We start from the raw sequence: 57,671 nt of genomic DNA, 5'->3' as shown, positions 1-57,671 counted from the left end.
CACGGGAGCCGGTACCGGTATGCTTGGGCCTCGCGGCTCGACCATGCCCAACGTCGCATCATCGCAATCGCCGTTCTCCACCTCCGCCCCCACAAACCCCCTCTCCCCCGAAGGGTTCGCCCAGAACTTCAACTCTGGTGCGCAGTCCGGCGGCCCCATGGCGGCAGGCACCGAAGGACTTTCGAGCAATGCCGCGCACGCCATGCAGCCGCAGGCCCCGATCCATCCCGAGGGCATGGCTGCACCGCCGGCATACACAGCGCCAACGGCAGGAGCGCCGCTCTTCGAAAACGCCCACGCCACACCGACATACGAAGCTCCTCAAGCGCCCGTCGCTCCCCCGGCCGACACCACCCAGGCCTACGTCGCCGGCCCCGCTGCCCAAGCGCCCGTCATGCCGTCGACCGCCGCCCCCGCAGCACCCGCCGGTCCCCTGCCCACCTACGGCGCAGACCTCCGCCCCGCCGCAGCCACCGCACCCGCCGCCCAACCCGTCACGCCCCCGGCTGCAGCCCCAGCCTCTGCCCCAGTCCACCCGTCGAGCGGCAATGCGCTCAACCAGCCCGCCGTCGTCCGTCAGACACCCGCGGCCGCCGGCGCAGCAGTCCAACCACCCACCGGCATCACCGAAAGCGCCTTGGCCCCAACCACTGCCGGCGCGGTGGCCGGTGCCGGCACCGCGCAAACCCAAGCCCAACAGCGCCTGCAACGTCTCCTCGAGACCGTCGCCCGTCAGGAACCCCAGCTGCGCTGGGCCATCGGCGACCGCGAGGACGGCAAGACCGTCCTGATCACCGACCTCGCCAGCGGCTGGATCCCGCCGCACGTCGAAATCCCCACCGGCATCAAGCTGCTCGTCCCCCGCCTCCGCTCCAAGACCCTGGAAGGGCTGCTCGGTGAGACCACGCTGAGTGCCACCTACGCCCCCGGCCAATACCTCCCCGCCGCCGAGGACACCGACCCCACCCAGATGTCCATCCGCGCCCGCGACCTCCACAAGGTCGACGAACTCGGCTGGGAACTCGCCCAAGCCACCAAATGGCGCGACGGCCTCCCCCGCCTGGCCCACACCCTGGCCAAAGCCGCATCCACCGGCACCGGCTACCTGGACTCCGAGGTGGAGCTGTTGCGCGAACATCTCGCCACCGTCGCCCGCCAAGTCCTAGGTGACTACCCCGATCATTCCGACGCCGCTAAGGTCGGCAACTGGCAGCTGCTGGCGACCATCGACGCGCTGATCAAGGACGAAAAGACCGCCGCCAATTACCACTTTGCGTGGTTCCAGGCTCTCAGCCTGGCACTGAAGGGAGAGGTGCGCCCATGAGTGGTGGACAGCTCAACGCAAACGCGAGCGACTACGCCGCGGCCAACGGCATGAACCTCGCGCCGCCACCCATCACTTCTGATCCGCTCGTCGCCGGCATGACCCCCATCGAGCAACTGCTTCGGGTGCTGGGCCTGGCCGCCAATATGGGCGACCCCAAGGACAACACCGAGAGTGCCGAAGAACACGCCAAGCGTGACTCCAAGACCGCCGACGCGGCCGCCAAGTTCCCCGCCCAGGACGAGCAGGCCGGTGCTGAGATGAAAGGCGTTGCCGGACAAGGCCAAGGCGACCAGATGGCCCAACAGCTCCCGCAGATGGCATCGCAGCTTGCCGGCGCGTTGGCCGGGGCCGTGGGTGGGGCGCTACAGCCCCTTGCCCAGATCCCCCAGCAGGTTGCTCAGGGCGCGCAGCAGGCCATGCAGGCCGGCATGGGCATGATGAAGGGTGGCGGCGAATCGGCGATGCTCGACAAAGCCAGCCTCTCCGATCCGCTCGGTGAATTCGGTGAAACCCCAGGCGAATCCGGCGCTGGCGGTGGCGGATCCGCCGGCGGCGGTGGCGGCATCGGCGGCACCACACCAACCGCGATGCTCGGGCCACCGCCCATCCCGGCGGCCGGCACGTCGCCGTCGTCAGCCAACACCGCTGTGCCGACCCCGAAGATGGCCGTACCGGCCCCGGCTCCCACCGGCGGTATGGGCGGAATGCCGATGATGCCGCCCGGCGCCATGCACGGTGCCGGCGGGTCGGAGAAGGACGCCAAGGCCGATACCAAGCGGGTCTCGGTGCCGACGGTCAAGAACGGTGCCCCGGTGCAAGGCCGCATCACCGCACCGCCGCCGTCTCCTCAGGTCACCAAGAAGGTCGACGGCAAGCCAGTGGCCACCAAGCGGATCCTGCTGCCCAGCAGCAAGCCCGACGACGAGTCGGCCGGGGACCCCAAGTCCTGACCCCGCTACGTTGAGTTGATGACATCGCGAAGCTTGCTCGAAGGTCAGGGCATCCGGCAGATCACCGGCGGACTCGGGACGCTCGACCGCGAGGTGTTCGAGGCCGTCGCCGAATCCCCGACCGCGCTGCTGGACAAGGCGATGCCGATCCTGACCCGCGCTGCCGACCATTCCAAGCTGTGGTTCGCCATCGCCGCGGCGCTGGCCGCGACGGGATCGCCCTCGGTGCGCCGCGGCGCCGGGCGGGGAGTCGTCACGCTGGCCGTGACCAGTCTGGTGACCAATCAGTTCGCCAAGCGGGTGTGGAAACGGCAGCGGCCCACGGGCAGCCTCGTGCCGTTGGTGCGGCGGGCGCGCAGGATGCCGACGTCGAACTCGTTTCCGTCCGGACATTCGGCCAGCGCGGCCGCCTTCGCCGTGGGGGTGGGCCTGGAGAGTGCGCCGGTGGGGCTCGGGCTGGCACTAGTGGCCGGCCTGGTCGGCCTGTCGCGGGTGGCCACCGGGGCGCACTATCCCGGCGACGTGTTCGCCGGCTTCGGCATCGGAGCCGCGATCGCAGTGCTGGGCGGGCGGCTGGTTCCACCCGTCGTGCCGGCCACGTTGCCGATGACCGAACCCTTGAGCATCGAGACCCCCGAGCGTCCCGAGGGCGAAGGCGTCGTCCTGGTGGTCAACCCCGCCTCGGGCAGCGGGAACGGCGCCCGCGTGATCGACGAGGTCCGCGCGAAACTGCCCAAGGCCGAGATCGTCGAACTCGGTGAGGACGACGACCCCGAGGCTGTGTTGCGGTCGGCCGCCCAACGCGCCGAGGTGCTCGGTGTCGGTGGCGGCGACGGCACGGTGGCGGGCGCGGCCGCGGTGGCCGTCGAAGCAGGGTTACCGCTGGCGGTCTTCCCCGCCGGCACCTTCAACCACTTCGCCAAGGACATCGGCTGCGACACCGTCGAGCGCACTGTCACGGCCATCCGCACCGGCAGCGCGTCGTACGTAGATCTGGTCTGCCTCAACGAAGACCAGCTGGTGATCAACACCGCCAGCATCGGCGCCTACCCGGCCTTCGTCCGGACCCGCGAGAAGCTTGAGCACAAGATCGGCAAGCCGATGGCCGGCTTGTACGCGATGCTGCACACTCTGCGCCGCGAGAAACCGGTGCGGATCCGCTACGACAACAAGACTCTCGAGACGTCGTTGTTCTTCTTGGGCAATTCGGTCTATCTCCCATCGGGTTTCGCGCCGTCACGACGCACCCGCATGGACGACGGGCTGATCGATATCCGCATCCTGGAAACCGGCCGGCGGTTTAGCCGGCTGCGCATCCTCACCGCGATCGTGCTGGGCCGCTTGGAACGCAGCCCGCTCTATCACGAGATGCAGGTGCCGGAATTCTCGTTCGAAGCGGTCGACGGTCCGACATCGCTGGCGCGCGACGGCGAGGTCGGCGACAGCTACGTCCACGCCAGTTTCAGTGCGCGCTATCGGGCACTGCCGGTCTTTCGACCGCTGCCGTAATCCCGCGCGGCGGTACCAGCCGCACGCACAGCAGGTAGGAGAGGTAGCCCAGCGCCCATCCCGCCACCACGTCGGACGGGTAATGCACGTTGAGCACCACCCGCGCCGAGCCGACCAGCACCACCAGCACACCCCCGAGCACCGCCAGTACCGTGCGCCATCGGTGCGTCACACTGGGCCACAGCACCGTGAGCAGGGCCAGCACGCCCACCATCACGCCCAGCGCGTGCCCGGACGGAAACGACGTCGACCCGCCGTAGACCAGCGCCATCGCCGGTCGCGGCCGGCCCGCGACAAACTTGGCGCTCTCGGTCACCACCCCCATCAACCCGATGCTGACCACCAGGAACACCGCCGTCGCCACGTTGCGGCGGACCAATGCCAGGATCACCAGAACCAGCGCGATCACCCGAAACCCGTTCGGCCCGAACACGACACAGAACACATCCCAGAACGCCACCCACCCGGGCCTCGTGGCGCCAATACTGTGGAACGTCTGCAGCAACTGGGTGTCGACGCTATCCAGCCACGCCCAGTTCTGGGTATAGCCGACCCACATCGCGGCGTAAGCGAGTACCGCGACGACAACCGACGCGATCAACCATGCTTTTCTCGATGACATACCCTCCTTAACTACCACGAGATCTGGCACCACGTTGCCCGTGGCCATATTCCTGCGCCGATTGTTTGGAATCGGCAAGCTTCCTCGCAAGATGCGCGAGCAGTTCGACAGTGAAGGCATGGTCTACCTCGCCGATACGTCCCGGTCAGCCGTCGGTTCAGCGGCAAGATCCCAGGTCTGCGTGCCAACGGCAGTTTCGCGAGCTACGTCGGCTCCGTGGTGTTTGAGCTTCCCCAGTTTGAGTGGACACCTGAGATAGCGGGGCCGAGGGTCCTGCTGGAAGGATGTCGGGATGTCTCGAACTCGTCGGTCGTTTACACCGGAGTTCAAAGTGGAGGCTGCTCGGCGGGTGATTGATGGTGGCCGATCGGTCACTGAGGTTGCCCGGGAGTTGAACGTTCATGAGAATCTGTTACGTAAATGGGTTGTAGCTGAACGGGTTCGGGCCGGTGCCGCTCTCGACGCGCGCGAGCTACCGCCGGACGGGGACCGGTCGGCGGTCGAGCACGCGGAGTTGGTGCGGTTACGTGCTGAGCTTGCCGAAAAGGACCGTGATATTGCGTTCCTGAAAAAAGTATCGGCGTACTTTGCGGCACAGCAACACCGGTGAGTCGTTTCGAGCTCATCGCCGCGGAGTGCGCCGACCACGACATCTCGAAACTCACCGAGCTGCTGGGTGTTTCGCGGTCCGGTTTCTACGCGTGGGCGGCACGGCAATGCCGGGTCGAGCTGTCTGCGCACCAGCAGTGGCGCCGGGATCTGGAGGTGAAGATCCTGTCCCATTGGAAGGCCTCACGCCGCACGTACGGGTCGCCGCGGATCACTGCCGATCTGCATGCCGAAGGCGTCACCGTCTCGGAGAACACCGTCGCCAAGGTGATGGCCGAGATGGGCGTCGAAGGCATCAGCCCGCGCACGTTCAAGGTCAAGACCACCGTTGTCGATCCGACCGCATCGTTCCCGCCGGACCGGGTCGGCCGGGTCTTTGACCAAGGGCGTATCGATGCGGTGTGGACCTCTGATATCACGTACTTGACCTGCGGTGAAGGGGATGCCTTCCTGTGTGCGATTCGCGATGAACACTCGCGGCGGGTGTTGGGTTGGTCGCTGGCCGACCACATGCGCACTGAGCTGGTCGAAGCCGCCGTCGATGCTGCGGTGTTCATCCGCGCCGGCAACGTCGCCGGCACCATCCTGCATGCCGATCGAGGCGGTCAATTCACCAGCCACGACATGGCCCAGGTTTGTTCTGAGCATGGCTTACTGCGCTCTATGGGAGCGACCGGGATCTGCTGGGACAACGCCGGAGCCGAATCGCTATGGTCGACGGTCAAACATGAGTATTACAAACGCCACGCGTTCACCACGTACGCGAATCTTACTGCAGGACTTGACAATTACATCAGATTCTACAACCATGAAAGGCGACACAGTTCGTTAGGGATGATCTCACCCATCGACTTCGAGATCGCCTCACAGCCACGTCAGCAATCAAGCTAACCGTGTCCACTTTTTCTGGGGAACCTCAGTTGACGTCGTAGCGCCGCGTCAATGCCGCAATCTCTACTAGCGGAATACGTTTGGACGCCGATGTCGCCACCGTCGACCCGCAGGTGAACACGGACAGCTATCGCTCACATACAAAGTGGATATTCCCGAGGACGTGCCGACCCGGCTACCCACCCAAGCGCTGGCGTTCGATGTCCTGCCCGGGTAGGTCTATCGCGCCGTTGGAGTGCCTCACCATCCGTAATAGGTACCGGTCGGCCGATCGATTCCGACTGTCGATAACACTTGCGCGGTGTGCCGGATGAAGCCACGGTCACTCGGCGGGGCAAGCTAGACCCCACGAACCGAACGGAGGCATTCCGAGTGAGCCAGCCGCAGCGCGACAACCTGCTGATCGTCCACTGGCATGACCTGGGCCGATGCCTGGGCGCCTACGGCTATCCGGGTGTGTCAAGCCCACGCTTGGACCAGCTCGCCGCCGAGGGCATCATCTTCACCCGCTCGCACGCCACCGCTCCGTTGTGCTCGCCGTCTCGCGGGTCGCTGTTCACCGGCCGCTATCCGCACAGCAACGGTCTGATCGGTCTGGCCCACCACGGCTTCGAGTACCGCGCCGGCGTCCGCACGCTGCCGCACATCCTGCACGACAATGGTTGGTATTCAGCACTTTTCGGGATGCAGCACGAAACTTCCTTCCCAGTTCGGTTGGGATACGACGAGTTCAACGTCTCCAATTCGTACTGCGAATACGTCGTGCAACGGGCTCAGGAGTGGCTGACCGAGAGCGCGCAGATCGACCCACGCACTCCGTTCTTGCTGACCGCCGGTTTCTTCGAAACCCACCGCCCCTATCCCCGCGACCGCTACGAACCCGCCGACACCACGAATGTGGACGTGCCCGACTTCCTGCCGGATACCCCGGAAGTCCGTGGGGACCTGGCCGAGTTCTACGGCTCGATCGCCGTCGCCGACGCTGCCGTGGGCCGCTTACTGGACACCCTGGCCGATACCGGGCTCGACAACGACACGTGGGTGGTGTTCCTCACCGACCACGGCCCGGCCTTCCCCCGCGCGAAGTCCACCCTCTATGACGCCGGCACCGGTATCGCCACGATCATCCGCCCGCCGCGGCACCTGGGCAGCAGCCCGCTCGTCTACGACGAGTTGTTCAGCGGTGTGGACTTGCTGCCTACTCTGCTGGAATTGGTCGGCATCACCCCGGGCGATGACATTGAGGGCCTGTCACACGCGCGCAATCTGCTTGCCCGGCAGGACAATCCCGTCGAAGTGCGCGACCACGTCTACACCGAGAAGACCTATCACGACTCCTTCGATCCGATCCGGGCGATCCGGACCAAGAAGTACAGCTACATCGAGAACTACGCGCAACGCCCACTCCTGGACTTACCGCTGGACATCGAGGAGAGCCCGTCCGGCCAGGCAGTCGAGGCGTTCGTCAACGGGCCCCGCCCACCGCGCGAGCTGTATGACCTGGAAGCCGACCCCGCCGAGTCGACCAATCTGCTGATCGCAGACTCGACGGGAGAAGCCGAGAAAATCGCCGAAGACCTCGCGGTCCGACTCGACGAGTGGCGACACAAAACCGGTGATGTCATCCCCTCCGAGTTCGTCGGAACGCGGATCGCAGCCCGCTACACCGAGACCTATTTCACGATCAACGGATACACGCTGACCAGCCGGTCAGCCATCGCGACCGAACGGGGTTTCGACGATGAAGTTGTTTCCCAACAATAGTTTTCGTCAGTGGGAGTTTAAATTCTGACGTCGGCGTCACTCTTGGAATGCCACTAGGCTCAGCACATGCCCGCTCAGCCGACCGCCTACCTCGTACTCGCTTCTCAACGCAGCGGCAGCACGTTGTTGGTCGAGTCATTGCGGGCCACCGGGGTGGCCGGCGAGCCCCAGGAGTTCTTTCAGTATCTGCCCAACACCAGCATGTCGCCGCAACCCAGGGAATGGTTTGCCGACACCGATGACGAGTCGATCCTGCGGCTACTCGACCCGATCATCGAAGGCAAGCCTGACCTGGCACCGGCCGAGATCTGGCGGGACTACATTCGCACCGTCGGCCGAACCCCCAACGGCATCTGGGGCGGCAAGCTCATGTGGAACCAGACGCCTCTGCTGCTCAGCCGGGCCAAGGACCTACCCGACCGGTCCGGACCGGGCCTGCTGTCCGCCATCCGTGACGTCGTGGGCAGCGACCCCGTGCTGATTCATGTCTACCGCCCCGACGTCATCTCGCAGGCGGTCTCCTTCTGGCGCGCCGTCCAGACCAGGGTCTGGCGTGGCCGGCCCGACCCGGTGCGCGACGCGCGCGTCGAGTATCACGCCGGTGCGATCGCCCATGTGGTGCAGATGCTGCGGGACCAGGAAGAAGGTTGGCGCAACTGGTTCGTCGAGGAAGACGTCCAGTACATCGACGTGCCCTATCCGGTGTTGTGGCGCAACCTGACTGACGTTGTCGCACAGATTCTTCTGGCCATTGGCGAGGATCCGAGGCTGGCACCCGCCCCTGTCCTGGAACGCCAGGCTGATCAACGCTCCGATGAATGGGTCGACCGCTACCGCGCCGACGCGGAAAGAGAGGGGCTGCCCACCTGACGGGGAATGCCGGCACCGCGGATACCACCCACGTCGACGAATTGCGGTTGCTGGAAGCAGAATGCCTACCGGTTCTTTTCGACCGAGAACCGCAGTCACATCCTGGCCGAGGCGAACTGACTTCGGCCGCCGATCCAGTGGGTGTCGCGGCCCACCGCCGAACAGCGTCGGCACCGGGACCATCCTGGAGGCCCGCGAGGTCAAGCCGGGTAAGCAGACCCGCAACGACTTCAAATGGCACCCGTCGTCACTCGATCGTGAATATCGCTGGACGGCAACGCAACAACGTGGCGCGACGATCTGGTTCACCGGCCTTGCGGCCTCGGGCAAGTCGACGCGCGACCCCAAAGGCCTCTACCAGCGGGCCCCCGCCGGTGAGCTCACGGGGTTGACCGGTATCGACGGCCCCTACGAGCCGCCGGAGTCCGCCGACCTGGTCAAGCAGGTGCTCGGGGTACCCGACGAGAAATGTCAGCCGCGCACCTGAGCGACGACGAAGATCCGGCGGAACGGGAAGTAGGTGCGGCCGTCGGCCCGCATCGGGTACGCCTCGTCCAGCAGCGGGATCAGGTCCGCGCGGAACTGCTGCCATTGCTCGTCGCTCAGCTGATCGCGCACCGGAGTGAGCGCGGTCCCGGTGATCCAGTTCAGCACCGGATCCGGGCCGTTGAGTTCGTGGAGATAGGTGGTTTCCCAGGCGTCGACGGCGCAGCCTGCACCGGTGAGCAACTCGGCATAGCGCATGGGCGTCTCGACGATGTTCGCATTCCGGAACCTGAAGTCACCCAGTGTCTGTGACCACGGCTCCTGCTCGGCCATCCAACGGATCGCCGCGTGCGAGGGCGCATCGAAGTTCCCCGGCACCTGAACCGCGATCCAGGCACCGGGATCCAGCAGGCCGGCCCAGCGCACCATCAACTCGGCCTGCCCCGGGATCCACTGCAACGCTGCATTACTGAACACGACGTCGGTTCCCGGCGGCGGCGTCCAGGCCGCGATATCACCCAGTTCGGCGTGGATACCCCGGTCCCGGGCAGCAGCCACCATCTCCGGTGAGCTGTCGACGGCCTGCAGCACGGCATCCGGCCAGCGCTGTGCAAGCTGCTCGGTGAGATTGCCCGGCCCGCAGCCCAGGTCCGTCACCCGCCGTGGCGATTGCGCCCCGACGCGGGCCAGCAGATCGAAAAAAGGGCGTCCCCGCTGATCGGCGAACGCGAGATACGTCTGCGGATTCCACATCTGGCCACTCCACCACATCCACATCAATCATGAAATCCACAGCGAGTTCCCAGCTCCGCCGGCGAGCGCCCGGCAGCACCATCGGGCACCGTAATGCGGTGACCGCCACCGCCGAGCTCGTCGACGCACCTGGGGCGCCCGGGCCAGTCGACCACCCGCCGACGGCTGCGCGGTGGCCGGCCGTCGCCTTGATCTGCTTGTTGGCCGCCACGGCCGCCCTTTATCTGTGGAATCTGTCGATCAACGGCTACGGCAACTCGTTCTACGCCGCGGCCGCCCAATCCGGGGCCAAGGACTGGGGCGCCTGGTTCTTCGGCTCACTGGACCCCAATAACTTCATCACCGTCGACAAGCCACCCGGCGCACTATGGGTGACCGGACTATCGGTGCGCCTGTTTGGGATGAACAGCTGGGCGGTGTTGGTGCCGCAGGCGCTGATGGGCGTCGCCACAGTCGCCGTGCTGTACGCGACGGTCCGCCGCACCATCACCGACCCCACGCGCGGGGCGATCGCAGGGCTGATCGCCGGTGCCGTCCTGGCCCTGACACCCGCGGCCACGTTGATGTTCCGGTACAACAACCCTGACGCGCTGCTGGTGCTGCTGATGGTCGTGGCGTCCTACTTTCTGATGCGCGCGATACCCACCGCGTCGTGGCGATGGCTGGTAATGGTCGGCGCCGCATTGGGTTTGGCGTTTCTAACCAAGATGCTGGCCGGGTTGATGGTGCTGCCCGCGTTCAGCCTGGCGTATCTGCTTTTCGCGCCCACGAATTGGTGGCGCCGCATTCTGCATCTGCTGGGAGCCGCTGTCGCACTGGTGATTTCCGGTGGCTGGTGGGTGGCCATCGTCCAGCTGTGGCCGGCGAGCTCGCGTCCGTACATCGGTGGTTCGCAGAACAACAACGTCCTCAATCTTGCGCTGGGCTACAACGGTGTCGACCGCATCATCGGCGGCGGCAACCTGGAGTCGCACGGACGTCCCAGCGGCTGGAGCACCCATGCCGGAGTGTTGCGAATCCTGTCCGCGGAAATGGGTTACGAAGCTTCCTGGCTGGTGCCCGCGGTCACGATCGCGATCGCCGCCGCCGCCCATCTCGCTGTCCGCCGTAGGCTCAGCCGGTTGGAAGCGGCCGGCTTCACCACGTGGACGGTGTGGTTCGTCGTCTGCACGGTGGTGTTCAGCTATATGACCGGCATGGTCCACCCGTACTACACCATCGCCCTGGCACCGGCCGTGGGCGCGCTGATCGGCTTGGCGGCGGTCAAGAGCAGGTGGGCAGCAATGACGATGGTGCTGGCCGCCGCCGGGTGGGCGATCGTCTTACTGCGGCGTGCCGGACTGGGTCCGGCGTGGATGCCGTGGCTCATCGGGGCAGCTGCAGTGACGGCGGTGGTGCTGCTGATCGCCGCGCTGGCGAAATGGCCGCGACTGACGCCGGCCGCGCTGGCGATCTCACTCGTGGCGAGCCTGGCTGGTACCACGATGTTTTCGGTCGCAACGTCCGCCACCCCGCACACCGGAACGATCCCGAATGCGGCCCACACAGCGGACGTGTGGCCGACAGTCGGGTCCCGCTTCGCCAAGACGATGACGATGGGCGCCGGCTCCGGCAACGTCGACCCGCAGCTGGCCACACTTCTCAGCACCACCCGAACCCAGTGGTCAGCGGCCACCTCAGGCTCACAGGCCGCGGCCTCGCTGGAGATCGCGTCCGGCACGGCGGTCATGGCCATCGGCGGATGGAGCAACGATCCGGTACCGACTTTGGCGCAGTTCGAAGATGCAGTGCATGCCGGCACGATCACCTACTACATCGAGAGCGGCCGGATGCGCAGCCACGACCGCAACGGTGGGGAGATAGCCGACTGGGTAGAGCAGCATTACCCACCGATGAAGGTCGGCGGCGCGACGGTCTACCGCCTCCTGTGACACGCCCGTCCAGTTAACATCCTCCGGAGCACACGCCCCGGAAGGGTCGCGACCATGACGTCGAACGTCGACATGCCCATCCCGGTACCCGATGTTGCGGGTGCCGACGCCGGTTACGAGGGCCCCGACCGCGCTGACCTGACCGCACGTCAGCGGCTCATCGTGGACTCGTCGGCAATCGCCGATATCGGTTTGCGCACAGCGATCGCCACGCTTGTCGGGGCATCGATGCCGCCGACCGTGCTTCCCATCGTGTCGGCCCGACCCGCGAACCCATTGGCCCGGCACATCGCCCGGAGTAACTGCGCCGCATCAATCGGTTCCTGCGGCCGTTCATGTGGGACTAGCTCTTGGTTGCGCTCACCAGCGTGATACTCGCCAGCATGTTGGCCGCCTCAGTGTCCGCCGAATCGACCGAACGGCCCACGGTCTTCAGGTAATCCAGCAGCGTCGTGTCCTGCGCCGTCCACCTCCGTTCGCCGAACCACTGCGCGGCGGGCGCCACTTGTTCGTTGTACACCAGCTGCCACCACTGGCTCCGCTCATCGTCAATGTCCTTGGCTTGGTAGACCTTCGCTTGAAAGACTTCACGATCCATCGGCCGACCCTCTTCGACGGCGAGGTAACTACCTGAACTGGCCAGCGCGTCGATACCGGTGAACAGCTGCTCCTGCGCGCTGGCGGGTAGGTAGATCAGCAACCCTTCTGCGATCCATGCGGAGGGCTGATCGGGCTGAAAACCGCTGTCCCGTAAAGCTTGTGGCCAGTCTTCCCGTAGATCGATGGCAACCTCGCGGCGCTCGGCCGTAGCGGTGGCGCCAACGGCCTCGCGCTTGAAGTCCAGCACCTGCGGCTGATCGAGCTCGTAGATCGTGGTGCCGGACGCCCAGTCGAGCCGGTAGGCGCGGGAGTCCAAGCCTGCGGCGAGCAGAACGATCTGGCGCACGCCAGCCTGCGCGACTCGCTGGAAGTAGGCATCGAAGTAGCGGGTCCGGGCGGCTTGGAATGTGACGAAGTGCTGGCCGAATTCCGGGGATTTCAGTGGATGATCGGGCGCCTGGCCGTCCAGGACCGCAGCCCACGGACCTCCGACGGCACGGCAAAACACCTCGGCGAACGGGTCGAGGGCCAGCGGGTCGGGTTTCTGCGCTTCCAGTGCACGAGCGGCCGCGACGAACAATGCCGTAGAGCCGACGCTGGTGGTGATATCCCAGGTGTCATTGTCAGATCGCACGTCCGCGAGGGTACGCGCGGATTCTGACAAGACTCACACCAGCGGCTGGCCGTTGCGGATTCGCCGATCCACGTCCCACAACAACAGATTGAACGGGAACTCACGAAGGAATCGCGGGGTGAGGTTGTTGACGAATCGGATGGCCGCCATCAACCGGTCAAATGCGCGCTGCTTGTCCGCATTCCACTCAAGCTGCATCTCATCACGGAATCGCTGCGGTAGGAATCCGGTGGTGATGAGCAGGTTGAATCGTTCGATGGCCTGTTGTCCCGGCAGCCGGACCCCGCGGACCCGCGATACTGCGAACGGGTACAGGTATTCGCGGATCGTGTCGTCGATGTGGACCTGGTCCAGCGACTCCTGCCAGTACTTGTCGAACGCGGCCCGGTCCGCCGGCCACATCTCGGCGGGCACCTGCAGGGTGGTCGCCAGCGCCATGGCTTCCTGGTACTTCCGGTCGGCGGTCTCGTCGTCGGCTTCGCCGATGAAGACCCGGGCGATATCGATCCCGCCCTTGTACAGGCACGCCGCCACCCAGAGCTGCAAGTCCTTGTCGAATGCGTTGTACTGCACCGGACTGTCCGGGGTGGAGTACACCTGGGCGTGCGATTTGTTGACCGCACGCCGATACGCCTTCTTCTGCTCCTCGCTGCCGCGGGTGGCCACCGCGAGGTAGGTGAACGTCGTCCGCGCCCGTTTGACCGGGTGCCGGTCGGCCCGCCCACTTTCGACCCGGCTCTCCATGACGCCGTAGCCGACACCGGGTCGGGCCAGCTCCATGATGACGTTCGCAGGGCCGGCCAGCAGCGCCACACCCATCAGACCGTCGTCGAATCCGGGCCCCAGTTTGCGACGGCGGGACGGCAAGGGCGGAGAGCTCACGCCGCGATCGACGTGGCTGACGACGGGTTCGTGGATCGCCACAGTGCGCCACCTATCGGTATCACATCAGGAAACGGATGTTTCCGAATATTGCCGCCCTGGCGGCAGCAATGTCAAGATTGCCTAATGACGCAGGCACGCTCGTACGGCGGCGTTGACGCCGCCGATCGGCTGGCTCGGCGCCGAGCCCGGCTCCTGCAGGCCGGGCTAGAACTGCTGGGCAGCGAGGTCGACCCGGCTGAACTCACCGTTCGTGGCATTTGCCGGGAAGCCGGGGTGGCCACCCGCTACTTCTACGAGAGCTTCACCGATAAGGACGAGTTCGTGGCGGCGGTGTTCGACTGGGTGGTTGCCGAGCTCGCGGCCACCACTCAGGCAGCCGTCGCCACCGCCCCGATCGACGGGCAGAACCAGGCGGCCATGGCCAATATCGTGCGGACCATCGAGCTCGACCCGCGAGTGGGGCGGCTGATGTTCAGCTCGCAGCTGTCCAACGCGACGGTGGTCCGCAAGCGCCAGGAATCCGGTGCGCTGTTCGCCCTGCTCTCGGGCCAGCACGTCGAGGCGATGCTGCATCGGCCGGCCAACGACCGGATCAAGGCGTTGGCGCACTTCGTCGTCGGCGGGGTCGGCCAGACCATCAGCGCCTGGCTGGGCGGCGCCATCACCTTGACCCCGAACGAGCTCGCCGATCAGCTCACCGCAATCCTCGATGAACTCGGTGATCCGCGGCTGTTCCGCGACTAGTTCGCGGCTATCGGCAACCTGCGGTCCGCGGCGGTCTTGGGCGCGGTGGTCACCTCGTTGTTGGTGAATTCTCTTGTCCAGCAAGCAAACTCGAGGACGATTCCGTCGGGGTCGTTGAAATAGAACGACCGGACGTACACCCCCGGATGGAGCTCGCGGGTCGCGCCCTGCGGGCTGTCGTCGTGATTGAGCACCGGGCCGACCCGCACACCCTTCTCTTTCAGCCGGCGACGGTACTCGTCGAACTTCTCCTCCGGGACGTGGAAGGCCAGGTGGTTCATCGATCCGACCGCGCTGACGATCGACCCCAGGCCGGGCAGTGCGGCGGGGATGGTGCTGCCTGCGGTGCCGTCGGGCGCCTCGGCGAACCAGAAGAACGCCACGCAATCGCCGTTGCCGGCATCGAAAAAGAAGTGCTGTCCAAGGCCGTCGGGCAGGTCCAGAGCCTTGACCAGCGGCATACCCAGCACATTCGAGTAGAAGTCTTTTGTGCGCTCCATGTCCGAGCACACCAGCGCGATGTGGTTGATACCGCCGAGCTCGAATTCGGGGTTGGTGTTGCGCGGCTTGATCATGACGTGCCCCCACAGATACTGGTCGACTCTCGCACCCGAACCTAACACCGCATTCAGGCGTGCACAGCGACGCCGGCGAATATCGTCTCTTCAGCCATCTACGCCCGAGGAGGATGCCGATATGCCCACCCCCGGAGTCGTTCGTGAGTTCATCGGGATGGCATCGCCCACCGCCCGGCGGGCCGGCGCCGGCGGACATCCCTGCCAGGGTCTGTATCACCGCGGGGTGGGCCGCAAGCCCAAGGTCGCCGTCATCGCCACCCACTACCAAATCGACTTCTCCGAGCATTACCTCGCCGACTACCTGGCCACCCGCGGTGTCGGCTTCCTCGGCTGGAACACCCGCTTCCGGGGATTCGAGAGCAGTTTCGTGCTTGATCACGCCCTGGTCGACATCGGCGTCGGAGTGCGCTGGCTGCGCGAAGTCCAGGGCGTGGAAACGGTTGTATTGCTCGGCAATTCAGGTGGGGGGTCATTGATGGCCGCCTACCAGTCGCAGGCCGTCGACCCCAATGTCACACCACTGGAAGGGATGCGCCCCGCGGCCGGACTGACCGAGCTGCCACCGGCCGACGGGTACATCGCCAGCGCCGCCCATCCCGGCCGCCCCGAGGTGTTGACCGCCTGGATGGACGCCGCCGTGATCGACGAAAACGACCCGGTGACCAGCGATCCCGACCTCGATCTGTTCGACGAGCACAACGGGCCGCCGTTCTCCCCCGAGTTCATCGCCAGGTATCGAGCCGCTCAGGTCGCCCGCAACCACGCGATCACCGACTGGGCCGAGACCGAACTCAAACGAGTGCAGGCCGCCGGGTTCTCCGACCGGCCGTTCACAGTGATGCGGACCTGGGCAGATCCCCGCATGGTGGATCCCTCGATTGAACCGACCCGACGGCAACCCAACCTCTGCTACGCCGGTGTCCCCGAGAAGGCCAACCGCTCCGCCCGCGGTATCGCCGCCGCCTGCACCCTGCGCAATTGGCTGGGCATGTGGAGTCTCAAGACCGCCCAGACGCGCGCCGAACCCCACCTGGCCCGCATCACTGTGCCGTCCCTGGTAGTCAATGCCGATCAGGACACCGGGGTCTTCCCGTCGGACGCCGACCGGATCTTCGACGCGCTGGCCAACACCGACAAGACCCAATGCTCGATCGACACCGACCATTACTTCACCACCCCGGGGGCGCGCGGCGAGCAGGCCGATACGATCGCGAAATGGATCGCCAAACGGTGGCGGTGAGAGTGCTCGCGCATTTTCTCCCCAGCAGCAGGGTGTTGGATATCGTTGCGCCCGAATCAGATTGGCTCGACGTCCGGTGGTGCCACGAAGACGACGACCAGACGTTGCACCGCGAACTACCCGAGGCAGAGGTGATCTGGCACGTGCTGCGGCCGCTGCCCGGTGCGGAACTGCGCCTCGGTCCGAGATTACGGCTGGTGCACAAACTGGGCGCCGGTGTGAACACGATCGACGTCGACGCCGCGACCGAGTTGGGCATTGCGGTGGCCAACATGCCCGGTGCCAATGCACCCTCGGTGGCCGAAGGCGCAGTGCTGCTGATGCTGGCCGCGCTGCGGCGACTGCCCGCACTCGACCGCGCCACCCGGCAGGGCCTCGGCTGGCCCACGGACGCCACGCTCGGCGAGACGGTACGTGATATCGGCAGTTGCACAGTGGGATTAGTGGGCTACGGCAATATCGCCAAACGCGTCGAACAGATCGTGCACGCGATGGGCGGTACCGTCCTGCACACCAATACCGCGGACGATGGCACCGACGCGTGGCGTCCGCTACCGGACCTCCTCGCCGAGAGCGATATCGTCAGCCTGCATCTGCCTTTGACGCCAGCCACCGACAAGCTGATCAACCGCGCCGCGCTGGCCGCGATGAAACCACACGCGTTACTGGTCAACACTTCTCGTGGCGGCGTCATCGATGAGGCCGCCCTCGTGGACGCGCTGCGCAGCGGCAGGCTCGCCGCCGCCGGGCTCGATGTGTTTGCCGAAGAACCCGTCGACCCCGCCAATCCGCTGCTTGGCCTCGACAATGTCGTGGTCACACCACACGTCACCTGGTTCACCGCCGACACCATGCGCCGGTATCTCGTTCAGGCCGTGGATAACTGCCGTCGCCTGCGCGACGGCGACACTCTGGTCAACGTCGTCAACGGGAGGCAGGATGGCAAGCGTATCGATCGGTGAGAAATCACTGGAGACACGGACGCTGCGCAAAGTCATCATCCGCGTGGTGCCGTTCTTGATGGCGCTGTACTTCGTCAACTACCTCGATCGCACCAATCTCGGCATCGCCAAGGCCGATATCAGCGAGCACCTCCAACTGACCGCGAGCATGTTCGGGCTGGCCTCGGGCGTCTTTTTCATTGGCTACGTGCTGGTCGAGGTGCCATCCAACTTGGCCCTTGAGCGATTCGGTGCCCGGCGCTGGCTGGCCCGGATCGCGGTGTCATGGGGAATCGTCGCAGTGGCAATCGGATTCGCGCCCAATGCGGCCACCCTTTTGGTTTTGCGATTCCTGCTCGGCGTGGCCGAGGCAGGGCTGTTCCCCGGCGTGATCTTCTATCTCACCCGCTGGTTCCCAGGCGCCTACCGGGTCCGGATGGTGGCGTTGTTCATGATGGCCAGTCCGATCGCCGCGGCGATCGGAACTCCGTTGGCAGCGTGGATGATCCAGGCCGGCGAGGGGCTGTTCGGATTGGCCGGCTGGCAGTTCATGATGATCGGTGTCGGCTTGCCCGCGATCATTCTGGGCATCATCTGCTGGTTCTATCTCACCGATCGGCCGGCTGACGCGCACTGGCTTCAACCCGACGAACGGCAATGGCTGGTCGATGTGCTGGCCGACGAGGAACGCGATGTCGCAGGCGTTTTCGACGTCCCGCTGCGCCGGGCGCTGACCAGCCCGCGCATCTGGGCGCTGTCGCTGGTCTACTTCGGCGTCGCCTACGGCCTGTATGCACTGGCTTTCTTTCTCCCGTCGATCGTCTCGGGCTTCAAGCAGATGTTCAACGTGCACCTGTCGATCGTGCAGGTCGGCCTGATCACCGCGGTGCCCTACACGCTGGCTGCGATCGCCATGTACCTGTGGTCCCGCCACGCCGACCGCAAGGGTGAACACGTCTGGCACGTGGCGATCCCAATGGGATTGGGCGGCTTGGCGATTCCCATCGCACTGTATCTACACAGCCCACTGTTGGTGATGATCCCGGTGAGCATCGCCGCCATGGGGGTGTTCAGCGCGATTCCCAGTTTCTGGGCGCTGCCGGCACAGTTCCTCACCGGGGCGGCCGCCGCCGGCGGGATCGGCCTGATCAACTCGATCGGCAACCTGGGCGGGTTCGCCGCGCCCTACGCGACCGGTGCTCTCAACCAGTTCACCGGCAATGACAAGGCCGGCATGTGGGCGGTGGGAATCATCATGCTGGTGTCGGCGGTCGTGGTGGTGGTCCTGCGCGCAACCCCGGATCGGAGCACACAGCCGGACAGGTAGCCTGGCTACCAACCCACCGGTTAATAGGGAAGGCTTCCAACCATGCCCATCGCGATCACACCCGAGCACAACGACCTCGCGGATTCGGTGAAATCCCTGGTCACACGCGTGTCATCGGCGGAGATCCGGTATGCCGCGCTGGAGACGCCGGTGCCCAACCCGCCGCCGTTCTGGAAAGCCGCCGCCGAGCAGGGGCTGCACGGCCTGCACCTCGCCGAGTCAGTGGACGGCCAGGGCTTCGGGCTGCTCGAGCTGGCAATCGTGATTGCCGAGTTCGGCTACGGCGCGGTGCCCGGGCCGTTCGTGCCATCGGCAATCGCCAGCGCCCTGATCTCGGCCCACGATCCTGACGCCAAGCTCCTGAGCCAGCTGGCTGCCGGGGAGCTCATCGCCACCTGCGCGCTCGAGTCCGGCCTGACCGCGACCCGTCAGGACCACACGCTGGTCATCCGCGGCGAAGCCCGCTCGGTGCCCGCCGCTGCACAGGCATCGATCCTGGTCTTGCCGGTCGCCATCGACAGCGGTGTGGAGTGGGTGATCCTGGACGCCGATCACCTGGAGATCGAGCCGGTCAAATCGGTGGACCTGCTGCGCCCGGTGGCGCACGTGCGGGCCAACGCCGTCGAAGTCACCGCCGATCGGGTGCTGTCCAATCTGTCCCAGCCGACCGGACGGGCGATCGTCACTACGCTGCTGTCGGCCGAGGCCGTCGGCATCGCCCGCTGGGCCACCGACACCGCCGCCGCCTACGCGAAGATCCGCGAACAGTTCGGCCGTCCGATCGGCCAGTTCCAGGCCATCAAGCACAAGTGTGCGGAGATGATCGCGACCACCGAGCGGGCCACGGCAGCGGTGTGGGACGCTGCCCGGGCGTTGGATGAGGCCGCCGAGAAGGCTTGGGACAACGACCAAACCGCGTACGAGTTCGCCGCAGCGGTGGCAGCCAGCCTGGCCCCGGCTGCCGCCCAGCACTGCGCGCAGGACTGCATCCAGGTGCACGGCGGGATCGGCTTCACCTGGGAGCACGACACGAACGTTTACTACCGGCGCACGCTGGGCCTGGTTGCCGCATTCGGGCGCTCATCCGAGTATCAGCAGAAGGTGTTCGACACCGCGACGAGTACGGGCATGCGGGCGATCAACATCGACCTCGACCCCGAGACCGAGCAGCTGCGCGCCGCTATCCGCGCAGAAGTGGCTGCGCTCAAGGCGATTCCGCGGGAAGACCGTAAGTCGGCGATCGCCGAGGCCGGCTGGGTGCAGCCGCACCTGCCCAAGCCGTGGGGCCGGGCGGCCACACCGATCGAACAGATCCTCATCGCCCAGGAGTTCGCCACCGGGCAGGTCAAGCGCCCGCAGATGGGTATCGCGGCCTGGCTGATCCCGTCGATCGTGGCGTTCGGCACCGATGAGCAGAAGCAACGCTTCCTGCCGCCCACCTTCCGCGGCGAGATGATCTGGTGCCAGCTGTTTTCCGAGCCGGGTGCCGGGTCCGACCTGGCCAGCCTGACCACCAAGGCCACCAAGGTCGACGGCGGCTGGCGGATCACCGGCCAGAAAATCTGGACCACCGGCGCCCAGTTCGCGCAGTGGGGTGCGCTGCTGGCGCGGACCAACCCGAGCGCGCCGAAACATGCCGGCATCAGCTACTTCCTACTCGATATGAAGAGTGACGGGGTTGAGGTCAAGCCGCTGCGCGAGCTCACCGGTCACGCGATGTTCAACACCGTGTTCATCGACGACGTCTTCGTCCCGGATGAACTGGTGCTCGGTGAGGTGGACCGCGGGTGGGAAGTCAGCCGCAATACCCTGACCGCCGAACGTGTTTCGATCGGCAGCAGCGAGCCCGGATTCCTGGCCAACCTCGACGGGTTCGTCGACTTCGTCAGTAAGGGCCACTTCGATCAGATCGGCCATCACCGGGCCGGGGAGCTAATCGCCGAGGGGCACGCCGCCAAGTTGCTGAACCTGCGCTCGACCCTGGTGACGCTCGCCGGCGGTGACGCGATGCCGTCGGCCGCGATCTCGAAGCTGCTGTCGATGCGCACCGGGCAGGGTTATGCCGAATTCGCGGTGTCATCGTTCGGGATCGACGGCGCCATCGGCGATCCCGACGCGCTGCAGGGTAAGTGGGCGCAGTGGCTGCTGAGCAGCCGGTCGACGACCATCTACGGCGGCACGTCGGAGGTCCAGCTCAACATCATCGCCGAGCGGCTGCTGGGCCTGCCCCGCGACCCGTAGGCCTTGCCGCGAGCTACTGGACTTCGATCTCGCGCAGCTCGCGCTTGAGGATCTTGCCGGTCGGGTTGCGTGGCAACTCGGCCAGGAAGACCACCTCGCGCGGCACCTTGTAGCGCGCAAGGTGTTCGCGCACATAGTTCTTGACGGCATCCTCGCTGAGGTCGGCTTGTTCCCGCAGCACGACGAACGCCCGCAACCGCGCACCCCAATCGGGGTCGTCGACACCGAGCGCGGTCGCCTCGACGACATCGGGATGCCCGCTGATGAGATCCTCGACCTCGGCCGGGAAGACGTTCTCACCGCCCGAGACGATCATCTCGTCATCGCGGCCACTGACGAACAACAGCCCGTTGTGGTCGAAATAGCCGACGTCACCAGACGACATCAGCCCGTCGATGATCTGCTTATGACCGCCGCCGGTGTAGCCCTCGAACGGAAAACTGTTGCCGACGAAGATCCGGCCGACCTCGCCCTGGGGCAGCTCGCTGCCGCTGTCGTCAAGGATCTTGATCTTCACGCCCCTGACGACCGGACCGACGGTGGCCGGGTTCATCTGGAGATCCTTCGGCCCGGCGATGGTGGCCAGCGCGACTTCGGTTGAGCCATAGAGGTTGTAGATCACCGGGCCGATGTCTTTCAGCGCCCTCGTCGCCAGTTCCGCGCCGAGCTGTGAGCCCGAGACGAACACGATGCGCAGCGACGACAGGTCGGGCTTGGCGACCATGCTCTCCAGCGCGTCGAGCATGCGCGACAACATGACGGGCACCACCACCATCGCGGTGACCTTATGTGCGCCAATGTCCTCCAGCACTATGGCGGGCTTGAACTTTCGGTGCAGCACCAACGTCGAGCCCATCGTCAGCGCGATGGTGGCGTGTAGGTAGCCCAATGCGTGAAACATCGGCGAGGGCAGCGCGGTCACTTCGCCGGCGCGGAACGGCACCGACGACAGCACACCGCCGATCGGCGCCAAGCTGGGTGGGGCGTTACGCGTCGCGCCCTTCGGAGTGCCGGTGGTACCGCTGGTGAGGATGATGACCGAAGGCCGCTTGGTGACCTTGGGTGCCGGTGTGCTGCTGGTCCGGTCGATCAGGTCAGCGAGCGTTTCGTCGGTGCTGCCCGACGGCTCCTCAGAGTCGGGATTCGTGCCGAGCGCGCGTAACTTACCCAGCGGTGGCTCGGCCAGCTTCACCGCCTCGGAGTACTCGTCGTCGTAGATGATCAGCTTGGCGCCTTCGCGTTCGGAGACGTCCCTGATCTGGGGTCCGGAAAACTCCGTGTTGAGCATGATCAGCCGGGCGCCGACCCGCGCTGCGCCGTAGTTCGCGATCACGAACCAGCGGTGGTTGCGGGCCAGGATCGCCACCCCGTCCCCGCCCTTGACGCCCATGGCCACCAACCCGTTGGCCACCGCGTGGGCGGCCTCGTCGAGCTCCTTGTACGTCAGCGACCCCTCATCGTCGACGATCGCCAATTTGTTGGGAGTGCGGCGGGCGTTGAGGGCGGGGACCATGCCGATCTCGCCCCAGCGGCGGATGTCGGCGACCATCGCAACGAGGTTCTGCGGCGGTTCAAGGCGGAAGGCACCCGACTCGATCATCTTGTACAGGTAGTGCAGCTCAGAGGAGCCGCGCTCGGCCAACTGCTGTGCCTTGGCCAACGCCTGGGCAGGCAGATCCATGAGACTGGGCATGCTTGCCACCCTAATGTGACGTGGGTCGCACCCAGGACGGAACGGTCAGGCTAATTACGATGGCCTGCATGGAGGTGAACGGCCACGACGTCACTGTCAGTCATCCCGACAAAGTGGTGTTCCCGGCGGCCGGCGGACGCGATCCGGTGACCAAGTTAGACCTCGTCACCTACTACCTGGCCGTGGCCGACGGCGCGCTGCACGGCGTCGCCGACCGGCCGATGATCCTCAAGCGATTCGTCAAAGGCATCACCGAGGAAGCGATCTTTCAGAAGCGTGCTCCCGAGAAGCGCCCGGATTGGATCGAGGTCGCCGAACTGCGCTACGCGCGGGGAACGTCGGCCAAGGAGGCGGTGCTGCACGACGCGGCCGGGCTGGTGTGGGCGGTCAACCTCGGGTGCGTCGACCTCAATCCGCACCCCGTCCGCTCGGGTGACCTTGATCATCCCGACGAGCTGCGGATCGACCTCGATCCGATGCCGGGTGTTGAGTGGCCCCAGATTCTGGACGTGGCCCAGGTAGCCCGCGAGGTACTCGAAGATCACGGCATGACGGCCTGGCCCAAGACCTCGGGGTCGCGGGGCTTTCACATCTACGCCCGGATCGCGCCGCAGTGGTCGTTCACACAGGTTCGGCTGGCTGCCGAGACCGTGGCACGCGAAGTGCAGCGCCGCGCACCGGAGCTGGCGAGCAGCCAGTGGTGGAAAGAGGAACGCGGCCAGCGAGTATTCGTCGACTTCAACCAGAACGCCAAGGACCGCACCGTGGCGTCGGCCTATTCGGTGCGGGCCACCCCGGGCGCGCGAGTATCGACTCCGCTGACATGGGACGAAGTACCCGGGTGCCGGCCCGAGGAGTTCACCATCGCGACTGTCCCGGCTCGGTTCGCCGAGCGCGGCGACCCCTGGGAATCGATGGACGACGCGGTCGGTTCCTTGGACGCGCTGCTGCGGTTGGCCGAGGAGCTCGGGCCGGCCGAGAAGCCGCCGAAAGGCAACAAGCCACTGATCGAGATCGCGCGCACCAAGACTCGCGACGAGGCGTTGGCGGCCCTGGACGTCTGGCGTGCCCGCCATCCTGACGCCGCTGCGGCACTGCAGCCCGCCGACATCCTGGTCGACGGTATGCGCGGGCCGAGCTCTATCTGGTACCGCATCCGGATCAATCTCGAACACATACCCGAGGCGCAGCGCCCGGCGCAGGAGGATCTGCTCGCGGATTACAGCCCGTGGGAGGGGTATTCGCCCCATCCGGGAACCACATTCTGATCCACATCGTCGGGTGAGCCACCCGGCCGGCCAGCAGTCCACCCGCATCGAAGTTCAACCGCAGGTAGTGCTCGCTGAGCTGCTCGCGACCGGTCACGGTCAGTTGACCAGGCGCGCACCCGACAGCGGGTGCAGCGCGGCCAGTGCACTGGCCTGCCGCCCGGGGATCGATACCAAGCCCGCGGTCGGCGTGCTCGGCTTACCTTCCGTGCGGATCGCCGCCCCCGCCCTGACCCGGTCGAGGCGCGATGTTCCCGCGATCTCCACCACCGTCCATGCCTCGGCGGCGGTTGCCAAGCTCACGGCCGCAAGGGCTTCGGGGTTCTGGGCGGCGTAAGTGGTCAGGTAACCGCGGGCATCGGTGACCGATTGCCACTGTTCACGGGCGTCTGCTGCGACCAGATCCGGTACCTGATCCGGATCGGCAATCGTTGCTGTCCAGCCGATTTCACGCAGCTGGCCGATGAGCCGCCGAGCTGCGTTCTCGGCGGCCTCACGCAGTGGTATCTGTGCCGACCGGGCCTGCAACGCGCTCAGATTCCGCGCCCCGCTGAAGGTCAGCCCGACCCAGGTCGTCGCGTCATCGGCGGTGCTGCGGGTGGTGACCCGCACCGAATCGGCCCGCAGCCCGTAGCGATCGAGATACCCCGAGAGCAGGCCGAGCGGCGGTTGGCGATCGTCACCGTCGACGCGCACCAGCACCGTGGCGACCGCGTCGACGCCGGCCCGGTGCAGTTCCGCAGGACTGGCCTCAATCGGTCTGCGGCGCAGCAGCACCCGAAGACGCTGGCCAGCGATGGTGGTGAGGTAGCGGCCACGCCACCAGAGCAGCGAGACCAGCACCACGGCAATGGCGATACCGAGGGCCCACTGGTGGTTGGGCGTCCGCCACGGATAGGCCAGAACCGCCGCGACGACTGCCAGCAGGACGACGGTGAGCCGCCCCGCCCCTGGGCTGGGGATCCCACTCATTCGACTTCCTCCTTGCGTCTGCGCGAGATGCCAGCGACGGCGACAACGACGGCCGCGAGCACGCCGGTCCCGATGAACGCCACCGTGCGCGGCGTGTGATCGACCTCCGGCGGCGGTGCCGGCGCCGCAACGCGTTTGGTGGCCGATGCCGGTGCGATATCGCTGCCGGAGTTGATGGTCCAGGTGAGAGCGCCCACCGGATCGACAGTGCCGGCACCGACGAGGTTCGAGGGTGCCTGCGCACCGTTGTGCGCGGTCGACGTCAGCCTGCGCACCACCTCGTCGGCGTGCATGCCCGGGTAGCGGCTGCGGACCAGGGCGGCCGTGCCGGCGACATAAGCCGCGGCGAAACTCGTGCCGTCCAGCGGCGCCATCCCACCCCGGCCGTCGGGCATGCCGTTGGCCAACCCGCCCGTCGTGTCATTGCTCACCGACACCACGTTCCTCCCGGGCGCGGCGATGCCCACCCACGGGCCGGCCATCGTGAAGTCGGCCGGTTGACCGTCGGCGCTCAACGCCGCGACGGACAGGACGTAGGGCTGCCACCAGGACGGCACCGACACCGACGTCACACCCGCCCAGTTGCGGGGGTCGTCGCGCCGCGCCGGGTCACCGACTGGATTGGACGTGCACTCCATTCCCGGTGCACCGACCGCGCTGCCCCCGGAATTGCCTGCGGCGGAGACGATCACGACGTCCTTGTCGATAGCGGCGTAGCGCAGGGCCGCCCCGAGGGTCTGTTGATCGCCGAGCCGGTCGGGCGCCAGGCACGCTGCCGTCGAGATGTTGATGACGGTGGCGCCCAGGTCGGCGGCACGCACCACGGCGCGGGCCAGCGTCTCGATCTCCACACTGGCCTGAACCGCCGCGGGGTCTTTCCCACCCGCATTGGGCGAGAATCGCGGCGAGGTCTGTCGAATCGACAGCACCCGCGCACCCGGGGCGACACCGCTGAATCCGTCCGGGCCAGGTTGGCCGCCGATGATGCCGGCGACCAGAGTGCCGTGGCCGTCGCAGTCGGTGAGACCGTCACCGCCGGAGAGGTAGTCACCGCCGCCGATCACATTCGGCAGCCGCGGCCCCGGCCGGACCCCGGTGTCGATCACCGCAACGGTCTGGCCTGCACCCTGTGAATAGGTCGCTGCGCCAGTGAGATTGAGCATCGTCTGGTTGGTGCTCACCGCGCCTGGGTCACTGCCCGGGCGGATTCCGGTGGTCACGCATTCGGAACGCTGGCTCATACCCGCGGTCGGCCCGGCCGTTCCCTGCGCCGGGGTTGCCGCGGGATCGGCGACGGGCGGGTTGACGGCACCGGCCACCGGAGCGCTGGCCAGCAGCACCACCGCGGCAATCGCGGCGGCCCGCATCATCGATCGAGGACCCATGTGAAGATGCCGACGAGGTACACCGTCACCGGGATCAACGACGCGTCAAGCGCCGAGGCAACGAAGCCCACCAGCCGCCGCACCGGCAGCGAATACCGTTCTGCAGAAGCGGTATCCGGGTTGACGGCCAGCACCACCCACACCGCGGTCAGCGCACCCAGCGCCACGACGGCCCACAGTGCGGCGACGAAACGGTGATCCACGAGGTAGGCCACCAGCAGTCCGCCGGTGACCAGGAGCGGTTGGGCAAGCAGCCAGCCCTTGCAGGCCGCGGTGTCCCACACCCTGGCCCGCAGCACTGCCGCGGCCGTGGCAGCCACCACCAGATACCAGCCCCAGGCGCTCGGACCGTCGGTGCGTCCGGCCACCATCAGCGACCCGGCCGAGGAAAGCAGCACACCCGCCGCGATGAGGCCGGTCTGGTGGGCTTCGCCGACGCGTACCCGCCGGGGCAGATCGGCCAGGAGCCGGGCACCTGGGCTCGGCGGGGTCGGGTCACCGGGAGCAGGGATCACCGGCAGCGGAAAGCGTGCCCACATCGCGGCGAGCCCGGGGGCCGACACGGTGATGAGCAGCGCGACCACGATCAGCGCACACCCCACGGTCAGTGCGGGCAGCTGCCACAGGGCCGTGGCGGCAGCGACCACCAGCGCGCCCACCCCGATAACCGCGGCGGCGGTGAATAACCCGACACCGTCCTCAGTCTGAGCCAACACGATCAACGACCACGCGGCCACGCCCGCGGCGGCCAGCATCACGTGCGGAGCCCCCCACAGATCCGGTATCGCCAGCCAGAATGCCGATGCGATGGGCAGCAGCGCCGCCGCCGAAACCTGGGAGGCCAGCCGAGCCGAACGGGCACGCAACAACAGACCAGCAATCGCAGTGACGGCGGCCAGCGCGCTCACCGCATAGAGGCCGATCACCGAGGCGGTCGCCGCCCGGTGGGCGATGGCGAGCGCGGTCAGCGCGACCACGAATACCGCGGCGGCGATCCGGGCTCCCAGCTGCAGCCTGTGCGGACCCCAGGGCCGTTTGCGTGCCGCGGAGAAGATCACCGCCGCATCGGCGATGTCCTCGACCACACCGGGTGTCGTCGGGCCTGCGGGAACCGGTTGCAAGGCAAGCAGATCGCCGTCGACCACGCCAACCGTTTCCAGGCTCGCGTCCACACTGAAGGGCGCGCCACCGATCGGGGCGAGGGTCATTGGGGTGGGAACCGAGGTCTCCGCATCGGATTCTGGCCGCGGGACCAGTCTCTTCACCGCGGGCAGAATCTCGCGCAGCGGCAGCTCGGCGGGCAATGCCACGTCGGTGATCCGGCCGTACGCCAGCACGGCGACGCGCACGATCGGCAGCACCGGGGTTTCGGTCATTGTTGTTCTCTCTCTTGATCAGATTGTGGTGCTGGAGAAGTCGCGCGCCAACGCGGCAGTCGGGAACCAGCGGCCATCGGGCAGCGTCTCGCTGAGCCGGTCGAGAGCCAGGGCGATCGCGAACGGCGTGCCGGGCGCGAAGCACGACACCCACTCGCCGTCGGCGGCGCGTTCCGGGTTCACCAGCACGCGACCGGCCTCGGCATCGACGATGCCCACGCCGACCTCGCTGAGACTGGGCACACCGGCGCGAGACGAGCCGGCGCGCACCTCGACGTAGCTGCGCGCTCCGGTGAACACCGACCGCACCACCGGCACCGCCGAGGCGGGCAGGCCTAGGTGATCCAAGACACCGCCGAGATCGGCTCCGGCACGCAATCGTTCGTCTGCCCGCACCCCCACCCGGGTCGGCAGTACGAACTCGGCGAACCGCGCCGGCGCAGCACCCGGCAGGCCGGCCGTCACCACCGGAGCCAGCAGGGCGGGATCGCTGATATCGAGTTCGGTGAAGGTGACCAGCTCGCCGCTGCGCAGCGCCACCACGGTGTTCCTGCCACGGCGGGCCACCATCCCGCGTAACAGGTCTGTGCCGTTGCCCCGCACGTAGCGCAACTCCAGCCACCGCTCTGGTGCGCAGACGGTGCGTATCCACCGTGCCACCGTCGGATCTACCGATCCGCCCTCCGACATCACCCGCGAGCCGGTCAGTTCCGCGCGCAGCCGGGCCTGCATCGCCCTGGCTTGGCCCGGTGCGGCCAGGGGTGGCGTGATCGCCAACACCCAGGGGAACGAGCCGGCGCCAACACTTTCGGCAATGAGCCAGGCAACATCGACGGTCAACTCGACGGCCTTATGTGCGGGCAAGTCTCAGCCCCACTTGGCACCTTCGGCTTGGTCTCGCGCCTGCATCGACAGGGCGTTGGTCTCATGGGTGGTGGCCATCGCCCGGTAGGCGCGCACCAATTCCTCCATGGCCAGGTTCCACTGGGCCTGCCAGGCCTGGTAGGTCAGGCCGGTGTCACCTTGCCAGGCACCCTGCAGCGCGGACTGTTCGGTGGCGATATCGGCACCGACCGCCTGCAGCGTCCCGGCGTAGCCGGCCATATCGCCGGCATGCGCCAGCATGGCCGGGTAGTTGTACATGATCTGGGACATCAGAAACCTCCGTATGTCGTTGCCGCGGCAGCGTCTTCGGCGACGTAGCTGCCACCGGCCTCGCCGAGGTTCGCCTGGGCGATGTCCAGCAATGTGTTGACCTTCGCCGCAACCTCGACGAACCGCGCGTGAGCGGCCTGGAAGGCGGCGGAGGACTCTCCCAGGTGGAAGGCCTGGGCGGACATCGCAGCCTGCTCGGCCTGGGCGATCGTGCTGCGCATCAGTGCGGTTTTCGCCCCGAACGCGGCCTCTGCGGCCACGAGCTGCGGGATATGGGCGTCGAGCATGCTCACGGTATTTCTCCAATCATTCTCGGTGGGATTCGGTGTGGTCTGGATCGCCGCCCTCTGGGCGGTGATGTTCGGTGTCCCAGGTGGCCGGAAGCATCGGCAGGGTAAAACGTTCGCTCATCGGATCGGTGGCGAACTCGGTGAGTCCAGCGGCGGTGACACTGCGATCTCGGGTCTGGGTACCGGCGAAGCCAATTGGTCCCGCACCCCGGCTCGACGATGAAGTGGTCGGCGGCGCCGCCGGTGCCGGCGGCGGACCGGTATCGCTGTCGAGGTCCATGTACTCGTCGCGGTGGCTGCGGTCCTTGACTCGCGCGGCGCGCCGGCGTTTGGCTCGTTCCTTGGCCTGCACCGCGGACAGCGCGGCGGCCGCGGGAGCCGCCTCGGGCACCAGCGCCTTGTTCCCACTGCCCTCGATCAACCTCGGGCCGGGGCCCTCATCCGGATCGGGTGCGGCGACGGCGTAGAACATCCCCTGCGCCGCGGGTACCGGTGCCGCCGCGGACGCCGCGGGGGCCGCCGGCGCGGGGGCGGGAGCGGGTGCCGCCGGCGCGGGGGCGGGAGCGATGGGGGCCGTCGAGGAGATCGGCCACAGGTTCTGCTGCGGTTGCGCTGGGATCGCTACCGGTTCGGGGGCGACATCGGGTGCGGGCATGTTCGGTTGTAGCGCAAGAAGTCCCAGCAAAGGCAGCGCCCCAGCCGCCAGCGCCGGAAGCAACAGCGGTGAGGCCAACCCCAGCCCCCAGGCGGTCCAGCCGACCGGCTGAAGGATTGCCTGATAGAAGAGTGCCGATAGCAGCGGCCCCCACGTCTGCCACGCCTGAATCGGGTTGGTCAGGAAGTCGACGATGATCTGCTGGAGGTACTGCACCGGGTGGGTGAGGAAGTCCCAGATCATGTCGCCGCCCGGAAGCGATTTCACATAAGCCTCGAGCAGCTGGATCAAGCAGTTCGAATTCGTCAGCGCGGAGCCGGAGTCACTGGCCTGCGCCTGCGAGAGGGCCGAGGTGTCCATCGCCGACAAGGCCTCGGATCCCGGCAAGACAATCGTGGGTGCCGGCGCGGTCTGCGGTGACACGGCCAGCGCGGTGCCGGCGACAGCCTGATAGACACTCATCGCGGTGGCGGCCTGGATCCACATCCGAACGTAGTCGGCCTCATTGACGGCGATCGGGATCGTGTTGATGCCGAAGAAGTTGGTGCCCAACAACACCCCGTGGATGGTGTGGTTGGCGGCCAGTTCGGGCAGCGTCGGCATGGTGGCCAGTGCAGTGCTGTACGCGGCGGCAGCCGTCTGATGCTGGGCGGCCGCACCGGCGCTGTTCACGCTGGCCTGCTCCAGCCACGCCAGATAGGGCGCGTGGGCTGCGACGTACTGTTCGGCGCTGGGGCCCTGCCACGCGCCGGCCTCGACCGAGGCCAATATCTGGGTGAGTTCTGCTGCCGCGGCCGAGTATTCGGCGCTCAGCATTTGCCATGCCGAGGCGGCCGCCAGCAGCTCACCGGCGCCGGGTCCGGCAGTCAGCAGTGCTGAGTGCACCTCCGGTGGTGAAGCAAGCCAGATCGGCGCGGTCATCAGCCTCCCCGTGCGATCAGGTAGGAGGCCGCCACGGCCGCGTCGGTGGTGGCGTATCCGGTGCCCGACTCGCCCACCGCAGCACCTGAGCGCCCCAGTTCGGTGACGCCCTGGGCGGCCGTGCCGGCGTGCTCAAGGCCCTGGGCACTGAACCCCGCGGCGGTCTGCAGCGAGACGGGGTCTGCGGCCGGCGGGACCACCGCGGTAATCACGGGGGTCGCCGCAGCGTGCGCGGCGGCCAGCCGAGCAGCCAGAGCCTCGACCGCGGCGCTGGCCGAAACCAGGCCTTCCGGGATGACGCGCAGGGTCATGACGGGTTGTCCTCTCCGAATCGAGTCCGAGATGTGCTGTGTGCGTAGTTAACTGGATGGACCAGCTGAATGTGGTCGACGCCGTCGCTATCGCCGAGCAGCATTCCGCGACCGACGGGCAGCCTGGTGAATCGATGCCCGCGGATCTTGGTGCCGTCGGCGGGATTGCCCGACAGCATCACCACCGTTGACTGCAGATCGGCCAACCGCCGTAGCAGCGGGTTGGTCATCAACGCGTGGGCCGACCCTCCTGCGCGGCCGGTGACAATGACACGCAATCCGAGATCGTGCGCCGCCGAGAGCAACCCGAGCAGTGGCGTCCACGGCCGCTGCCCGGCGTATGGGCCGCTCAGCGCTGGGCCGTCGGGGATCTGATCGACATCATCGACGATCAGATAGTGGGTGTGCGCTGATCCGGCCTGGGCACGGTAATCCCAGGTGGCCAGTTCCGCCGCGGATAATCCAGCCGGGGGCCTGCGTTGTTCGACCAGTGCCGCCAGGCCCATCACGGCCGGCGTGACCCGGTCGATGTTCGCGCTGTACTCGTTGTCGGCGAACAGTGGCTCGTCAACGAGGTGCAGGCGCCGGTCGAAAACCGTGAACGCGACGTCCGTCGCGGTCGAGTTTTCCCGAATGGTGCGAATCACGTGCCGCAGCAGCGTGGTCTTGCCGGACTTGCCGTCGCCGAACACCATCAAGAGTGGATGTTCGGCGAAATCATGCACCACCGGGGCGAGGTCCAGCTCCCGCTGCCCCAGCACCACCCGTTCGCCACCGCGGTACAGCGGTGCCACCACCGCAGGATCGAGGTCGGCGGGCAGCAACCGCACGCGGGGTGCCTGCGCTTCCGGGTGGGCGGCGTTGAGCGCCGGTATGTGCGCCAAATCGGGCTGGGCGAACAGGAAATGCTCCCCGGCCATGGTCAGTCCCCGCCCTGGCTGGTCGTGGGGCACTGATTCGGCGGGCCGGCGCAGGCCGTCACGCACCCGCACATTGCTGTCACGCGGGTCGGGCAGGCGCAGCTCGAGGCGTAGGCCAAGACCGTCGCGCATCGCCAGCGGGACCTCCAACCAGTTCGGTGTGGTGACCACGACGTGGATGCCGTGCGCCAGACCGGTATTGGCCAGCTCGGTGACGACGGCCAGCAGCGGGTTACGCGTGTTGAACTGGTCGGTGTTATCGCGACCGAACGCGTAGAGGTTGTCGATCACCAGGAACACCTCGCCGCACTCGTCCTGGTAACCACCCTGGCCGCCGGCATTGCGCTGCCGCGAATGCAACAGCTGCTCCAACTCGCCGAAGGTGCGCCGGATCCGCTCGGGCTCCAGCGGCGAGGCGACGCTGCCCACATGGGCCAGGCCTTCCAGTCCGCGCAGGCGTCCGCCGCCGTAGTCCAGGCAGTAGAACGTGACGTCACGCGGTGAGTGCAGGGCCGCGGCCGACAACACGAATGTCAGCAGCGCCGTTGACTTTCCAGACTTCGCGCCGCCGTGGATCAACATGTTGCCCGCCGATGAGCCGGCCTCGAAGATCAGCGGGTCACGGCGCATCTCGAAGGGTCGATCGATCTCGCCGAGCGGCCAGCGCCACTGCCGCGGCGTCACCGCGGCACCCGTGAGCACCTCGTCCAGCGAAAGAGATTCGTCAAGGGGCGGCAGCCATAGCGCCGGTGCCTTCGGCCCGCACCGAGCCAGCTGATCGCCAATGGTGGTGATCAGCTTGCGCGGCGGCAACGCAGGCGGCGCGAACTCAGCGTCGGACAGCACCACGATGTCCTCGTCCAGCGCCGCCGGGCCGGCCGTGAACGTGACCGGTTCGGGCGCTGCCGGCACCACGTAGGACGTGACGGGGCTTGGTGGATCGTAGATTCCATCGACATAGGTGCTGCGGAACTTGATCGGCGCCGCGCCCGGTGAGGGCACCAGGAAGCCAACTCCCTTGTGCTCCCTACCGGATTCGATGTGGTAGGCGTCCTCGACGCCGATGATCTGGCGGGATGACGCCGCGCTGGCCACTTTGAGGCCGATGCGGTAGGAGGTGTTCTTGTCGATATCGCGGATGCGGCCGATATCGAGGGTCTGCGATGCGAACAGGATGTGAATCCGGAACGACCGGCCCTTCCGGGCGACATAGTCGAACAGGTCGGCGTATTCCGGGTGTTCGGCCAGCATCAGAGTGAACTCGTCGGCAACCACAAACAGTGTTGGCAGCGGCGGCAGTTCGATCCCCAGCTCTTCGGCCGCCGGGTGGGCGGCCTCGTACTCGGTGACCGAGCCGAAGGCGCTGCCTTGCACGCGCCGTCCGAAATCACGTAACACGCTCTCGCGGCGAGCCACCTCGCCACGCAGGGTGTCGGCGAACCGGTCAGCGAGAGATTTCTTCTCAGCCATGTTCGATATCACCGCCACCACCTGGGGGAAGTTGCGGAAGATATCGGCTCCCGCCTCACCCTTGAAGTCGACGTAGATCACGATGAGTCGGTCAGCCGAGTGTGTTGTCAACAACGACAACAGGATCGACATCAACGTCTGGGACTTGCCGGAGCCGGTCATACCGATCATCAGGCCGTGGGGGCCCATGCCGCCCTCGGCCTCATCCTTGAGGTCGAAGTACAGCGGCACCCCCGTGGTGGTGACGCCGATCGGCACCCGCAACTCCTCGTCGCGCAGCCGCGGCGCCCAGACATCGGCCACCTCGAGTGCCGAGGCGTCGGGAATGCCCAACAGCGTGGTGAAGCTCGCACCCCGGGTGGCCGGCGAATGCAACCCGGCGTGGGTGGGATTCGAGTCCCATCGGGCCAGTGCGCGCGCCAGGTGGACAGCTTCGGCCTGAGAAATTTGGTCCGCACGATCGACGTAGGGTTGCCAGCCGCCGGTCTCCCAGCGCTGGATCGAGCCGCCGGTGACCCGCAGAACCGGCCGTTCCGGGTCGGGGTACTGACCCGCTCGCGGCGCGGAATCGGCTGCGGCGGTGTAGATCACCGTGACACCGGAGAGTCCGGTCGCCAGCACCGAATCGTCAGGCGTGTGATCGGGATCGTCGACGATGATCAGCAGGTGGCGCAACGGGTCGCCCGCCTCGACACCGAACAACGGCCGCTCGGCTAACGCGGGCCCGATCGACGCGATCAGATCGTCGGTATTGGATGCCAGGTAGCGGGCCGGCCCGCAGCCATCGAGCTGACCCGGAATATCGCTGTGCGGCAGCCATTTCAGCCACGACCAGTCCGGCGACTCCAGATCGGGGCTGGCCAAGGCGATACCCAGGGAGGCCGCGTCCTGCCAGGTGACCGCCTGCGCCAGCCACGCGCGCAACGCCGCGGTGACTTCGGCTGGTTCACCGACGACGGTAATCCGGGACACCGCCTTCAGGTCGATGCCCCTCGGGGCGTCCCGCACCACCCGCTGGGTGTCCAGCAGCGCGCGCAATGCGCTGTGCGACACCGGCTCCAGATCCACTTCGTCGGCAGTGTCCTTGACGCGCAGCGTGGTGTCCAGCGGCACGGTGTGCAGGCCCGCGCGCACCACCAGGAAGTCATTGTCGTGGGGGTCTCGCTCCCACTGCCTGCGGGTTCCCGGGATAGCCGCCAGCGCCGCAGGATCGGGGTGCGACCACAGCAGCGCGGCGCGCTGCGCGGTGGCCTCGGCACGCACGTTGTCCCGGATCACCGACAGGTAGCGCAGGTAGTCGGCGCGCTCGGCGTCGACTTCCTCGGTGCGCATCTTATTGTCGGTGCCGCGGTACAGGGCGGTGGCGGCCAGCAGCAGCACGAACGGAAAGAACAGCGTCTGCGGTGAGATCAGCCGCATCCCGGTGGCGACCATCGCTACGATCATGCCGACGATGAGAAAGACGATAAGGAAGGGCAACGCCCGCCGCAGCATCGACGGTGGCACCACCCGGGGCAGTTCCGGCGGTGCCTCGATGACGATCGCGCCCGTGCGGATCTTCGGACCAGGTATGCGCCGGCCCGCCTCGAAGATCAGCCGGCTCATCGGGACTCCTGTGGCAACGCGGGTCCGACAGCGTCGTAGGCGACCAGCGCATCGGATTGGGACAGCGCCGGGCCGGGCGCGAACAGCGTCAGGACCGACCACGGCACGGGCAGCGGCGGCTGGGCCAGACCCATTGCGGCAAAAGATTTTTCGGAAGTCTGACGATCGCCACCGATCCCGTACCGGACCCCGGTATCGGAGATCCAGAACAGTGATCCGGCGGGCGGAGACGCGGGCTGCTGACCAACGGTCTGGACGAAGTAGCCACGCCCCGGCGGCAGCGCGACCCGGGCCGCCGTGCCCGGATGGGCGCCGCCCACCAGATCGACCGAACGCAAGCCGGTAGGTACCGGCAGCGTCGAACCGGTGAGCAGGTCCAGCGAACTGGTGGCGGCGCCATCGATTTTGGTCCACTGCGCACAGGTCACCGGCGCATCGGCGGCAGCGACCAGTTTCACCGGCGCCGCCGGGAACGCGGTCACATCCAGCAGCGACGAAACTGGCAGCCGGGCAATATCATCAGCACCGAGATGGGGTGGCTGCGCCAGCCCATAGGAGTTGGCGTTGCGCAACGCCGCGGCAAGCACGGAGCTGATCGGCTGCAAGCCATCCGGCAGCACCGCGTACGTCACTGGCGTGGCGTCATTGCTGTAGGCGATCACCACCGAGCCGATCGGCGCCGCGACGGGCAGGGGGTATCCCGTGGGCAGCCCGGCGTCGGGGATCAGGGGCACCCGCAACGCGGGAGCCTCGGGTATCGCATTGAACAGTCCCGGCGCGATCGACCGCGGTGCGGGTGGCACGACGGGCAGGCCGAGTGCGTCGGTGACGGCACGGTCGGCGAGGTCGATGGCGCTGCGACGGCCATCCCACAGCAGCCACGTTCCGTCAGTGCCCTCGGTCAGGATCGCCCGGCCTGCGGGCAACGTATCGGCCCGCGCCCCACCGCGTTCGAGCGCACCGGCGATGACTGTAATGCCCGTGGCGTCCGTGGCCCCCCCGGCGCCGTCGCATATCGTCCATGCGGCATTGCGAGATGCGTTCTGCACTATACGTTCCGGCGCTCCCGGGATGCCGATGAGGCTGCCCCGGGCGATCTTGTCCAGCTGATCACTGCTGACGACGGTCGGGTCTACCGGCTTCCCGACGGCCAGCCGCGCCGAAGTCAGGTTGAGCACCGGATGCAACCGGTCGCCGAGGCGAACGTAGAGCGCAGAGGTGGAGCGGTCGGCCAACACCGGGTCACTGCCCGGCACCCCACCCGGACGCAACACCGAGAAGACCAGGCAGCCGAGGACCGCGGTTATCGCGAGCAGCACCCCCATCAGCACGGCGCGGGACTGGCTCCGCAACGGGTCGACCAACATCCTGGTGTCGTGCAGCGCGAGCCCGGATGCGATGCGGCGCATGACGAATCGCCAGCCGGTCACCTGATGCCGGGTGATGAATCCGCGCCGATAGGTGACCCGCTCCGGGTTGTCGTTGGCGGGCGTCCGCGAGGAGAAGGACCGGCGATCTTCGCTCATGCCGGCACCGTCAGGCCCAGACCGCGCAGCAACGGCACCACCGCACTGCGCACATCGGGTGCGGTGATCGTCATCATCTGCTCATCGGTGAAGTCCGCACCGGCCAGGTCTGTGTGATCCAACCTGAATTCCCTTTCCTCCTCGGAGCGCTCGACGACGTTACGGACGAACCGGCCATTGCCCGCGATATCGAGGCTGCGTCGTGCCACGCCTGTCGAGTCGGGTGTCGTCGAATTGGCCAACTGAGCGAACAGCTCCTCGAGGTCACGCCGTGCGGAGGGATCGAACACGCTGTCCCGGTTCGCGGCCATCGTCACGGCAATCTCGACCAGTTCGGCAGCCGAATACGACGGGAAGACAATGCTGCGGGTGAACCGCGATCGCAGGCCTTCGTTCGTGTCCAGGAACCGGTCAAGGTCGGCGCGGTAGCCCGCGACGATCACGACCAGCCGGTCGCGATCGTTCTCCATCCGGGCCAGCAGTGTGTCGATGGCCACCAGACCGAAATCGTTTTTGGCGCCCGTCGCGACCAAGGCGTAAGCCTCGTCGAGGAACAGCACCCCGTCCAACGCGCTGTCGATGATGGCGTTGGTCTTGGCCTCGGTCTCGCCGATGTGCTGGCCGATCATATCGGCGCGGTGCACCTCACGGACGTTCTCGCGCTTGAGCAGCCCAAGACCGCAGTAGATTTTGGCCACCACCCGCGCGATCGTGGTCTTACCGGTTCCCGGCGGACCGGCGAACACCAGGTGATGCGTGCGTTGAGCGACGGCCAAGCCGCGCTCCTCGCGCCGCAATGCCATGGCCACCGAACTCTTCAGCCGGGACACCTGGTCCTTCACCTCGTCGAGTCCGATGAACTCACCGAGCTCACGCTCAGCCTCTTCGAGCAACGCGGCCTTGCGCTCGCGTGCCTCAGGGTCGACGAAATCGTCTGCGGTAGGTTCTGTTTCGACATCCCACGGGTCGGTTCGAGCATCAATGCGGGCTGCGGTGGTCGTCACGATGCCGAACGTCGGGTCCGACAGCGCGTGCTCGACCTGCTCATTGCCGGGGTTCGCCGCGTAGAGGTCTTGCAACACGTCGGCGGCGGTCTCCTCATCACCGTAGGCGCGCAGCGACAGCGCTCTGGCCAGCGCACCGTCGACGGCGGCCACGGCCACCGGGCCGTCCGGCTCCTCGAGGTAGGACAGCGCGGGTGCGAACATAGCGAGGCGAGCCAGGGCCACCCCGAGGGAGATCTTGGCCGCGTGGGCGAACAGCGGGTCGAGCCCGGCGTCGTTGACCACGGGGGTCAGCAACTTGACGACGTCCGACCAGCGCTGGGCGCGAGACCGCAGGGCCGCGTCGACCCAGCGCGCCTCGCGCCATTCGGGCCGGCGGGCGCGGATCTCGGACACGATGTCGTCGGCGATGGGGAACTGGCCGTCGATGCCCAGCGCCGCGGCGTGCGCAAGCTGGAAGTCATCTCCGGTGGTGGCGCGGAACCGCAGGTACAGCCCGGTGTCGTAGTCGAACCCGAGTGCCCCGGCGGGGAGCTCGATACGCCGTTGCAGCACGCCGCTGGTATCGACGGTCCGGACCACGGCGGCGAGTACATCCGGCGTGGTGGCACCGGTGGCAGCCAGCCCGGTCCAGGCGTCGCACTGGTCGTACGCCACCCGCGTGAGCTCGGTGAACGCCCGCCGCGCGGCCACCATATCGGCAGGCCGGTGCCGTTCGTAGACCGGCAGGCCGAGTGCCTTACAGCAGGTCGCGAACCTGCTCACCAGGTCAGCGTCGAGGCGCGCTGCGCGCACTCTGGGGGTCACCACACCGTTCTCCATGGGCATCGTTCCGGGGCAGCGGTCGATGCCACCTCGTCTCCTTAGGTTTGCCTAACCTGAGAAAACTAGCACTGCACACGTTGCCTGTCGAGGCCTTCAGCGCAAGCTCCGCGGGCGCATGTCAGACCAGTTGCGTTCGACGAACTGCACGCAGTCGCTCCGGCTCGCGTCGCCGAACACCAGCCGCCAGCCCGCCGGGACCTCGGCGAACGCCGGCCACAGGCTGTACTGGTCCTCGTCGTTGACGAGGACATAGAAGCGGCCGTCCTCGGCGTCAAAGGGATTGGTGTTCATTGTTTCTCCTAGTGGTCGAATACGAGGCACGGCCGTCAGCTCCCCCGCCGAGAACACGGTCCGACAGCAGGCCCAGGCAGCTGAGGTTGGGAAAGCCCGGGCCCTGGATGAGTCCAGACAGGTTGGGCAGGAGAAGCTTCGGGCGGACCGCGGTCAACGCCAGGTCGGCGCCGATTGCCTGCTGGAGCCGGTCGCTGGTCAGCGGTCCGTTCAGCCTGATCTCGAGGAGATCACGCACGTCCTGGCCCAGCAGCGGCAGGAACCATAGCGAATCCGCACCCGAACCGTCGATCACGAGGTCAAATCCGTGCACCGTCTCCAGACGCTCGCCCTGGCGGTCGGTGTGCAGCGTGATCCGGATCCGGCCGTCGGCGGCGACACCGTGCGCGACTCGCCCGCGCAGGTGCCGGATGCGGTCATCGGCCAGTAGCGAATCCTGCACGCGCGCGGAGAACACGCCACGGTCGGTGCGGGCCATCACATCCCGGCGTTCGGCCAGGGTCAGTCCGGTCCAATCCGTCGGATCACTGAACATCCGGTTCTCGAAGAAGCTCTCGCCCCGGGTGAACAACGTCGCTTGCGGGGAGATCACCGTGATCGTCGAAACCCGGTGTTTGAAGAGCTCATTGAGCATCGACGCGGCGGTCTCACCGCCACCGATCACCGCGACCCGTTCAGCGTCGATCCGTTCGTGTTCGGCGGCCAGCTGCCAGAACTGAGCAATGGACAGCACCTGTCGGTGACCGGGCAGCACCGATCGGTCGGGCTGGCCGGGACCAGTGATCATCACCGCGTCCGCGGTGACCGTGTCCTCGCCGGTGTGCAGCACCCACGACTGGCCGTCCAGCGACAACCGGATGACCTCGCCCTCAACGATATTCAACTTGGCAGCGGCCCCCACCCAGCGGAGGTAACCGGCCCAGGTGTCATGGGTCGGTGCCGGCTTCCCGCGGTCGACCCACTCGGCAAACCGCCCGGTGGCCACCAGGTACGACTGCCAGCTCAGCCCCATCATCCGCTGGTCGAGTTCGGCGTTGCGGCCCGGCAGGATCGTCGATCGGTATGGGAAGCCGACATCCTTCTCCGGACTGGTACCCAGTCGGTGCTGACCGTCGGTCCAGCCACCGCCGGCCCGCCAGTTCGCGGCGATCGCGGTGCGCTCGACAGCGACGATCTCGGGGGTGGCGACGCCCATATCCCGCAGCATCGCGGCCTTGGCCGCCACCGCGACCGCTTTGGCACCGGCCCCCACGATTGCCAGCCGATCGGTCATCTGGCCCGCTCCGCTAATTCCTGGAGGATGTCCTGCCAGATAGATTGCAGCGCAGTCACATCCGCGTCGGTGAAAATATCCGGCACTGTACGCCATTGGGTGACCAGTTTCCCGCCGGCGACGGCGGCGACCAGGGTCAGCTCGTGGCGCACCGCGACGTTCGGTTCGGTCATGATCGGCACGTGGGCGAGTAAACCGCGGTCCAGCATCGAGCCGGCATCCAGATCCAGGCGGCCGAGATAGTTCAGGAGCAGCTGGGGACCGCGCAGCCCGCTGAGACGTTCGGCGGTATCGGACCGCAGATAGCGCAACATGGCGTAATCCGTTGTTGATCCACTGATTTTGGGAATTGGCTCGCCGGGGCGGATCCGCAGCGGATAGATGGCGCTGAGCAGGCCGACGGTATCGTCGGCACCGTCACGTCCGTGTGTTTCGAGTGCAACCAGCGGAATTGGACCGGTCTGGCCACGCAGTTCGCGCCAGCGCGCGATCAGCTGGGCGGCTGCGCCCGCCAGCACGTCCTGGATCGGCACCTGCGCCCGCAACAAGGCACCCGTGACATCGGCCTCGGTGACTGTCAGCGTTATCGCCAAGTCGCCGAAGCGATCCTGCTGTGGATGGACGCGCCTGGCCCCCAACGCGGGGTCCGCCCCGTCGAGTTGCGCCAGCCAGAAGTCGACGGTGTCAAGCCCGGCCGCCCGCTCGGCGAGCGCATGCGCCCACCGGCGGTAGCTGACTCGCTCGCCTCCGAACAACTCGGCACCGGGCGCCGACCAGTTGGCGGTCAGCTCCCCCAACACGATGCGCCACGATGCGGGGTCCATCGCCACAACGTGCACGGCCAGGACCAGAACTCCCGCGTCACCGGGCCGGTGCAGCCACAGCGCCTCGATCAACTGCCCGCGCCCGGGATCCAGTCGGTCGATCGCGGCGGCAGCATGCTCGGTGATCGCGTCGCCGAGTTGGCCGGAGACCTCCACCTCGGTAAGCGGAATACTCTGACGCTCGGCGGGGACGAACGTCATGGTCGTCAGATCGAGTCGGCTGCGGAACATTTCGTGTCTGTCGGCGATAGCGTCTAGCAGCTGCCGCAACCGGTCAGCGGTCGCATCGGGCGGCAGGATGATCGCCTCAATCTGCGCCAACCGCCGCGGATCGCCGTGTTCGTAGAGCCAATGCACGGCGGGCAGGGCCGGGATCGGACCTTCAGGTTCGGGTCCGGCGGCCAGTTCCTCGGCGGTGTCACGGTCGACGGCCGCCGCCAGCTCGCGCAGCGTTCCGCATTCCAGCACCAGCCTGGCTCGCAGGGGCAGCCCGAGCCGGCGCGCGGCCTGGACCAACGACAGGGCGACGATACTGTCCAGCCCGAGTTCCAGCAGGTCGGCGTCGATGTCCACGTCGGTCAGACCCAGCAGCTCGGCGACCGCCCCAACCAGCGCGATTTCCGTCGGGGTGCTGGGGCGTTCCGGAGCCTCGTCCGAGGTGGTTGCCGCGGCCAGGGCGGTGTCATCGACCTTGCCGTTGGCGGTCAGAGGAATCGTGTCGACGACGACCAACCGGTTCGGCATCATGTAGCGCGGCAGGCGGTCTCGCAGCAGCGACCGCAGATCGGCGACCTCTACCTCTCCGGCGATATAGGCGATCAGCCGGGGGCCCGCCAGATTTCGGTGTACGGCGACGTGAGCGTGCCGCACGCCGGCCACCTCCTCGAGCACCGCTTCGATCTCGCCCGGCTCGACGCGGTGGCCGCGGACCTGAATTTGGGCGTCGGCGCGGCCGATGAACGACAATGCGCCATCACGATCCCGGCGCACCAGGTCACCGGTGCGGTACATCCGGTCACCGCCGGGCGCGGCGACGAACCGGGTCGCGGTCTCGCCGGGGCGGCCGAGGTATCCGCGGGTCACCTGTTCACCGGCCAGATACAGCTCGCCCACCACACCGTCTGGTACGGGCTGCAGCCACGAGTCGAGCACGAGGGCGCCGGTTGACCGGGTCGGATAGCCGATCACCGGTGCGTCGTGGTCGGCGATGGCGGCGACGACGGCCTCGACGGTCGTCTCGGTGGGGCCATAACAGTTGTGAGCCGCCAGCAGCGCGTGAGTGCAAGCCTTGCGAATATCGGCCCAGTCGACCGAGCCCACTGCCTCACCGCCGAGAGCGAGCACGGAAAGTGTTCCGCGATAGAGTAATCCGGCCCGGCGCAGATTGGTGAACAGCGAAGGGGTGACATCGAGCATGTCGATACCGTGTCGGTCGATGATCTCGACCAGTGCCTCGGCATCGCGGCGGTCGGTTTCGGCGATGAGATGCACGGAGTGGCCGAAGAGCAGCCCGGCCAGCGGCTGCCAGGCCGCGTCGAACGCGAACGACCAGGCGTGGCCGATGCGCAGCGGCCGTCCGAGACGCTCGGCGGCCGGGCGCAGCATCCGTTCGACGTGATCGTCGATGTAGGCGAGCAGGGCCTGATGGGTCCCGATAACACCCTTGGGCTCTCCGGTGGTGCCCGAGGTGAACACCGCGTACGCGGCTTGGCCGGGCGCGGACGGTGTGGAGAACCTCGGTGCGGTGGCTGCTTCGGCCATGGTGGCCTCGTCGATGACGAGGACGGCACCGGTCTGGGCGAGAATCGAATCCACCCGCCCGGCCGGCATGTTCTGTTCCAGTGGCACGTACATCCCACCGGCCTTGAGCACACCGAGCATCGCGACGACATAGTCGGCGTTGCGGGGAAGCTGGATCGCCACCGCGGTCTCACCGCGCACACCGGACTCCGCGAGCAACCCGGCCAAGCGATCCGATCGCTCGTGCAGCTCCCGGTAGCTCAGCTGGCCGCCCTCCCACCGCAGTGCGATCGAATCCCCCAGCACCACTGCTGTTTCGGCGAACCGATCCGCCACGCCCAGCGTGAACGCAGCACCCGGCAGAGTCGCCGCGGTGGGGCGAGCTTCATCGTCGAGCAGGATCGCGACGGCACCCAGCGGCTTATCCCACATCTCGATCAGCCGGCTCATGGTCTGCAAGACCCGCTTGCCGAGGGTGACGGCTGTCGACACGCCCAGAGCGTTGTCGGTGACCTCCACCAGCAGCGTCAGTTCGGCGTCACTGCGGTAGGCGGCGATGGTCACCGGGAAGTGAGTCAGGCTCTCCATGGCCGCAGGCCGGAAGCCGACCTCCCCGGCCATGAATTCGGCACCGCCCACTACGTCCCCCGGCGGGAAGCTCTCGTAAACCAGCAGGGTGTCGAACATCTCGCCCACCCCGGCGAAGTTGCGCAGCTGGGAGTGCGTGAGATAGCTGTGGTCGCGCAGTTCGGCGGCTTCTCGCTGAAGCGCCGAACAGTGCTGGGCGACAGTGACATTCGGATTGAGCCGAACCCGGAGTGGAATCGTGTTGATGAACAGTCCGACCATGGTCTCCACCCCGGCCAATTCGGGGGGACGACCGGACACGGTGACACCGAACACGATGTCGTCGCGATCGGTCAGCCGGGACAGGATCAGCGCCCAGGCCATCTGCAGCAGCGTGTTGAGGGTCACCCCACGGGCACGGGCTGCCGCGGCGAGCACTTCGGCGTCGGCGGCAGGCAGGGTCAGCTCGGTGCGGTTGGGTAACCCGCTACCGTCACCGCCGAGTGCCGGTGATAGCAGCGTCGGTCCCGGCATGCCGCTCAGATGCCGGCGCCAAACCTGTTCGCCGACTCGCGGATCACGATCGGCGAGCCAGCCGATGTAATCGCGATAGAGCCGTGGCGGCGCCAGCGTGCCGGGGCTACCGCCGCCGCGGTACAGCGTGAGCATCTCGCCGATGAACACCGGTAGCGACCAGCCGTCGATCACGATGTGGTGAGCGGTGACCACCAACCGCCAGCGCCGCTCGGGCAACTCGATGAGCAGGAACCGGATCAGCGGGCCGTCGTGCAAGCTGAACCGTCGGCTGCGCTCGCGTTGTTCGATGGCAACTGCCTGATCGTCATCGGCGCGCACCTGCTGCCAGGGCAGTTCCACTGCCGCCGGCACGATCTGCACCGGATGCGGTAGGTCCTGATGCCAGAAGCTGGCGCGAAGATTGGGATGGCGCAGCAGCATTGCTGAGGCACAGTCCCGCAGCAGATCGACGTCCAGCGGCCCGGACACATCCGCGGTCATCGCGATCACGTACGGGTCTTCTGCACTGGGCCCGATCAACGTGGCGTGCGAGTACAGTCCGAGCTGCAACGGCGATAACGCCAGGACATCCTCGATGTCAGCGGTCGTCACGAGGGACGAGCCTTCGACCAGGACGATTTCAGCGCGTCCAGATCGCCGGCCGACAGCCCCGACACGCTCATCGCTTCACGCCGCATATCCGCACGATCGTCACCCTGGCCACGCTGCGGCCGATCGTCGATCGCCCCGGCCAGTGTTGCCACGCTTGGGTATTCGAAAATCATCCGCGGGTCGACCGTCAGACCGGCTGTCCGCATCCGCGCGGCCAACTGCACCGACAGGATGCTGTCGCCACCGAGCGTGAAAAAGTCGTCGTCCCGGCCGATTCCGTCCACATCGAGCAATTGGCCCATGGCGGCGGCGACCGCGCGTTCGGTGTCGGTTCTGGCCGGCTCGCTCGTCCCGGTGGTGTGCACCTCGGGCCGGGGTAGTCCCGGCCGGTTCAGCTTCCCGGACTCGGTTGACGGCATCACGTCGAGCACCGAGATCGTCGACGGTGTCATATAGCCCGGTAGCGCCGCAGCCACCGATGCGCGCACCGCGGCGACGAAGGCTGCCGGATCGGCGACGGGCTCGTGGGGAACGACGTACCCGGCCAGGCTGGCCCCGCCTGGACCGTCCCAGGTGCGGGCGGCCGCGACGGCGACTCCGTCGGCGGCTCGCAGCGCGGCTTCGACTTCGGCCAATTCGACCCGGAATCCACGCACCTTCACCTGGTGGTCGGTGCGCCCGACGAATTCAAGCCGGCCGTCCTCGGTCCAGCGACCACGGTCACCACTGCGATAGAAGCGTGACCCCGGCTCAGCGGCATAGGGATTCGGGAGGAACCGGGTTGCCGTCAGCCCAGGCTGCTTCCAGTAGCCCCGCGCGATCTGCTCCCCCGCGTAGTACAGCTCACCGACGACACCGACCGGCACGGGCTGGAGCCCGTCGTCCAGCAGGTAGACCTGCGAGCCCTCCATCGGCGTGCCGATCTTCGGGATGGGCAAGTCCAGTGGGCCGCGGATCAGTGCGCCCGAGGTTTCGGTGGCACCGATCGCGTTCAACGGTTCGATCGACGTGCTCTCGCCGACACACGCCATCAGCCGCTGCAGTAGCGAAACAGTGACCGGCTCGCCACAAGTGACCAGCCTTCGCAGTGTGCGGATAGCGTCCGGTGCGCTGTCCACGAGCGCTGAGACCAGGCTGGCGACGCCGGTGACCTGCGCCACTGAATGCCGCTCGATCAGGCCGGCCAACGCCTCGGCGTCCCGGTGTTCGGCGTCGTCGGCGACGATCAGCGTCGACCCGGCCACCAGACCTGCTAGCGTTTCGATGCACCCTTCCAGGAACGTCATCGGCGCCTGCGCCAGCCGGATGTCTTCGCCCGGTACCGGATAGTGCTTCAGTTGCCAGGTCAGGCGGGTGCTCATCGCCCGGTGGGTGCCCACAACACCTTTCGGCTTGCCGGTCGACCCCGACGTGAACATCAGGTACATCGGGTCGTCCGGGCGAGGCGGGGCCAGCGCGGCAACCGCATCGGTGGTGTCCCATTCGGCGCGAACCGCCGGATCGTCCATCGAGATCAGCGTGACACCGTCGGCATCGGGCATCGCCGCGCCGGCCTCGGCGGTGACGACCACGACCTCCGGCGCGACGTCATCGAGCATGAACTGCTTACGTGCCGGCGGGTAGGTCGGGTCCAGCGGGAAGAATCCGGCGCCCGCCTTCATGATGCCCACCAGTGCGACCACCAGGTCGATACCGCGGCGCATCGACAGCCCGACCAGTGATCCCGGGCCCACACCGTGCCGCGTGAGGAGATGCGCGAAGCGATCCGAGCGGTGGTGCAGCGCCGGGTAATCCAGAGACTCCTCGCCGCAGCGCAGCGCGATCCGGTCGGCACCCAGGGTTCGGCTGCCCTCCAGCAGTTCCGGTACCGTGCGGGGCCGGTCCGCTGGTGACACGCGCCCGCGGCTCTGGGCCAGCACCTGGTCCTGTTCGGCATCCCCGAGCAGGTTGACGTCACGCAGCGTCGCGTCCGGGTCGGTGGCGAATGCGTCGATGACGCGGTTCAGCCAGCCGGCGAAGCGTTGCATCGTCGACGGGTGATACAGCTCGGTGCGGTAGATGACATGACCCCGGTAGCCGTCCTCGCCGACAAAGAAGTTCACGCTCAGATCGGCGTGCGCCACATCGAATGTCGGCTCCAGCGCGGTGAACCTGGTCTCGCCATCAGGTCCAGCCGCGATCAGCTGATTCTCCGGCAGCTCTTCACGGACATGCACGACGACTTGGAACAGCGGGTTGCGCGATAACGACCGTACCGGGTTGACGGCGTCGACCACCCGGTCGAACGGGAGATCCTGGTTGGCGTAGGCGGCAAGCGCCATCTCCCGGGCACGCAGCAGTGCTTCGCGAAGGGTCGGATTGCCCGACAGATCGTTGCGCAGCACCAAGATATTGACGAAAAAGCCGACCAGCCGGTCTAATTCGGTGTCAGTGCGACCGGCCACCGGGGTGCCGAGGGGGATGTCGTCGCCACCGCCGGCCTTCTGCAGGACGATGGCGACAGCGGTCTGCAGGAGCATGAACTCGGTGATGCCCAATTCACGGCTCAGTGCGGTCAACCGGTCCCGCACACGCGCGTCGAATCGCAGCGGGATGGCCGCACCGGCACCGCCGGCGATCGGCGGCCGGGGCAGGTCCGGTCGCAGCCCGGTGTCCTCGATCAGCCCGTCGAGCTGGCGCACCCAGTATTGCCGTTGTGCGTCCATCAGTTCGGTGTCCGACAACAGCTCGACCTGCCACGCGGCGTAGTCGCGGTACTGGATGGGCAACGGTGCCCAGCACGGTGCGGCGCCCTCGCGTCGCGCGCCGTACGCCGTGAGTACGTCGGTGAACAGCACACCGGCCGACCAATGGTCGGCCGCGATATGGTGGACCACTATCGACAGCACTGATGCGCCGGGGATGGTCAACACCGCGATCCGGATGGGCAGCTCGGACTCGAGTTCGAACCGGTGTGCCCGCTCGGCATCCAGTTGTGTGGTCAGCCAGTCCTCGTTCAGGCCCTTGAGGTGCCGCACGTCGATGGTGTCGACGTTCTCAACGAATTGATGCGGGACGCCGTCGATCTCGCGGTAGAGGGTACGCAGGATCTCGTGGCGGGCGACGGCGTCGCCGACCGCGGTGACGAGCGCATCGACATCGCACGGCCCGGTGAGTCTGGCGGCGAACGGGATATTGTTCACCGGGCTGGGGCCGTCGACGCGGTACTGGAACCAGCTTCGTAGCTGTGCGGCTGACAACGGGGAATGCTCGACGTCGGTGGTGCGGGCGACGAGCTGCGGGCGGGCCGAACCCGGCTGTCCGTCCCGCAGATCGTCGATCACGGCGGCGAGTTCAGCGGGGGTGCCACGTTCGAACACGTCGCGCACACTGACCTCGACCCCGCAGGCCTCGCGGACCGCCGCGACCAGCTTGGTGGCCAACAGCGAATGTCCGCCGAGGCTGAAGAACGAGTCGTCGCAACCGACCTCATCGGCGCCGAGCAGCTCGGCGAACAACGCCGCGACCTCATGTTCGGTGTCGGTCACCGGTGCGCGGTACTCGGTCTGCGGTCCGATCTCGGGATCTGGCAGGGCTGCCCGGTCCAGTTTCCCGTTGGCGGTGACCGGAATTTCGTCGATGACGACGTATGCGGCCGGGATCATGTAGTCGGGCAGGGCGGCGGCGACGCGGGTCTTGATCCGATCAACGTCGACGATGTCGCCGGCGGGCGGTGTCACGTAGGCGATCAGGCTCTTGCCCAGGTGCGGTAGCTCGGCGGCGATCACGACGGCGTTGCCGACGCTGGGATCGACGGTGATGGCGGCGGCCACTTCGCCGAGCTCGATGCGGAAACCGCGGATCTTCACCTGTTCGTCGGCGCGGCCGACGAACTCGAGATCACCGTTGTGGTTGCGCCGGGCCAAGTCGCCGGTGCGGTAGAGCCGGCCGCCGGTGCTGAAGGGATCGGCGACGAACCGTTCGGCCGTCAGCACCGGCCGTTCATGGTAGCCGTGCGCCAGTTGTGTTCCACCGATGTAGATTTCGCCGATCACATCCACGGGAACAGCCCGCAAGGCGTCATCGAGAAGGTAGATTGTGGTATTGATCTTCGGCTTGCCGATCGGCACCACACCGGCACCCTGCCTACCCTCGACCGTAAAACGCGACGCGTTGATGATCGTTTCGGTGGGGCCGTAGAAATTGTGCAGCAGCGCGTCGAATGTCGCGTGGAACTTGTCGGCCAGTTCGCCGGGCAGGGCTTCACCACCGATCGGCACCCGGCGAAGCGTACGCCACTGTTCCACTCCCGGCAGGGACAGGAACAAGCCGAGAAGCGACGGCACGAAGTGCATTGACGTAATCGACTCGCGCTGAAGAAGATCCGTGAGGTAGCCGATATCACGCAAGCCGTCGCTGCGCGGAATCACCAGGCGCGCGCCCTGCGCCAATACCCCGAAGATCTCGCCGATCGACACGTCGAAACTCGGTGAGGCCACCTGCAGCAGCCGGTCATCGGCGCTGATCTGGTACTCCTGCGCGAACCACCGGAAGTAGTCGGTAACCGGCCGGTGCGGAACCGGAACACCCTTGGGCAGGCCGGTCGAGCCCGACGTATAGATCAGGTAGGCGGTGTTGTCCGGGCCGAAAGGCCGCACGAGCTCCGATTGGTCCAGATCACCGGCGGGCAGATCCTCAGTGCCCATGATCGGTTCGCGCACAACCATTTTAGGGTCGGCGTCGGAGAGGATGTAGGCGATGCGGTCGGCCGGATACTCGGGGTCGACGGGTAGATAGACGGCGCCCGCCTTGGCGATGCCCAGTGCGGTGACCACCAGCTCCGGCGACTTCTCCAATAGCACCGCGACCCGGTCCTCGGCGCCGATTCCCTGCCCGATCAGCCAGCGCGCATGCTGGTTCCCCGCTTCGTTGATCTCCCGGTAGCTGTAGCGTCGGCCCTCGTAGACCACGGCGATCTCGTCCGGCTGCGACGCCGCACGATCGGCGACGAGGTCACCGAGCGCCATTGCCGGGCAATCGAAGATCTCACCGTGGGACACCTGCTCGAGCCAGGCGGCATCGGCCTCGTCCAGCAGAGTCAGGTCGGCCAGCACCCGATTGGGCTGGGCCAGCGCATCGCGCAGAAGCACAGTGAAGCTGTCGAGGAGTTGCCGGGCCAGGCGTGAGTCGATCACCTCGGTGAGGTACTCGACCTCCACCTCGACCTCACCGCCGGTGAACTCGACCATAAAGCCCAGGGGCAGCTGAGCGAACCGGCCACGAAACTCGGCCCGCTGGCAGTGCACGCCGGCCGGGTTGAAACCGTCGCCCTCGGGCTCGCGCACGCCGAAGCCCACCCGCGCCATCCGCTCGACGCCGTAGCGGCGGTCCGGGTTGAGTTCCCGCACCACCCGGTCGAGGTTGACCCGCTGGTGGGCGAACGCCCCCACCGCGGTGTCCCGGGCGGCGGTCACCAGTTCGTGAAAAGTGCCCCAGCGGTCGGGCCGCATGCGTAGCGCCACGGTATTGCCGTAGTACCCGATGACGTCATCGGACGCGCGGTTGAGAACCGGCGCGGCGACCAGGAAGTCGTCGGCATGCGTATGTCGGTGCACCAGTGCCGAGAACGCGGCCAGTAGCACCATGTACGGCGTCGCTGCGGTCTCGTGCGCCAGTTTCGCCACCGCCTCGACGGTGTCGGCGCCCAGTCGGGTCGTGCACCTGTCGGCCAGCCACTGCGACGGGACCGCCGATCCCGTGGGCCCGGGCAATTCCAGCGGCTCGGGTGGGTCGACGAGCAGTCGGCGCCAGTACTCCACATCGGCGTCTTCGGCGCCCGACGGCGGCGCCGGAGTCTGGCCCACCGCGGCGAGGACATCGCCCTGGTACGCGCGCGTCAGATCGGCGAAGAACACCCGCCACGAAGCGTCGTCCCACGCGATGTGGTGCGCCGCCAGCAGCAGCACATGCTCATCGACGCCCACCTGAGCCAGGGTGATCCGCAGCGGCGCCTCGGCGCTCAGATCGAACGGCATGGTGAACGTCCGCTGAGCAAGGACCTCCAGTCGCAACCCGCGAGCCTGCGGGCTGAGGTCACGCAGATCATGCTGCGCCCAAGCCGGTTTCAGCTCCTCCCGTACGGTTGCGCTCGGTTCGCCGTCGGTACCGGTGTGGTAGGTGGTGCGCAGTATCGGATGCCGGGCGGCAACAGCGTCGATCGCCGCGTGCAGGCGCTCGGCCCCGAGTTCGCCGGACAGCCGATAGGACACCCCGACGTTCAGCAGCGCGCCGGTGGTGTCGATGGACTGCACGAACCACATTCGGCGCTGGCCGTCCGTCATCGCCGTGGGATCGGCTGCCGCAGCGGGCTCCGCCAGCAAGCCGCGCTGGGCGAGCTTGTGGCGCAACAGCTCCAGGCGCTGCTGGTCGGCGTCACGCGTGTCAGTCATGGGATCTCCTCCGGGGGTGATCGTCGAGCGCGGCCGCGTCAGCCCGGCAGCTGCTGCGCCGAGTCACCGGCTGTGGTGAGCGCCATAGCCACCTCAGCGGTGTCCATGCCGGTCACTTCGAGGCACAGTGCCGCGATTTCGTCGAGCCGCTCGATGGGTTCGAGTTCACGAAGACGGTTGGCCAGGCCCTCGATGGTGCGGGTGGCAAAGATGTCGGCGACGCTGACGCCCGAGACGTCCAGCCATTGCCGGATCCGCGCCACCGCTGTGGTGGCCAGGACGGAATCCCCACCCAGGCTGAAGAAGTCATCGTCGACTCCCAGTCGGCTGGTGCCCAGAACGCCCGAGATGATCGAGACCAGCGCCGACTGCAGCGCACCCGACCCGGGCCGGTGCCCGACCGCCGATTCGGCGTGTTCGGCCAGCCTTCGCACGACGGCGCGCCGGTCTATCTTGCCGCCCAGGGTGTACGGGATCCGGTCGAACACCTCGATGTGCTGCGGAACCATGTGGGGCGGAAGTTCTTTGCCAAGCTGATGCCGGATATCCTCGATCGTCCGTGAGCTCGGCGTCAACGCCACGGCCGCCGCAAGCCGGTCCTGAGAACCCGTGCGGCCCGGGATGGTCACCGCCACGGCGCCGTCCACACCGGGCACCCCCAGCAGCGCCGCCTCCACCTCGCCCAGCTCGACGCGGTAGCCGCTGAGCTTGACCCGGTTATCGGCGCGGCCGACGAATTCGTATGTCCCGTCCGGCCAGACGCGAGCCAGATCACCGGTTCGATACCAGCGGATGCCGTCGTGCTCGACGAATCGCTGGGCGGTCAAGTCGGGCCTGCCTCGGTAGCCGCGGGCCACCCCGCGCCCGCCGATCCACAGTTCGCCGACCATCCAGTCCGGACAGTCTGCCCCGCTGGCCGCGACCACACGGCATCGGTTGTTGGGCAACGGTTTTCCGAAAGGTATGGCAGTCCAACCGGTAGGCACGTCGGCCACTTCGCAGATTGTGTGGTGGATCGCGGTCTCGGTGGCGCCGCCGAGACCGGCGAATCGCACCTTCGGGGCGCGTTCCCGCAACTGCCGGGCCATCGCGGGGGTGACCCAATCACCACCGGTCGGAACCACCCGCACCGCCGGCAGCGGGCCGGCCACCTCGAGGAGCATCGACAGCCAGCCGGGCAGAAAGTGCAACACCGTGACCCGATAGGTGTCGATGAGCCGCACCCAATGGTCGGGGTCGCGCCGATGCTGCTCGTCGACGACGACGATCGCGCCGCCGGTGCCCAGAGTTGCGAAGATGTCCAGAACCGAGATATCGCATTCCAGCGTGGACAGCGCCAGGCAGCGATCCTCGGGCCCGAGCCCGAAATGCCCCGTGATGAACTCGACGGTGTTCATCGCGGCATCGTGGGTGACTTCGACGCCCTTGGGCTCACCGGTCGAGCCGGAAGTGCACAGCACGTAGGCAAGTCGGTCGGGATCGCCAGTGACAGGGGTCAATTCAGCTCCGGTGCCGCGCGCGATCGCCTCAGCGACCGTCATCGCCGGCACTGGTATATCGGGTAGCTCTGTGCCGCACACCAGCGCGAGATCCACGGCACCGCCGGCGATCATCCGCCGCGCCCGCTCGTGCGGCTGGTCAACGCCCACCGGTAGGTAGACCCCACCCGCGGCGTGGATCCCCAGCAGCGCGGGAACCTGTTCGGCGGTCTTAGGTCCGAGCACGGCGACGGTCCCGCCGTCGGGGAGACCCGCCGCACGCAGGGCGGCCGCGACCGCCAGCGCGTGCTGACGCAGCTCCTCATACGTCAGATCAACCAGGTCACTGAAAACCGCTGGGGAATCAGGTTGTTGAGCGGCCGTGGCGAAGAATCCGTCGTGCAACATGCGTCCGCTGGGGGTGGTAGTCGTGACCGCCGCATCCCGGACGTCACGCTGTGCGGAAGGCAGCAGTGGCGGCCTCGGACGGTCCCACGCATCGTCGTCGTGAGCCAGCCGGCGCACCTCGTCGATGTGACGGGCGAACATCGCGTCGATCACGCCGGAGCAAAACGCGTCCTCCCGGACATCCCAGTTCAGCAGGATGCCGCCGTCGAATTCGGTCACCTGGGCGTCGAGCAGAACCTGCGGGCCTTGCGAGATGATCCACTCCGGTGAGCCGAATTCCGTTGTCACCTCGGGCCTGAACAGCTCGCCGAGACCGAGCGCGCTGGTGAACACGACCGGCGCCAGTACCTGCGTTCCGCGATGACGGCCCAGATCCCGCAGTACCGACAATCCCGGATACGACGCGTGCGCTGCCGCCTCGTGCATGCTCTGCTGCACCGCCCGCGCGCGCTGGGCCGCGGTGTCGGCGGCGGCGAGGTCGATGTCGAGGAGCAGGGACGAGGTGAAGTCGCCGACCACCTTGTCGATGTCGGCATGCAACGGCTCACGCCCGAACAGCGGAACGTTGAGCAGGAATCGCGGATCGGCGGACCAGCCGGCCACGGTGTCGGCGAAGGAGGCGGCCAGCGTCATCGCCGGTGTCACACCGTGCCTCCGGGCGCGGTTGAACAGGTTGTCGCGGGTGGCCGGGTCCAGCCAATGCCAGCGGCGCCCGGCCCGGCGCGGGTCGATCTGCTGAGCCACCGGGACCAACGGCAGGGCCGGCGCGTCAGGCAGCTCGGGCACCTTCTCGGCCCACCACTGCCGGTCGGCGTCGAAGTTGTCCGGTGACGAAAGTTGTTGGCGGTACTGCTGATAGGTGTAGCCGATCTCGGCAAGCCGGTCACCCCGGTACAGCGCGGCGAGATCGGCCATCAGCGCTCGGTAGCTCATCGCGTCGGCGCCTTGCATGTCCAGGTCGACGTGCAATCGGGTGCGGTCACCAGGCAGCAGGGTCAGGGCCAGCTCGAGCACCCGACCATCGAGTTGTTGGCAGGACTTGTCCGCGCGAATAGTTGCCAACTGGTTGTCGACGGTGGCCGCATCGGCCTCGCGAAGGTCGGTGACCGCGACTGGAAGCGGGTCCGATGGCGCGCCGATCCGCTGCGTGCCATCGGGCAGAAACTCCACTCGCAGCATCGGATGGCGCTCGGCCAGTTGGGTGGCCGCCCGGCGGATCCGACGCGGATCTATCGCGGCGCCGTCGAACTCGACGTAGAGGTGGCCGGCCACCCCACCCAGTTGTTGGTCAGCGTGCCTGCCGATCCACATGGCGTGCTGCATGGGGGCCATACCGAATGGTTCGCCCTCGGTCACGGGAGGCTGGGCCGGTACCGGATCGGGCCGGTCGGCCGGCGTCAACAGATCGGACCAGGCGCGGACTGACGGAGCGGCGGCGAGCCGGGCGAAATCGATGTCGAATCCCGCGCGGCGCCAGTGCCCGGCCAACGTCATCATCCGGATCGAGTCCAGACCCTGGGCGATCAGATCGCCGTCCGGGTCGATGTCGGTGTGGTCGACGCCGAGCAGCTCCGCGACCCGGTTGGTGATCAAGGCCGCCTCCGACCCCCCCTGGTGTGGGGAGCCGTCTTCAGCCCCGGTCACTGTCGCCTCCCTAACACCTGAGCAGCCTCAACTTACTTTGGGAAGGCTACCCTATGCTCGGTGGCGCAACACGTCTACGTGGGCTCGTTCGGCGGACACCGCCTACCTCAGGGAGCGCAATGACCGGATTCACGCCCTTTCCAGCGGAGCGCGCGGCGGCCTACCGGGCAGCCGGCTACTGGGCCGGCCGGCCACTCGATGACATCCTCTCCGCCGCCGCGGCGCAGTGGGCCGATCATCCGGCTGTCATCGACGATCGGACCAGCCTCACCTACGCCGAGCTGGACCGCCGCGCGAATGGGGCCGCGGCTGGACTGCGCGCATTGGGCGTCGAGGAAGGGCAGAGCGTATTGGTCCAGCTCCCCAACAGCTGCCAATTCGCCGTCGCATTGTTCGGGCTGTTGCGCGCAGGCGCCCTGCCGGTGATGTGCCTGCCGGGTCACCGGGACGCGGAGATCTCCCATTTCCTCGAGGTCAGTGGTGCGGTCGGCATCATCGTCGGCTCCGACGCCGGATTCGACTACCGGGGCATGGCCGAGCGTCTGCTGGGCCGGGACAACGCGCTGCGCCACGTCATCGTCGACGGCGACCCGGGACCGCATACCGCGTGGGCGCAGCTCTGCCAGGGCGCCGGACCACCACCGCAGCGTCGCGTCGACACCAGCGATCCGGCCGTTCTGCTGGTGTCCGGCGGCACGACCGGTGCACCGAAGCTGATCCCCCGCACTCACGACGACTACCTCTACAACGCCATCGCCAGCGCGAAGCTCTGTGGCCTCACCGCCGCCGACGTGTATTTCGTCGCGCTGCCCGCCGGACACAACTTCCCACTTGCGTGCCCCGGCCTGCTCGGCGCGATCAGCGTTGGCGCCACCGTCGTGTTCGGGCGAGACCCGAGCCCGGAGGCCGCCTTCGCCGAGATCGCCCGCCACGGCGTCACCGCCACCGCGCTGGTGCCCGCGTTGGCGCGATTGTGGGCGCAGGCCTGCGAATGGGAGGAACAGCGCCCGACCAGCCTGCGGCTTCTGCAGGTCGGCGGAGCTAAGCTCGCCGCCGACGACGCGCGGCACGTGCGGTCGGTGCTCACCCCCGGTTTGCAGCAGGTGTTCGGGATGGCCGAAGGCCTGTTGTGCTACACGAGAATTGACGATCCCGCCGAGTTCCTCGAGAACACCCAGGGCCGTCCGCTGGCCGAGCACGACGAGTTGCGGATCGTCGACGACGAGGGTGTCGCGGTGTCCGAGGGCGAGCCCGGCGAGCTGTTGGTACGCGGGCCCTACACGATCAACGGCTACTACCGTGCCGCGGCGGAGAATCAGCGCTCGTTCACCCCGGACGGCTTCTACCGCAGCGGCGACACGGTGCGCCGCCTCGCCGGCGGCTACCTCGAAGTGACGGGCCGGATCAAGGACGTCATCCTGCGCGGCGGTGAGACGGTGTCCGCCCTCGACCTCGAGAGCCATCTGCTGACCCACCCGGCGGTGTCAGCCGCCGCCGCGGTCGGCCTGCCTGATCCATATCTCGGGGAGAAGATCTGCGCCGCTATCGTTTTCCGCGGCACACCGCTAACGCTGGTAGAGCTCAATGAGCATCTCGACGCCCGTGGTGTCGCCGTGCACTGCCGTCCGGACATGGTGATGCCGATGCCGGCGCTGCCGACGACGGCGGTAGGCAAGGTCGACAAGCGCACGATCCTCGCCCAGCTGCAACCCTGAGCCAGGTCAGTCGGCGCGTGGGACCAGATGGGGTGCCAGGCAACCCATCTTCTCGCACGTCTCCTCGAATTCGCGCTCGGGCGACGATGCGGCGATGATACCGGCCCCGGCGCGCAGCCAGGTCCGCGAATCCACTTCGTAGGCCGCGCGCAACGCGAGTGCGGCATCGAGGCCGCCGTCCGGGGTGAACATCGCGACCGCACCCGAGTACAGACCGCGCGGCATTTCGTCGAGCCGCAGAATCGCCTCGACACCAGGTGCTTTCGGGATTCCAGATGCGGTCACCGCGGGGAACAGCGCCTCCAGGGCATCCATCCGGTTGTGGGTCGGATCCAGTCTGGCACCGACGGTCGACCCGAGGTGCTGGACGCTGCCGCGCTCCCGCACCGTCATGAAGTCGGTCACCGCGACGCTGCCGGGCTGCGCGACCTCCGCGATCTCGAGCATCGCGGTACGCACCGACAGCGCGTGCTCGACGATCTCCTTGGCATCGGATTCCAGCTCGTCGCGTGCCGCCCGGTCATCGTACGCTCCACGGCCGAATGCCCTTGTCCCGGCGAGTGGTTCGGTGATCACCACACCATCACTGTGGACTGCGGTGACCAGTTCGGGGCTGAAGCCCAGGGCCCTGATACCGCCGAGTCGCATCAGAAACGACCGCGCGGGTGTGTTGTGTCTGCGGCCCATACTGTAGGTCGCGGGGAAGTCGACGGTGAATGGAACGTCGACGGTGCGAGACAGAATCACCTTCTGGTAGAGGCCATCTCGGATCTCGGTGACCGCCGTCGCGACGCGGTCGCGGTAGCGGCTGGGATCGGCAGACACGTCGATCCCGCGGACCTCACGAGTCAGTTCTCCGGGCCGGAGATCCCGGACCGCCGTGCGAAGCTCGTCGCTCCCATTGATGACCTCGATCCCGTTGGCCGACACCACAACCCGGCTCAGAGGTGTGAAGATCCGGGCCAGCGGTGTGCCCGCCGGAATTCGGTCGAACAATCCCAGCCGGTGCGCGCCCAGCTCGAAGGCAATCCATCCGAACGCCGGCTCGCCGTCGGTCAGTACGGTGTCGAGGGCTTCGGCGAGCACTGCTGCCGGGCGCCCACTCCAGTGGCGGCGGACAACGGCTCCGCCGGCGCCGATGCGGCATTCGTCGCGGTCGAGCTCGATCGAGGCGCGGGCGCCGATGGCCAGAGTCCAGCAGCCGTCCCGCTCGTAGACCAGATAGTCAGCGCCGACACGCTCGGGACCGGCGGCGGCCACATGTGCGACGACATCCGCCGGAACCATCCCGTGCGGTAGCTCAGTCCACTCGGCAGCATCGATCGGCGAGCGCGGCGCCGCGGTCACGTCGGTCATGCGGTTGAGGGTAGCCTAACCTGTGTCTACGATTGAGACCTCCGCCCACGCACCGGATAACCGCACGTCGCAGGCACCCGACGCCAGGCACGTAGGCCCCAAATCCACGTGGGCACCCGTTAGGCTTCGCTGATTTGTCGATATGAGGGCGGTGAGGACTGAGGTGATCTCGTTCGTCGTCCCGACCCTCAACGAACAACAGACCGTCGAGAAGACCCTGGCGTGCCTGGCCTCCTATACCGGCGAGCACGAGATCATTGTCTCCGACGACAACAGCACCGACGACACGGTCGCGATCTGCTCGCGTTACGCCCACACAATGGTCCGCTACAGCGAGCCGGCGAAGCAGACGATCGCCCAGGCGAGAAACCGCGGGGCGGCGGCCGCGCGCGGTGACTATCTGGTGTTCGTCGACGCCGACGTCCTGATCCCGGACGTCGACGACTTCTTCCGCACCGCGCATGCGTACTTCCGATCCGACCGCGAGCTGGTGGCGCTCACCGGCCACTACCGGGTCTTTCCTGAATCTGCCAGCGCGGCT

General features: G+C 67.2%; 39 protein-coding genes and 3 pseudogenes (1 of these 42 cut by a window edge). 18 read left to right on the top strand and 24 right to left on the bottom strand.

The window, feature by feature from the left end; all coding sequences use genetic code 11:
- The first annotated feature begins 43 nt into the window (after nucleotides 1-43).
- The 3 genes from G6N13_RS09835 to G6N13_RS09825 are packed head-to-tail and all read left to right on the top strand — an operon-like array spanning nucleotide 44 to nucleotide 3,786.
- Nucleotides 44-1,324 (top strand): DUF5631 domain-containing protein, encoded by a 1,281-nt coding sequence (locus G6N13_RS09835; RefSeq protein WP_163696619.1) that lies wholly within the window; start codon nucleotides 44-46, stop codon nucleotides 1,322-1,324.
- Complete coding sequence (locus G6N13_RS09830) at nucleotides 1,321-2,277, top strand: hypothetical protein (protein WP_163696617.1); 957 nt, start codon at nucleotides 1,321-1,323, stop codon at nucleotides 2,275-2,277. Before G6N13_RS09835 ends, G6N13_RS09830 begins: the two co-directional genes overlap by 4 nt.
- Nucleotides 2,278-2,295: 18 nt before the next feature.
- The gene (locus G6N13_RS09825; RefSeq protein ID WP_163696615.1) at nucleotides 2,296-3,786 is read left to right on the top strand and encodes a bifunctional phosphatase PAP2/diacylglycerol kinase family protein; all 1,491 of its coding nucleotides are present in this window, start codon (nucleotides 2,296-2,298) and stop codon (nucleotides 3,784-3,786) included.
- Here G6N13_RS09825 and G6N13_RS09820 read toward each other — a convergent pair.
- Nucleotides 3,740-4,408 (bottom strand): phosphatase PAP2 family protein, encoded by a 669-nt coding sequence (locus tag G6N13_RS09820; RefSeq protein WP_163696613.1) that lies wholly within the window; start codon nucleotides 4,406-4,408, stop codon nucleotides 3,740-3,742. The genes G6N13_RS09825 and G6N13_RS09820 overlap by 47 nt on opposite strands.
- 349 nt (nucleotides 4,409-4,757) lie before the next feature.
- Between G6N13_RS09820 and G6N13_RS09815 the strand changes: the two genes are divergently transcribed.
- From G6N13_RS09815 to G6N13_RS25010, 5 genes and pseudogenes are all read left to right on the top strand, one after another.
- Nucleotides 4,758-5,018: a transposase gene (locus G6N13_RS09815; protein WP_407663760.1), complete on the top strand. Its 261-nt coding sequence runs from the start codon at nucleotides 4,758-4,760 to the stop codon at nucleotides 5,016-5,018.
- Nucleotides 5,015-5,908 (top strand): IS3 family transposase, encoded by an 894-nt coding sequence (locus tag G6N13_RS09810; RefSeq protein ID WP_163696609.1) that lies wholly within the window; start codon nucleotides 5,015-5,017, stop codon nucleotides 5,906-5,908. The genes G6N13_RS09815 and G6N13_RS09810 overlap by 4 nt, the downstream gene beginning before the upstream one ends.
- 372 nt (nucleotides 5,909-6,280) lie before the next feature.
- Nucleotides 6,281-7,672, top strand: a complete 1,392-nt coding sequence (locus tag G6N13_RS09805; RefSeq protein WP_163696607.1) for a sulfatase family protein — start codon at nucleotides 6,281-6,283, stop codon at nucleotides 7,670-7,672.
- Between the two features lie 66 nt (nucleotides 7,673-7,738).
- Complete coding sequence (gene stf0 / locus G6N13_RS09800; RefSeq protein ID WP_163696605.1) at nucleotides 7,739-8,542, top strand: trehalose 2-sulfotransferase; 804 nt, start codon at nucleotides 7,739-7,741, stop codon at nucleotides 8,540-8,542.
- Between the two features lie 160 nt (nucleotides 8,543-8,702).
- A pseudogene (locus G6N13_RS25010) lies at nucleotides 8,703-9,029 on the top strand (adenylyl-sulfate kinase); the annotation flags it as partial.
- Here G6N13_RS25010 and G6N13_RS09790 read toward each other — a convergent pair.
- Nucleotides 9,014-9,781: a trans-aconitate 2-methyltransferase gene (locus G6N13_RS09790; protein ID WP_163701945.1), complete on the bottom strand. Its 768-nt coding sequence runs from the start codon at nucleotides 9,779-9,781 to the stop codon at nucleotides 9,014-9,016. The pseudogene G6N13_RS25010 and the gene G6N13_RS09790 sit on opposite strands and share 16 nt — an antisense overlap.
- Nucleotides 9,782-9,879: 98 nt before the next feature.
- Here G6N13_RS09790 and G6N13_RS09785 point away from each other — a divergent pair, with 98 nt between their 5' ends.
- Together G6N13_RS09785 and G6N13_RS25005 are read left to right on the top strand one after the other, a co-directional pair.
- Nucleotides 9,880-11,712 carry an ArnT family glycosyltransferase gene (locus tag G6N13_RS09785; protein WP_235677984.1) on the top strand — a complete coding sequence of 611 codons (1,833 nt, stop codon included), beginning with the start codon at nucleotides 9,880-9,882 and terminating at the stop codon, nucleotides 11,710-11,712.
- A gap of 54 nt (nucleotides 11,713-11,766) precedes the next feature.
- Nucleotides 11,767-12,015: pseudogene (locus G6N13_RS25005) on the top strand (alpha/beta hydrolase); the annotation flags it as partial.
- A 40-nt stretch (nucleotides 12,016-12,055) separates the two neighbouring features.
- On the opposite strand, the gene G6N13_RS09780 reads toward G6N13_RS25005, so the two are convergent.
- Both G6N13_RS09780 and G6N13_RS09775 read right to left on the bottom strand, forming a co-directional pair.
- Nucleotides 12,056-12,946 (bottom strand): SAM-dependent methyltransferase, encoded by an 891-nt coding sequence (locus G6N13_RS09780; protein ID WP_163696599.1) that lies wholly within the window; start codon nucleotides 12,944-12,946, stop codon nucleotides 12,056-12,058.
- A 33-nt stretch (nucleotides 12,947-12,979) separates the two neighbouring features.
- Nucleotides 12,980-13,870 (bottom strand): oxygenase MpaB family protein, encoded by an 891-nt coding sequence (locus G6N13_RS09775; RefSeq protein WP_163696597.1) that lies wholly within the window; start codon nucleotides 13,868-13,870, stop codon nucleotides 12,980-12,982.
- An 84-nt stretch (nucleotides 13,871-13,954) separates the two neighbouring features.
- Here G6N13_RS09775 and G6N13_RS09770 point away from each other — a divergent pair, with 84 nt between their 5' ends.
- Nucleotides 13,955-14,575, top strand: coding sequence for a TetR/AcrR family transcriptional regulator (locus tag G6N13_RS09770; RefSeq protein WP_163696595.1), 621 nt, complete (start codon nucleotides 13,955-13,957; stop codon nucleotides 14,573-14,575).
- On the opposite strand, the gene G6N13_RS09765 is transcribed toward G6N13_RS09770, so the two are convergent.
- Nucleotides 14,572-15,150 (bottom strand): VOC family protein, encoded by a 579-nt coding sequence (locus G6N13_RS09765; RefSeq protein WP_163696593.1) that lies wholly within the window; start codon nucleotides 15,148-15,150, stop codon nucleotides 14,572-14,574. The genes G6N13_RS09770 and G6N13_RS09765 overlap by 4 nt on opposite strands.
- A gap of 121 nt (nucleotides 15,151-15,271) precedes the next feature.
- Here G6N13_RS09765 and G6N13_RS09760 point away from each other — a divergent pair, with 121 nt between their 5' ends.
- The 4 genes from G6N13_RS09760 to G6N13_RS09745 are packed head-to-tail and all read left to right on the top strand — an operon-like array spanning nucleotide 15,272 to nucleotide 20,902.
- A complete protein-coding gene (locus tag G6N13_RS09760; RefSeq protein WP_163696591.1) occupies nucleotides 15,272-16,393 on the top strand; it encodes an alpha/beta hydrolase in 1,122 nt (373 codons plus the stop codon).
- Nucleotides 16,369-17,355, top strand: a complete 987-nt coding sequence (locus tag G6N13_RS09755) for a 2-hydroxyacid dehydrogenase (protein WP_179965113.1) — start codon at nucleotides 16,369-16,371, stop codon at nucleotides 17,353-17,355. The genes G6N13_RS09760 and G6N13_RS09755 overlap by 25 nt, the downstream gene beginning before the upstream one ends.
- Nucleotides 17,333-18,661 carry an MFS transporter gene (locus G6N13_RS09750; RefSeq protein WP_163696589.1) on the top strand — a complete coding sequence of 443 codons (1,329 nt, stop codon included), beginning with the start codon at nucleotides 17,333-17,335 and terminating at the stop codon, nucleotides 18,659-18,661. The genes G6N13_RS09755 and G6N13_RS09750 overlap by 23 nt, the downstream gene beginning before the upstream one ends.
- 42 nt (nucleotides 18,662-18,703) lie before the next feature.
- Nucleotides 18,704-20,902, top strand: a complete 2,199-nt coding sequence (locus G6N13_RS09745) for an acyl-CoA dehydrogenase family protein (protein WP_163696587.1) — start codon at nucleotides 18,704-18,706, stop codon at nucleotides 20,900-20,902.
- Nucleotides 20,903-20,915: 13 nt separating this feature from the next.
- Here G6N13_RS09745 and fadD2 read toward each other — a convergent pair whose 3' ends face one another.
- Nucleotides 20,916-22,595 carry a long-chain-fatty-acid--CoA ligase FadD2 gene (fadD2, locus tag G6N13_RS09740; protein WP_163696585.1) on the bottom strand — a complete coding sequence of 560 codons (1,680 nt, stop codon included), beginning with the start codon at nucleotides 22,593-22,595 and terminating at the stop codon, nucleotides 20,916-20,918.
- A gap of 59 nt (nucleotides 22,596-22,654) precedes the next feature.
- Here fadD2 and ligD point away from each other — a divergent pair, with 59 nt between their 5' ends.
- Nucleotides 22,655-23,863, top strand: a complete 1,209-nt coding sequence (gene ligD, locus G6N13_RS09735; protein ID WP_163696583.1) for a non-homologous end-joining DNA ligase — start codon at nucleotides 22,655-22,657, stop codon at nucleotides 23,861-23,863.
- Here ligD and G6N13_RS25000 read toward each other — a convergent pair.
- From G6N13_RS25000 to G6N13_RS09650, 17 genes and pseudogenes are all read right to left on the bottom strand, one after another.
- Nucleotides 23,841-23,966: pseudogene (locus G6N13_RS25000) on the bottom strand (siderophore-interacting protein); the annotation flags it as partial. The gene ligD and the pseudogene G6N13_RS25000 overlap by 23 nt on opposite strands.
- Nucleotides 23,963-24,835 carry a type VII secretion protein EccE gene (eccE, locus tag G6N13_RS09725; protein ID WP_163696581.1) on the bottom strand — a complete coding sequence of 291 codons (873 nt, stop codon included), beginning with the start codon at nucleotides 24,833-24,835 and terminating at the stop codon, nucleotides 23,963-23,965. The pseudogene G6N13_RS25000 and the gene eccE, both read right to left, overlap by 4 nt.
- Nucleotides 24,832-26,205, bottom strand: coding sequence for a type VII secretion-associated serine protease mycosin (gene mycP, locus G6N13_RS09720; RefSeq protein ID WP_163701942.1), 1,374 nt, complete (start codon nucleotides 26,203-26,205; stop codon nucleotides 24,832-24,834). The genes eccE and mycP overlap by 4 nt, the downstream gene beginning before the upstream one ends.
- Nucleotides 26,202-27,596, bottom strand: a complete 1,395-nt coding sequence (gene eccD, locus G6N13_RS09715; protein ID WP_163696579.1) for a type VII secretion integral membrane protein EccD — start codon at nucleotides 27,594-27,596, stop codon at nucleotides 26,202-26,204. The genes mycP and eccD overlap by 4 nt, the downstream gene beginning before the upstream one ends.
- Before the next feature lie 18 nt (nucleotides 27,597-27,614).
- Nucleotides 27,615-28,460, bottom strand: coding sequence for an ESX secretion-associated protein EspG (locus G6N13_RS09710; RefSeq protein WP_163696576.1), 846 nt, complete (start codon nucleotides 28,458-28,460; stop codon nucleotides 27,615-27,617).
- 3 nt (nucleotides 28,461-28,463) lie between these two features.
- Nucleotides 28,464-28,751 (bottom strand): WXG100 family type VII secretion target, encoded by a 288-nt coding sequence (locus G6N13_RS09705; RefSeq protein WP_163696574.1) that lies wholly within the window; start codon nucleotides 28,749-28,751, stop codon nucleotides 28,464-28,466.
- Nucleotides 28,751-29,044, bottom strand: a complete 294-nt coding sequence (locus G6N13_RS09700; protein WP_163696571.1) for a type VII secretion protein EsxS — start codon at nucleotides 29,042-29,044, stop codon at nucleotides 28,751-28,753. Before G6N13_RS09700 ends, G6N13_RS09705 begins: the two co-directional genes overlap by 1 nt.
- 13 nt (nucleotides 29,045-29,057) lie before the next feature.
- Nucleotides 29,058-30,617 (bottom strand): PPE family protein, encoded by a 1,560-nt coding sequence (locus G6N13_RS09695; protein ID WP_163696569.1) that lies wholly within the window; start codon nucleotides 30,615-30,617, stop codon nucleotides 29,058-29,060.
- Nucleotides 30,617-30,928 (bottom strand): PE family protein, encoded by a 312-nt coding sequence (locus tag G6N13_RS09690; RefSeq protein WP_163696567.1) that lies wholly within the window; start codon nucleotides 30,926-30,928, stop codon nucleotides 30,617-30,619. The genes G6N13_RS09695 and G6N13_RS09690 overlap by 1 nt, the downstream gene beginning before the upstream one ends.
- On the bottom strand, nucleotides 30,925-34,923 hold the full coding sequence (gene eccCa / locus G6N13_RS09685) for a type VII secretion protein EccCa (RefSeq protein ID WP_163696565.1): 3,999 nt from the start codon (nucleotides 34,921-34,923) through the stop codon (nucleotides 30,925-30,927). The genes G6N13_RS09690 and eccCa overlap by 4 nt, the downstream gene beginning before the upstream one ends.
- Nucleotides 34,920-36,449 (bottom strand): type VII secretion protein EccB, encoded by a 1,530-nt coding sequence (gene eccB / locus G6N13_RS09680; RefSeq protein WP_163696563.1) that lies wholly within the window; start codon nucleotides 36,447-36,449, stop codon nucleotides 34,920-34,922. Before eccB ends, eccCa begins: the two co-directional genes overlap by 4 nt.
- Nucleotides 36,446-38,275 carry a type VII secretion AAA-ATPase EccA gene (eccA, locus tag G6N13_RS09675; protein ID WP_163701940.1) on the bottom strand — a complete coding sequence of 610 codons (1,830 nt, stop codon included), beginning with the start codon at nucleotides 38,273-38,275 and terminating at the stop codon, nucleotides 36,446-36,448. Before eccA ends, eccB begins: the two co-directional genes overlap by 4 nt.
- A 96-nt stretch (nucleotides 38,276-38,371) precedes the next feature.
- The gene (locus G6N13_RS09670; protein WP_163696560.1) at nucleotides 38,372-38,569 is read right to left on the bottom strand and encodes an MbtH family protein; all 198 of its coding nucleotides are present in this window, start codon (nucleotides 38,567-38,569) and stop codon (nucleotides 38,372-38,374) included.
- On the bottom strand, nucleotides 38,550-39,842 hold the full coding sequence (gene mbtG, locus G6N13_RS09665; protein ID WP_163696558.1) for an NADPH-dependent L-lysine N(6)-monooxygenase MbtG: 1,293 nt from the start codon (nucleotides 39,840-39,842) through the stop codon (nucleotides 38,550-38,552). Before mbtG ends, G6N13_RS09670 begins: the two co-directional genes overlap by 20 nt.
- Nucleotides 39,839-44,101 (bottom strand): non-ribosomal peptide synthetase, encoded by a 4,263-nt coding sequence (locus G6N13_RS09660; protein ID WP_163696557.1) that lies wholly within the window; start codon nucleotides 44,099-44,101, stop codon nucleotides 39,839-39,841. The genes mbtG and G6N13_RS09660 overlap by 4 nt, the downstream gene beginning before the upstream one ends.
- Nucleotides 44,098-50,529, bottom strand: coding sequence for a non-ribosomal peptide synthetase (locus G6N13_RS09655; protein WP_163696555.1), 6,432 nt, complete (start codon nucleotides 50,527-50,529; stop codon nucleotides 44,098-44,100). The genes G6N13_RS09660 and G6N13_RS09655 overlap by 4 nt, the downstream gene beginning before the upstream one ends.
- 38 nt (nucleotides 50,530-50,567) lie before the next feature.
- Nucleotides 50,568-54,059, bottom strand: coding sequence for a non-ribosomal peptide synthetase (locus tag G6N13_RS09650; RefSeq protein ID WP_163696553.1), 3,492 nt, complete (start codon nucleotides 54,057-54,059; stop codon nucleotides 50,568-50,570).
- Between the two features lie 119 nt (nucleotides 54,060-54,178).
- Between G6N13_RS09650 and G6N13_RS09645 the strand changes: the two genes are divergently transcribed.
- Nucleotides 54,179-55,774, top strand: coding sequence for a (2,3-dihydroxybenzoyl)adenylate synthase (locus G6N13_RS09645; protein ID WP_163696551.1), 1,596 nt, complete (start codon nucleotides 54,179-54,181; stop codon nucleotides 55,772-55,774).
- Between the two features lie 6 nt (nucleotides 55,775-55,780).
- Here G6N13_RS09645 and G6N13_RS09640 read toward each other — a convergent pair whose 3' ends face one another.
- A complete protein-coding gene (locus G6N13_RS09640; protein ID WP_163696549.1) occupies nucleotides 55,781-57,130 on the bottom strand; it encodes a salicylate synthase in 1,350 nt (449 codons plus the stop codon).
- A 151-nt stretch (nucleotides 57,131-57,281) separates the two neighbouring features.
- On the opposite strand from G6N13_RS09640, the gene G6N13_RS09635 reads away from it, so the two are divergent.
- A protein-coding gene (locus tag G6N13_RS09635) for a glycosyltransferase (protein WP_163696546.1) crosses the window boundary here: on the top strand, nucleotides 57,282-57,671 show its 5' portion. Its footprint extends 342 nt past the window's final position; only the first 390 of its 732 coding nucleotides appear in the window; it begins with the start codon at nucleotides 57,282-57,284; its stop codon lies off the right edge, out of view.

Origin of the sequence: Mycolicibacterium sarraceniae, from assembly GCF_010731875.1 — a bacterium.
Classification (GTDB): domain Bacteria; phylum Actinomycetota; class Actinomycetes; order Mycobacteriales; family Mycobacteriaceae; genus Mycobacterium; species Mycobacterium sarraceniae.
This window is presented reverse-complemented; position numbering and strand designations above follow the sequence as displayed.

What these genes read in the sequence shown, in the direction of transcription:
- mbtG (WP_163696558.1), bottom strand. Translation starts at nt 39,842, where the DNA reads ATGACCGATCGGCTGGCAATCGTGGGGGCCGGTGCCAAAGCGGTCGCG.
- eccB (WP_163696563.1), bottom strand. Translation starts at nt 36,449, where the DNA reads ATGAGCGAAGATCGCCGGTCCTTCTCCTCGCGGACGCCCGCCAACGAC.
- eccE (WP_163696581.1), bottom strand. Translation starts at nt 24,835, where the DNA reads ATGAGTGGGATCCCCAGCCCAGGGGCGGGGCGGCTCACCGTCGTCCTG.
- G6N13_RS09670 (WP_163696560.1), bottom strand. Translation starts at nt 38,569, where the DNA reads ATGAACACCAATCCCTTTGACGCCGAGGACGGCCGCTTCTATGTCCTC.
- G6N13_RS09705 (WP_163696574.1), bottom strand. Translation starts at nt 28,751, where the DNA reads ATGTCCCAGATCATGTACAACTACCCGGCCATGCTGGCGCATGCCGGC.
- mycP (WP_163701942.1), bottom strand. Translation starts at nt 26,205, where the DNA reads ATGATGCGGGCCGCCGCGATTGCCGCGGTGGTGCTGCTGGCCAGCGCT.
- G6N13_RS09825 (WP_163696615.1), top strand. Translation starts at nt 2,296, where the DNA reads ATGACATCGCGAAGCTTGCTCGAAGGTCAGGGCATCCGGCAGATCACC.
- fadD2 (WP_163696585.1), bottom strand. Translation starts at nt 22,595, where the DNA reads ATGCCCAGTCTCATGGATCTGCCTGCCCAGGCGTTGGCCAAGGCACAG.
- G6N13_RS09640 (WP_163696549.1), bottom strand. Translation starts at nt 57,130, where the DNA reads ATGACCGACGTGACCGCGGCGCCGCGCTCGCCGATCGATGCTGCCGAG.
- G6N13_RS09750 (WP_163696589.1), top strand. Translation starts at nt 17,333, where the DNA reads ATGGCAAGCGTATCGATCGGTGAGAAATCACTGGAGACACGGACGCTG.
- G6N13_RS09745 (WP_163696587.1), top strand. Translation starts at nt 18,704, where the DNA reads ATGCCCATCGCGATCACACCCGAGCACAACGACCTCGCGGATTCGGTG.
- G6N13_RS09755 (WP_179965113.1), top strand. Translation starts at nt 16,369, where the DNA reads ATGGATCGCCAAACGGTGGCGGTGAGAGTGCTCGCGCATTTTCTCCCC.
- G6N13_RS09820 (WP_163696613.1), bottom strand. Translation starts at nt 4,408, where the DNA reads ATGTCATCGAGAAAAGCATGGTTGATCGCGTCGGTTGTCGTCGCGGTA.
- G6N13_RS09695 (WP_163696569.1), bottom strand. Translation starts at nt 30,617, where the DNA reads ATGACCGCGCCGATCTGGCTTGCTTCACCACCGGAGGTGCACTCAGCA.
- G6N13_RS09645 (WP_163696551.1), top strand. Translation starts at nt 54,179, where the DNA reads ATGACCGGATTCACGCCCTTTCCAGCGGAGCGCGCGGCGGCCTACCGG.
- G6N13_RS09760 (WP_163696591.1), top strand. Translation starts at nt 15,272, where the DNA reads ATGCCCACCCCCGGAGTCGTTCGTGAGTTCATCGGGATGGCATCGCCC.
- G6N13_RS09770 (WP_163696595.1), top strand. Translation starts at nt 13,955, where the DNA reads ATGACGCAGGCACGCTCGTACGGCGGCGTTGACGCCGCCGATCGGCTG.
- G6N13_RS09790 (WP_163701945.1), bottom strand. Translation starts at nt 9,781, where the DNA reads ATGTGGAATCCGCAGACGTATCTCGCGTTCGCCGATCAGCGGGGACGC.
- G6N13_RS09690 (WP_163696567.1), bottom strand. Translation starts at nt 30,928, where the DNA reads ATGACCCTGCGCGTCATCCCGGAAGGCCTGGTTTCGGCCAGCGCCGCG.
- G6N13_RS09835 (WP_163696619.1), top strand. Translation starts at nt 44, where the DNA reads ATGCCCAACGTCGCATCATCGCAATCGCCGTTCTCCACCTCCGCCCCC.
- G6N13_RS09655 (WP_163696555.1), bottom strand. Translation starts at nt 50,529, where the DNA reads ATGACTGACACGCGTGACGCCGACCAGCAGCGCCTGGAGCTGTTGCGC.
- G6N13_RS09830 (WP_163696617.1), top strand. Translation starts at nt 1,321, where the DNA reads ATGAGTGGTGGACAGCTCAACGCAAACGCGAGCGACTACGCCGCGGCC.
- stf0 (WP_163696605.1), top strand. Translation starts at nt 7,739, where the DNA reads ATGCCCGCTCAGCCGACCGCCTACCTCGTACTCGCTTCTCAACGCAGC.
- ligD (WP_163696583.1), top strand. Translation starts at nt 22,655, where the DNA reads ATGGCCTGCATGGAGGTGAACGGCCACGACGTCACTGTCAGTCATCCC.
- eccA (WP_163701940.1), bottom strand. Translation starts at nt 38,275, where the DNA reads ATGGAGAACGGTGTGGTGACCCCCAGAGTGCGCGCAGCGCGCCTCGAC.
- eccD (WP_163696579.1), bottom strand. Translation starts at nt 27,596, where the DNA reads ATGACCGAAACCCCGGTGCTGCCGATCGTGCGCGTCGCCGTGCTGGCG.
- eccCa (WP_163696565.1), bottom strand. Translation starts at nt 34,923, where the DNA reads ATGAGCCGGCTGATCTTCGAGGCGGGCCGGCGCATACCTGGTCCGAAG.
- G6N13_RS09765 (WP_163696593.1), bottom strand. Translation starts at nt 15,150, where the DNA reads ATGATCAAGCCGCGCAACACCAACCCCGAATTCGAGCTCGGCGGTATC.